This window comes from Streptomyces albospinus, assembly GCF_014648695.1.
Lineage (GTDB): Bacteria > Actinomycetota > Actinomycetes > Streptomycetales > Streptomycetaceae > Streptomyces > Streptomyces albospinus.
Genome location: NZ_BMRP01000036.1, coordinates 1 through 54,189, shown reverse-complemented (window position 1 = coordinate 54,189; position 54,189 = coordinate 1). Strand labels below are relative to the sequence as shown.

Annotated in this window: 56 protein-coding genes, 1 tRNA gene and 2 pseudogenes (1 of these 59 only partly in view); 21 read left to right on the top strand and 38 right to left on the bottom strand. The window is 72.0% G+C overall.

Annotation, left to right across the window (positions count from 1 at the left end; translation table 11 throughout):
• Window positions 1-201, bottom strand: partial view of an RdgB/HAM1 family non-canonical purine NTP pyrophosphatase gene (gene rdgB / locus IEZ17_RS32230; RefSeq protein ID WP_189306371.1) — the beginning only. 435 nt of this gene lie to the left of the window's left edge; the window shows 201 of its 636 coding nt (coding positions 1-201); its start codon is at window positions 199-201; the stop codon falls past the left edge of the window.
• A 9-nt stretch (window positions 202-210) separates the two neighbouring features.
• The gene (locus tag IEZ17_RS32225; protein WP_189306369.1) at window positions 211-621 is read right to left on the bottom strand and encodes a hypothetical protein; all 411 of its coding nucleotides are present in this window, start codon (window positions 619-621) and stop codon (window positions 211-213) included.
• A gap of 167 nt (window positions 622-788) precedes the next feature.
• Between IEZ17_RS32225 and IEZ17_RS43205 the strand changes: the two are divergent.
• Window positions 789-992: pseudogene (locus tag IEZ17_RS43205) on the top strand (MFS transporter); the annotation flags it as partial.
• Here IEZ17_RS43205 and rph read toward each other — a convergent pair.
• Together rph and IEZ17_RS32215 are read right to left on the bottom strand one after the other, a co-directional pair.
• Complete coding sequence (rph, locus tag IEZ17_RS32220) at window positions 967-1,698, bottom strand: ribonuclease PH (RefSeq protein WP_189306367.1); 732 nt, start codon at window positions 1,696-1,698, stop codon at window positions 967-969. The pseudogene IEZ17_RS43205 and the gene rph overlap by 26 nt on opposite strands.
• Window positions 1,699-1,805: 107 nt before the next feature.
• The gene (locus IEZ17_RS32215; protein ID WP_268249869.1) at window positions 1,806-2,045 is read right to left on the bottom strand and encodes a PTS sugar transporter subunit IIB; all 240 of its coding nucleotides are present in this window, start codon (window positions 2,043-2,045) and stop codon (window positions 1,806-1,808) included.
• A gap of 220 nt (window positions 2,046-2,265) precedes the next feature.
• Here IEZ17_RS32215 and IEZ17_RS32210 point away from each other — a divergent pair, with 220 nt between their 5' ends.
• Window positions 2,266-3,600, top strand: a complete 1,335-nt coding sequence (locus tag IEZ17_RS32210) for a PTS transporter subunit EIIC (protein WP_189306365.1) — start codon at window positions 2,266-2,268, stop codon at window positions 3,598-3,600.
• Window positions 3,601-3,838: 238 nt separating this feature from the next.
• Window positions 3,839-5,092, top strand: a complete 1,254-nt coding sequence (locus IEZ17_RS32205; protein ID WP_189306362.1) for a PTS transporter subunit EIIC — start codon at window positions 3,839-3,841, stop codon at window positions 5,090-5,092.
• Window positions 5,093-5,238: 146 nt separating this feature from the next.
• Here IEZ17_RS32205 and IEZ17_RS32200 read toward each other — a convergent pair whose 3' ends face one another.
• The 8 genes from IEZ17_RS32200 to clpS form a co-directional block, all read right to left on the bottom strand.
• Window positions 5,239-5,991: an MBL fold metallo-hydrolase gene (locus IEZ17_RS32200; RefSeq protein ID WP_189306361.1), complete on the bottom strand. Its 753-nt coding sequence runs from the start codon at window positions 5,989-5,991 to the stop codon at window positions 5,239-5,241.
• Window positions 5,992-6,265: 274 nt separating this feature from the next.
• The gene (locus IEZ17_RS32195) at window positions 6,266-7,216 is read right to left on the bottom strand and encodes a PLP-dependent cysteine synthase family protein (protein ID WP_189306359.1); all 951 of its coding nucleotides are present in this window, start codon (window positions 7,214-7,216) and stop codon (window positions 6,266-6,268) included.
• Entirely contained in the window at window positions 7,216-7,494 is a 279-nt protein-coding gene (locus tag IEZ17_RS32190; protein WP_189306357.1) for a MoaD/ThiS family protein, read from the bottom strand. The genes IEZ17_RS32195 and IEZ17_RS32190 overlap by 1 nt, the downstream gene beginning before the upstream one ends.
• A gap of 186 nt (window positions 7,495-7,680) precedes the next feature.
• Complete coding sequence (locus tag IEZ17_RS32185; protein ID WP_308427734.1) at window positions 7,681-7,863, bottom strand: putative leader peptide; 183 nt, start codon at window positions 7,861-7,863, stop codon at window positions 7,681-7,683.
• Window positions 7,864-8,037: 174 nt separating this feature from the next.
• Window positions 8,038-8,463: a M67 family metallopeptidase gene (locus IEZ17_RS32180; protein WP_189306353.1), complete on the bottom strand. Its 426-nt coding sequence runs from the start codon at window positions 8,461-8,463 to the stop codon at window positions 8,038-8,040.
• Window positions 8,464-8,645: 182 nt separating this feature from the next.
• Window positions 8,646-10,076 (bottom strand): amino acid permease, encoded by a 1,431-nt coding sequence (locus IEZ17_RS32175; RefSeq protein ID WP_189306351.1) that lies wholly within the window; start codon window positions 10,074-10,076, stop codon window positions 8,646-8,648.
• A 333-nt stretch (window positions 10,077-10,409) separates the two neighbouring features.
• Window positions 10,410-11,009, bottom strand: a complete 600-nt coding sequence (locus IEZ17_RS32170; protein ID WP_189306349.1) for a DUF2017 domain-containing protein — start codon at window positions 11,007-11,009, stop codon at window positions 10,410-10,412.
• Window positions 11,006-11,359 carry an ATP-dependent Clp protease adapter ClpS gene (gene clpS / locus IEZ17_RS32165; protein ID WP_308427733.1) on the bottom strand — a complete coding sequence of 118 codons (354 nt, stop codon included), beginning with the start codon at window positions 11,357-11,359 and terminating at the stop codon, window positions 11,006-11,008. The genes IEZ17_RS32170 and clpS overlap by 4 nt, the downstream gene beginning before the upstream one ends.
• 248 nt (window positions 11,360-11,607) lie before the next feature.
• Here clpS and IEZ17_RS32160 point away from each other — a divergent pair, with 248 nt between their 5' ends.
• Together IEZ17_RS32160 and IEZ17_RS32155 are read left to right on the top strand one after the other, a co-directional pair.
• Window positions 11,608-12,936 (top strand): nicotinate phosphoribosyltransferase, encoded by a 1,329-nt coding sequence (locus tag IEZ17_RS32160; protein ID WP_189306345.1) that lies wholly within the window; start codon window positions 11,608-11,610, stop codon window positions 12,934-12,936.
• Between the two features lie 172 nt (window positions 12,937-13,108).
• Window positions 13,109-13,705, top strand: coding sequence for an isochorismatase family protein (locus IEZ17_RS32155; RefSeq protein ID WP_189306343.1), 597 nt, complete (start codon window positions 13,109-13,111; stop codon window positions 13,703-13,705).
• 25 nt (window positions 13,706-13,730) lie between these two features.
• Here the strand turns inward: IEZ17_RS32155 and IEZ17_RS32150 are convergent, their stop codons facing one another.
• Window positions 13,731-14,081, bottom strand: coding sequence for a hypothetical protein (locus IEZ17_RS32150; protein ID WP_308427735.1), 351 nt, complete (start codon window positions 14,079-14,081; stop codon window positions 13,731-13,733).
• 817 nt (window positions 14,082-14,898) lie between these two features.
• Here IEZ17_RS32150 and IEZ17_RS32145 point away from each other — a divergent pair.
• Window positions 14,899-15,213, top strand: a complete 315-nt coding sequence (locus tag IEZ17_RS32145) for a hypothetical protein (RefSeq protein ID WP_189306339.1) — start codon at window positions 14,899-14,901, stop codon at window positions 15,211-15,213.
• An 18-nt stretch (window positions 15,214-15,231) separates the two neighbouring features.
• Here IEZ17_RS32145 and IEZ17_RS32140 read toward each other — a convergent pair whose 3' ends face one another.
• The gene (locus IEZ17_RS32140) at window positions 15,232-16,035 is read right to left on the bottom strand and encodes an RDD family protein (RefSeq protein WP_189306337.1); all 804 of its coding nucleotides are present in this window, start codon (window positions 16,033-16,035) and stop codon (window positions 15,232-15,234) included.
• Window positions 16,036-16,263: 228 nt separating this feature from the next.
• Entirely contained in the window at window positions 16,264-17,793 is a 1,530-nt protein-coding gene (locus IEZ17_RS32135; protein ID WP_189306335.1) for an RDD family protein, read from the bottom strand.
• Between the two features lie 239 nt (window positions 17,794-18,032).
• Here IEZ17_RS32135 and IEZ17_RS32130 point away from each other — a divergent pair, with 239 nt between their 5' ends.
• Window positions 18,033-18,509 carry an SsgA family sporulation/cell division regulator gene (locus IEZ17_RS32130; protein ID WP_189306333.1) on the top strand — a complete coding sequence of 159 codons (477 nt, stop codon included), beginning with the start codon at window positions 18,033-18,035 and terminating at the stop codon, window positions 18,507-18,509.
• Window positions 18,510-18,624: 115 nt separating this feature from the next.
• On the opposite strand, the gene IEZ17_RS32125 is transcribed toward IEZ17_RS32130, so the two are convergent.
• The 4 genes from IEZ17_RS32125 to IEZ17_RS32115 form a co-directional block, all read right to left on the bottom strand.
• Window positions 18,625-20,091, bottom strand: coding sequence for a dihydrolipoyl dehydrogenase family protein (locus IEZ17_RS32125; protein ID WP_189306331.1), 1,467 nt, complete (start codon window positions 20,089-20,091; stop codon window positions 18,625-18,627).
• An 86-nt stretch (window positions 20,092-20,177) separates the two neighbouring features.
• Window positions 20,178-20,468 carry a ribosomal protein L7/L12 gene (locus IEZ17_RS32120; RefSeq protein ID WP_189306329.1) on the bottom strand — a complete coding sequence of 97 codons (291 nt, stop codon included), beginning with the start codon at window positions 20,466-20,468 and terminating at the stop codon, window positions 20,178-20,180.
• Between the two features lie 39 nt (window positions 20,469-20,507).
• Entirely contained in the window at window positions 20,508-20,639 is a 132-nt protein-coding gene (locus tag IEZ17_RS43200) for a DUF397 domain-containing protein (protein ID WP_308427732.1), read from the bottom strand.
• Window positions 20,602-21,546 carry a helix-turn-helix domain-containing protein gene (locus tag IEZ17_RS32115; RefSeq protein ID WP_229852854.1) on the bottom strand — a complete coding sequence of 315 codons (945 nt, stop codon included), beginning with the start codon at window positions 21,544-21,546 and terminating at the stop codon, window positions 20,602-20,604. Before IEZ17_RS32115 ends, IEZ17_RS43200 begins: the two co-directional genes overlap by 38 nt.
• Window positions 21,547-21,737: 191 nt before the next feature.
• On the opposite strand from IEZ17_RS32115, the gene IEZ17_RS32110 reads away from it, so the two are divergent.
• On the top strand, window positions 21,738-22,061 hold the full coding sequence (locus IEZ17_RS32110) for a hypothetical protein (protein WP_189306327.1): 324 nt from the start codon (window positions 21,738-21,740) through the stop codon (window positions 22,059-22,061).
• A complete protein-coding gene (locus IEZ17_RS32105; RefSeq protein WP_189306325.1) occupies window positions 22,058-22,435 on the top strand; it encodes a hypothetical protein in 378 nt (125 codons plus the stop codon). Before IEZ17_RS32110 ends, IEZ17_RS32105 begins: the two co-directional genes overlap by 4 nt.
• 146 nt (window positions 22,436-22,581) lie before the next feature.
• On the opposite strand, the gene IEZ17_RS32100 is transcribed toward IEZ17_RS32105, so the two are convergent.
• The 3 genes from IEZ17_RS32100 to hppD form a co-directional block, all read right to left on the bottom strand.
• A complete protein-coding gene (locus tag IEZ17_RS32100) occupies window positions 22,582-23,073 on the bottom strand; it encodes a cupin domain-containing protein (protein ID WP_189306323.1) in 492 nt (163 codons plus the stop codon).
• A gap of 170 nt (window positions 23,074-23,243) precedes the next feature.
• Window positions 23,244-24,608: an FAD-binding oxidoreductase gene (locus IEZ17_RS32095; RefSeq protein WP_189306321.1), complete on the bottom strand. Its 1,365-nt coding sequence runs from the start codon at window positions 24,606-24,608 to the stop codon at window positions 23,244-23,246.
• Window positions 24,609-24,742: 134 nt separating this feature from the next.
• The gene (gene hppD, locus IEZ17_RS32090; RefSeq protein ID WP_189306318.1) at window positions 24,743-25,900 is read right to left on the bottom strand and encodes a 4-hydroxyphenylpyruvate dioxygenase; all 1,158 of its coding nucleotides are present in this window, start codon (window positions 25,898-25,900) and stop codon (window positions 24,743-24,745) included.
• Window positions 25,901-26,029: 129 nt separating this feature from the next.
• On the opposite strand from hppD, the gene IEZ17_RS32085 reads away from it, so the two are divergent.
• The 5 genes from IEZ17_RS32085 to IEZ17_RS32065 all read left to right on the top strand — a co-directional run bounded on the left by IEZ17_RS32085 (window position 26,030) and on the right by IEZ17_RS32065 (window position 30,406).
• Window positions 26,030-26,497, top strand: a complete 468-nt coding sequence (locus IEZ17_RS32085; RefSeq protein ID WP_189306316.1) for an Lrp/AsnC family transcriptional regulator — start codon at window positions 26,030-26,032, stop codon at window positions 26,495-26,497.
• 67 nt (window positions 26,498-26,564) lie between these two features.
• Window positions 26,565-27,212: an ABC transporter permease gene (locus IEZ17_RS32080; protein WP_189306314.1), complete on the top strand. Its 648-nt coding sequence runs from the start codon at window positions 26,565-26,567 to the stop codon at window positions 27,210-27,212.
• Window positions 27,205-28,518 carry an ABC transporter ATP-binding protein gene (locus IEZ17_RS32075; protein WP_189306312.1) on the top strand — a complete coding sequence of 438 codons (1,314 nt, stop codon included), beginning with the start codon at window positions 27,205-27,207 and terminating at the stop codon, window positions 28,516-28,518. The genes IEZ17_RS32080 and IEZ17_RS32075 overlap by 8 nt, the downstream gene beginning before the upstream one ends.
• Complete coding sequence (locus IEZ17_RS32070; protein ID WP_189306310.1) at window positions 28,515-29,408, top strand: ABC transporter permease; 894 nt, start codon at window positions 28,515-28,517, stop codon at window positions 29,406-29,408. Before IEZ17_RS32075 ends, IEZ17_RS32070 begins: the two co-directional genes overlap by 4 nt.
• A complete protein-coding gene (locus IEZ17_RS32065) occupies window positions 29,408-30,406 on the top strand; it encodes a glycine betaine ABC transporter substrate-binding protein (RefSeq protein WP_189306308.1) in 999 nt (332 codons plus the stop codon). Before IEZ17_RS32070 ends, IEZ17_RS32065 begins: the two co-directional genes overlap by 1 nt.
• Before the next feature lie 37 nt (window positions 30,407-30,443).
• Here IEZ17_RS32065 and IEZ17_RS32060 read toward each other — a convergent pair whose 3' ends face one another.
• The 3 genes from IEZ17_RS32060 to IEZ17_RS32050 form a co-directional block, all read right to left on the bottom strand.
• A complete protein-coding gene (locus IEZ17_RS32060) occupies window positions 30,444-31,223 on the bottom strand; it encodes a S16 family serine protease (RefSeq protein ID WP_189306306.1) in 780 nt (259 codons plus the stop codon).
• A gap of 235 nt (window positions 31,224-31,458) precedes the next feature.
• The gene (locus IEZ17_RS32055; protein ID WP_189306304.1) at window positions 31,459-32,100 is read right to left on the bottom strand and encodes an IclR family transcriptional regulator; all 642 of its coding nucleotides are present in this window, start codon (window positions 32,098-32,100) and stop codon (window positions 31,459-31,461) included.
• A 330-nt stretch (window positions 32,101-32,430) separates the two neighbouring features.
• On the bottom strand, window positions 32,431-34,227 hold the full coding sequence (locus tag IEZ17_RS32050) for a DEAD/DEAH box helicase (protein WP_189306407.1): 1,797 nt from the start codon (window positions 34,225-34,227) through the stop codon (window positions 32,431-32,433).
• A gap of 939 nt (window positions 34,228-35,166) precedes the next feature.
• Between IEZ17_RS32050 and IEZ17_RS32045 the strand changes: the two genes are divergently transcribed.
• Window positions 35,167-35,238 (top strand) — tRNA-Cys (locus IEZ17_RS32045).
• 153 nt (window positions 35,239-35,391) lie between these two features.
• Window positions 35,392-35,577 (top strand): annotated as a pseudogene (locus IEZ17_RS32040) (aminoglycoside phosphotransferase family protein); the annotation flags it as partial.
• Between the two features lie 171 nt (window positions 35,578-35,748).
• On the opposite strand, the gene IEZ17_RS32035 reads toward IEZ17_RS32040, so the two are convergent.
• The 8 genes from IEZ17_RS32035 to IEZ17_RS32000 all read right to left on the bottom strand — a co-directional run bounded on the left by IEZ17_RS32035 (window position 35,749) and on the right by IEZ17_RS32000 (window position 46,934).
• Window positions 35,749-36,864, bottom strand: a complete 1,116-nt coding sequence (locus IEZ17_RS32035; protein ID WP_189306302.1) for a PP2C family protein-serine/threonine phosphatase — start codon at window positions 36,862-36,864, stop codon at window positions 35,749-35,751.
• A gap of 509 nt (window positions 36,865-37,373) precedes the next feature.
• Entirely contained in the window at window positions 37,374-39,704 is a 2,331-nt protein-coding gene (locus IEZ17_RS32030; RefSeq protein WP_189306300.1) for a xanthine dehydrogenase family protein molybdopterin-binding subunit, read from the bottom strand.
• Between the two features lie 100 nt (window positions 39,705-39,804).
• Window positions 39,805-41,781, bottom strand: a complete 1,977-nt coding sequence (locus tag IEZ17_RS32025) for a 2Fe-2S iron-sulfur cluster-binding protein (protein ID WP_189306299.1) — start codon at window positions 41,779-41,781, stop codon at window positions 39,805-39,807.
• Complete coding sequence (locus IEZ17_RS32020) at window positions 41,778-42,674, bottom strand: FAD binding domain-containing protein (protein ID WP_189306297.1); 897 nt, start codon at window positions 42,672-42,674, stop codon at window positions 41,778-41,780. The genes IEZ17_RS32025 and IEZ17_RS32020 overlap by 4 nt, the downstream gene beginning before the upstream one ends.
• 231 nt (window positions 42,675-42,905) lie before the next feature.
• The gene (locus tag IEZ17_RS32015) at window positions 42,906-44,564 is read right to left on the bottom strand and encodes a beta-N-acetylhexosaminidase (RefSeq protein ID WP_189306295.1); all 1,659 of its coding nucleotides are present in this window, start codon (window positions 44,562-44,564) and stop codon (window positions 42,906-42,908) included.
• A gap of 164 nt (window positions 44,565-44,728) precedes the next feature.
• Window positions 44,729-45,022 carry a DUF3039 domain-containing protein gene (locus IEZ17_RS32010; protein ID WP_026169910.1) on the bottom strand — a complete coding sequence of 98 codons (294 nt, stop codon included), beginning with the start codon at window positions 45,020-45,022 and terminating at the stop codon, window positions 44,729-44,731.
• A 254-nt stretch (window positions 45,023-45,276) separates the two neighbouring features.
• The gene (locus IEZ17_RS32005; RefSeq protein WP_189306293.1) at window positions 45,277-45,960 is read right to left on the bottom strand and encodes a hypothetical protein; all 684 of its coding nucleotides are present in this window, start codon (window positions 45,958-45,960) and stop codon (window positions 45,277-45,279) included.
• 275 nt (window positions 45,961-46,235) lie between these two features.
• A complete protein-coding gene (locus IEZ17_RS32000; RefSeq protein ID WP_189306292.1) occupies window positions 46,236-46,934 on the bottom strand; it encodes a YqgE/AlgH family protein in 699 nt (232 codons plus the stop codon).
• Between the two features lie 294 nt (window positions 46,935-47,228).
• Here IEZ17_RS32000 and murA point away from each other — a divergent pair, with 294 nt between their 5' ends.
• A complete protein-coding gene (murA, locus tag IEZ17_RS31995; RefSeq protein WP_189306290.1) occupies window positions 47,229-48,575 on the top strand; it encodes a UDP-N-acetylglucosamine 1-carboxyvinyltransferase in 1,347 nt (448 codons plus the stop codon).
• Between the two features lie 131 nt (window positions 48,576-48,706).
• Here the strand turns inward: murA and IEZ17_RS31990 are convergent, their stop codons facing one another.
• Entirely contained in the window at window positions 48,707-48,952 is a 246-nt protein-coding gene (locus IEZ17_RS31990; RefSeq protein WP_189306288.1) for a hypothetical protein, read from the bottom strand.
• A complete protein-coding gene (locus tag IEZ17_RS31985) occupies window positions 48,949-49,149 on the bottom strand; it encodes a hypothetical protein (protein ID WP_189306286.1) in 201 nt (66 codons plus the stop codon). The genes IEZ17_RS31990 and IEZ17_RS31985 overlap by 4 nt, the downstream gene beginning before the upstream one ends.
• 406 nt (window positions 49,150-49,555) lie before the next feature.
• Between IEZ17_RS31985 and IEZ17_RS31980 the strand changes: the two genes are divergently transcribed.
• Entirely contained in the window at window positions 49,556-50,428 is an 873-nt protein-coding gene (locus IEZ17_RS31980) for a helix-turn-helix domain-containing protein (protein ID WP_189306406.1), read from the top strand.
• Window positions 50,425-50,652 carry a DUF397 domain-containing protein gene (locus tag IEZ17_RS31975; RefSeq protein WP_189306283.1) on the top strand — a complete coding sequence of 76 codons (228 nt, stop codon included), beginning with the start codon at window positions 50,425-50,427 and terminating at the stop codon, window positions 50,650-50,652. Before IEZ17_RS31980 ends, IEZ17_RS31975 begins: the two co-directional genes overlap by 4 nt.
• A 114-nt stretch (window positions 50,653-50,766) precedes the next feature.
• Here IEZ17_RS31975 and IEZ17_RS31970 read toward each other — a convergent pair whose 3' ends face one another.
• Entirely contained in the window at window positions 50,767-51,000 is a 234-nt protein-coding gene (locus IEZ17_RS31970; RefSeq protein WP_373300014.1) for a TOBE domain-containing protein, read from the bottom strand.
• A gap of 698 nt (window positions 51,001-51,698) precedes the next feature.
• Here IEZ17_RS31970 and IEZ17_RS31960 point away from each other — a divergent pair.
• Both IEZ17_RS31960 and IEZ17_RS31955 read left to right on the top strand, forming a co-directional pair.
• Window positions 51,699-52,439 (top strand): GntR family transcriptional regulator, encoded by a 741-nt coding sequence (locus tag IEZ17_RS31960; RefSeq protein ID WP_189306279.1) that lies wholly within the window; start codon window positions 51,699-51,701, stop codon window positions 52,437-52,439.
• A gap of 59 nt (window positions 52,440-52,498) precedes the next feature.
• Window positions 52,499-53,170, top strand: a complete 672-nt coding sequence (locus IEZ17_RS31955) for an HAD family hydrolase (protein ID WP_229852853.1) — start codon at window positions 52,499-52,501, stop codon at window positions 53,168-53,170.
• Window positions 53,171-53,247: 77 nt separating this feature from the next.
• Here the strand turns inward: IEZ17_RS31955 and IEZ17_RS31950 are convergent, their stop codons facing one another.
• The gene (locus IEZ17_RS31950; RefSeq protein WP_004951951.1) at window positions 53,248-53,529 is read right to left on the bottom strand and encodes an HU family DNA-binding protein; all 282 of its coding nucleotides are present in this window, start codon (window positions 53,527-53,529) and stop codon (window positions 53,248-53,250) included.
• Between the two features lie 246 nt (window positions 53,530-53,775).
• Window positions 53,776-54,189: malic enzyme-like NAD(P)-binding protein (locus IEZ17_RS31945; protein ID WP_308427731.1), on the bottom strand; the 414-nt coding region annotated here is incomplete at its 5' end.

Here is a 54,189-nt window from a genome sequence, read left to right as displayed (position 1 = left end):
CTTGAGGAGGGCGTTCTCGGCGAAGGTGACGCCGGTCTCCTTGACATCGGGGACGTCGGGATAGGCGTCGGCGCCGACGAGTTCGACGCCGAGGCCGGCCGCTTCCAGGATGGCGCGGAGTTCGGAGATCTTGCCGGCGTTGCGGGTGGCGAGGACGAGGCGGCGCGGGGTTGCGGGGTGCCCGCCGTTGTGTGGCTGCATGGGGAGTGATTATCCCGTGTGGCCGGGGGTGCAGATCGTCGTCATCTCGTCGGCCGCTTCGCCGATGGGTTTGAGGTCGGGGGCCTTGTTGTCGTCGATGGCCTTGCGGGCGTTCTTGATGCCGGTGTTCATCTTGTCGATGGCCTTGGCCAGGTCGGGGTCGTGCGCGGAGTTGCCGACCTTCTTGAGGCTGGTGTCGATCTCGTCGAGGGCCTTGTTGGCTTCCTGGGGGTCGTCGAGGGCGTTGTCGGCGGCTTTCTGGAGCTTGTCGACGCCGTTGACGACGGCGGTGGCGGTCTTGGCGCAATCCATGGCCTTCTGGACGGCGCCGCAGCCGGAGAGCAGCGGTACGGCGAGGGTGGCGGCGGCTAACGCGGCGAGTGCGGGGGCGGCGTGGCGGCGGCGGTGCGGGCGGGCCATGGGGTGGTTCCTTCCCTTGCGGCGTACGGGGGGCGTACCGGGGCAAGGGGTGAAACGCGGGGTGGCGGGCGGGGGTTGCCAGGGCCGGCTGGGCGGGGGCGAAGATCGGCCAGGCGGGCGGCGGGGCCGGTTCCGCCGCCCGCCGCCCGCCGCCCGAAAGGCACTCCATGCCCTCGGCTCTGCTCGCACTCGCGATCTCGGCCTTCGGTATCGGCACCACAGAATTCGTGACGATGGGCCTGCTGCCCGATGTCGCGGACGATCTGGGCACCTCCGTGCCCACCGCCGGCTACCTCGTCTCCGCCTGCGCCCTCGGCGTCGTCATCGGCGCACCCCTCCTGGCGGTCAGCGGGTCCGGGCGAGCGCCTCGCGCTGGGTGGTGTCGAGGGTGGCGCAGCCGGTGACGGCGAGGTCCAGGAGGGAGTTGAGTTCGTCGCGGGCGAAGGGCTCGGCTTCGGCGGTGCCCTGGACCTCGACGAAGCGGCCGTCGCCGGTGCAGACGACGTTCATGTCGGTTTCGGCGCGGACGTCCTCCTCGTAGCAGAGGTCGAGGAGGGGGATGCCGTCGACGATGCCGACGCTGACGGCGCTGACGGTGCCGGTGAGGGGCTGGCGGCCGTGCTTGATGAGCTTCTTGCCCTGGGCCCAGGTGATGGAGTCGGCGAGGGCGACGTAGGCGCCGGTGATGGCGGCGGTGCGGGTGCCGCCGTCGGCCTGGAGGACGTCGCAGTCGAGGACGATGGTGTTCTCGCCGAGGGCCTTGAAGTCGATGACGGCGCGCAGTGAGCGGCCGATGAGGCGGCTGATCTCGTGGGTGCGTCCGCCGATCTTGCCGCGGACGGACTCGCGGTCGCCGCGGGTGTTGGTGGAGCGGGGGAGCATCGCGTATTCGGCGGTGACCCAGCCTTCGCCGGTGCCCTTGCGCCAGCGGGGTACGCCTTCGGCGACGGAGGCGGTGCAGAAGACTTTGGTGTCGCCGAAGGAGACGAGGACGGAGCCTTCGGCGTGCTTGCTCCAGCCGCGTTCGATGGTGACGGGGCGGAGCTGTTCGGGGGTGCGGCCGTCGATGCGAGACATGGCTCCGACCCTATCGGCTGTGCAGAGGGCCTCGTTCCGGTGCCGGAACGCCGGGAATCGGGGATGCCGGCGTCGGCGGGAACGAGGCCCTCGTCAGGAGCGGGTGCTCACATCATGTCTTCGATTTCGGCGGCGATGGGGTCGGCGTCGGTGCCGATGACGACCTGGATCGCGTTGCCCATCTTGACGACGCCGTGGGCGCCGGCGGCCTTGAGGGCGGCTTCGTCGACGAGGGACGCGTCGTTGACCTCGGTGCGGAGACGGGTGATGCAGCCCTCGACCTCTTCGATGTTGTCGAGTCCGCCGAGCCCGGCGACGATCTTCTCAGCCTTGGTGGCCATGTCCACTCCTGCTTGTCTCGGCCGCCGGCGGTTCCGCCGCGCGGATTTCACACGGTAACGCACGTTCAGCCCAACTACGTGGGCGTTTGACCGCTACCTGGCGAAGGATGGCGATCATCGCAGTGCGCGCCGAACGCACTCCGACGAATGGTCTACACCACCAGTATGCGGCAAGCGGCGGACCGGTTGCCGCCCGGCCGACGCCGGGAGCACGCGGAGGGCGCGGATGACTTCGGACGCATCGGGCGCGGCGGGCGCGGAGCCGGGGAAGAGGCCGGTGAAGAGCCGGGCGTCGGGGCTTTTCCAGGGGTTGCAGAAGATGGGCCGCAGCCTCCAGTTGCCGATTGCCGTGCTGCCCGCGGCGGGCATCCTCAATCGCCTGGGCCAGCCGGACGTGTTCGGCGACAAGGGGCTGGACTGGGGGAATGTCGCGAAGGTGTTCGCGGGGGCGGGCGGGGCGCTGCTGGATTCGGGGCTGGGGCTGCCGCTGCTGTTCTGCGTCGGTGTGGCGATCGGGATGGCGAAGAAGGCGGACGGGTCGACGGCGCTGGCGGCAGTGGCCGGTTTTCTCGTCTATTTCTCGGTGCTGCATCAATTCCCGGTGCTGTGCCCGCCGGGGCAGTCGTTCACGCAGGCGGGGCTGTGGGCGGGGGTGTGTGTCGACCGGGCGGGGAAGGCGACGCAGGCGACGTTCCAGAATCCGGGGGTCTTCGGCGGCATCGTGATGGGTTTTCTGTCGGCGTGGTTCTGGCAGCGACTGCACCGGGTGAAGTTGGTGGACTGGCTGGGGTTCTTCAACGGGCGGCGGCTGGTGCCGATCGTGATGGCCTTCGTGGGGCTGGCGTTCGCGGTGGTGTGCCTGTGGGTGTGGGCACCGATCGGTGACGGTCTGACGAGTTTCAGCGAGTGGCTGTCGGCACTGGGGTCGTGGGGTGCGGGGATTTTCGGTGTGGCGAACCGTGCGCTGCTGGTGGTGGGGCTGCACCAGTTCCTGAATACGTTCGTGTGGTTCCAGTTCGGGAGTTTCACCAAGCCGGACGGGACGGTGGTGCACGGTGACATCAACCGGTTCCTGGCGGGCGATCCGTCGGCGGGGCAGTTCACCACGGGGTTCTTCCCGATCATGATGTTCGCGCTGCCGGCGGCGGCGCTGGCGATCGCGCACTGCGCGAAGCCGCATCGCCGTAAAGAGGTGGCGGGGATGATGCTGTCGGTGGGGCTGACCTCGTTCGTGACGGGGGTGACCGAGCCGGTGGAGTATTCGTTCCTGTTCATCGCGCCGGTGCTGTACGGGATTCATGCGGTGCTGACGGGTGTGTCGATGGCGGTGTGCTGGGCGCTGGGCGTGCACGACAGCTTCAGTTTCTCGGCGGGGCTGATCGACTACGTCATCAACTGGGAGCTGGCGACGAAACCGTGGCTGATCATTCCGATCGGGTTGTGTTTCGCCGTCGTCTACTACCTCCTCTTCCGTTTCGTGATCACGAAATTCGATCTTGCGACGCCGGGCCGGGAGCCGGCCGAGGTGGGTGACGCGATGGAGCGGGACAACGTCAAATAGCGTGCGGGAGACGGGTGGTGCCCGTCCCACCTGGCCTTTCGTCCCGTGCCGGCCGGCTCCTGGATCCATGGGTCCGAGGGCCGGCCGTCATGTGGTCCACACCACTTGGAAGAATGGATTCCTTTATCTCGGGGCTACGTGCTAAGAATGGTCTAAACCACCAGTGGTGTAGACCAAGGCGTAGACCAACAGCGGGCCGTTCCTCTTTCCGCGGACCCGCCTCACCAGGAGGAATCCGATGAGCACGGCCACCGCCGCGAAGGCGGCCCCCGCGAAGAAGCGGGGCTCCGGCCTTTTCCAGGGCCTACAGAAGATCGGCCGCAGCCTCCAGCTGCCGATCGCCGTCCTGCCCGCAGCGGGCATCCTCAACCGTCTCGGCCAGCCGGACGTCTTCGGCGAAAAGGGCCTGCACTGGGTCGCGGTCAGCAAGGTCTTCGCCGCCGCCGGCGGTGCGGTCTTCGACAATCTGCCGCTGCTGTTCTGCATAGGCGTCGCCATCGGTTTCGCGAAGAAGGCCGATGGCTCCACGGCACTCGCCGCCCTGGTCGGATTCCTGGTCTACAACAACGTCCTCAAGGCGTTCCCGGTCAAGGACGGGCACATCGAGGACGGCAAGTGGGTCGAGCCGGTCGTCAACAACCCCGGCGTCCTCGGCGGCATCGTGATCGGTCTGCTCGCCGCGGTCCTGTGGCAGCGCTACCACCGCAAGAAGCTGGTGGACTGGCTGGGCTTCTTCAACGGCCGCCGGCTCGTCCCGATCATCATGGCCTTCGTCGGCACCACGGTCGGTGTGCTGTTCCTGCTGATCTGGGAGCCCGTCGGCAACGCCATCTCCAGCTTCGGCGAGTGGATGACGGGCCTGGGCGCGGCCGGCGCCGGCCTCTTCGGCCTGATCAACCGCGGGCTGCTGCCGATCGGTATGCACCAGTTCGTCAACGTCGTGTCGTGGTTCCAGCTCGGTGACTACACCGACGCCACGGGCAAGGTCGTGCACGGCGACATCGGCCGCTTCTTCGCCGGCGACCCGACCGCCGGCCAGTTCATGTCCGGCTTCTTCCCGATCATGATGTTCGGTCTGCCGGCCGCCGCGCTGGCCATCGCGCACTGCGCCCGCCCGGAGCGCCGCAAGGCCGTCCTGGGCATGATGGTCTCGCTCGCGCTGACCTCGTTCGTCTGCGGTATCACCGAGCCGATCGAGTTCTCGTTCATGTTCATCGCGCCGGTGCTGTACGCGATCCACGCGGTGCTGACCGCCGTCTCGATGGCCCTCACCTGGGCGCTCGGCGTGCACGACGGCTTCACCTTCTCCGCCGGCTTCATCGACTACGTGCTGAACTGGCACCTGGCGAGCAAGCCGTGGCTGATCATCCCGATCGGCCTGGCCTTCGCGGTCGTCTACTACCTGCTGTTCCGCTTCGCGATCACCAGGTTCAACCTCACCACCCCGGGCCGCGAGCCCGAGGAGGAGATCGAGGACCTGACCAAGGCGTAGCCGCCCGGTCCGCAGCGCACGGGAAGGGCCCCGGAACCGTCACCGCGGTTCCGGGGCCCCTTTCCTTGTGCAGGTGTGCAGGTGTGCAGGTGTGCAGGTGTGCAGGTGCGCCGGTGTGCCCGTACGGGGCGCCGGGTGCGCGGCGGTCAGATCTCGTACGCCACGCCGGCCCGGGCGACCTCGACCGGGCCGTCGTAGACCTTCTGGGCGTCGCGGACACTGATGTCCGGGTCGGTCCACGGCGGGATGTGGGTGAGCACCAGCCGGCCCGCGCCGGCCCGCTGGGCGTGCTCGCCGGCCTCCCGGCCGTTGAGGTGGAGGTCGGGGATGTCCTCCTTGCCGTGCGTGAAGGACGCCTCGCAGAGGAAGAAGTCGGTGCCCTCGGCGAGGCTGTCCAGCGCGTCGCAGGGGCCGGTGTCGCCGGAGTACGTCAGCGAGCTGCCGCTGTGCTCGATGCGGAAGCCGTACGCCTCGACGGGGTGGCTGACCAGCTCGGTGCGGATGGTGAACGGGCCGATGGAGACGGTGCCCGGGGTCAGCGTGCGGAAGTCGAAGACCTCGCTCATCGCCTTGTCGTGCGGCAGGTCGGCGTGCGCGTCGGTCAGCCGGCGCTCGGTGCCGGCCGGCCCGTAGATCGGCATCGGCGCGCAACGGCCGCCGTCCGGGCGGTAGTAGCGGACGACGAAGTAGCCGCACAGGTCGATGCAGTGGTCGGCGTGCAGATGCGACAGGAGTACGGCGTCCAGGTCGTAGAGACCGCAGTGGCGCTGCAACTCTCCGAGGGCGCCGTTGCCCATGTCGAGGAGCAGCCTGAAGCCGTCGGCCTCCAGGAGGTAGCTCGAACAGGCCGATTCCGTGGAGGGGAACGACCCCGAGCATCCGACGACGGTGAGCTTCATGCGGGCGTGAACCTCCGTGGGCGGGGTCGGCGGATTGGGGCCTCCCCCAGCTCGAACGCAGTGGAGAGCTTGGGGAAGGGCCCATATGGGTCGTCCCGGCGGGTCCTTACCGGGGTCTGCCGGGTCCTTGGCGGTCTGTGCGGTGCCCACGAGCGTAAGGCGCGAAAGGTCCTGTGGCGCCTTTGGTGGGGCGAGCTGTGGGCGGAATCACCAGTCCGGGGGGCGGCTGTGGCGCCCGGCTGCCGCCGGGTGGCACCCCGCCCCCTGGAGTGGCCTACGCCCAGAGCTGGCCGTGCAGCGTCGCGATCGCCGCTTCCGTCGACTCGGCCGTGTAGACGCCCGTCGAAAGGTATTTCCAGCCGCCGTCCGCGACGACGAAGACGATGTCGGCGGATTCGCCGGCCCGCACCGCCTTCCTGCCGACGCCGATGGCGGCGTGCAGGGCCGCGCCGGTGGAGATGCCGGCGAAGATGCCTTCCGTCGCGAGGAGTTCACGGGTGCGGCGGACCGCGTCCTCGGAACCGACGGAGAAACGGGAGGTGAGCACGGACTCGTCGTAGAGCTCGGGGATGAAGCCCTCGTCGAGGTTGCGCAGGCCGTAGACGACGTCGTCGTAGCGGGGTTCGGCGGCGACGATCTGCACGCCGGGGACGTGCTCGCGCAGATAGCGGCCGACGCCCATCAGGGTGCCGGTGGTGCCGAGGCCGGCCACGAAGTGGGTGACGGAGGGGAGGTCGGCGAGGATCTCGGGGCCGGTGGTGGCGTAGTGGGCACCGGCGTTGTCGGGGTTCCCGTACTGGTAGAGCATCACCCAGTCGGGGTGCTCGGCGGCGAGTTCCTTGGCGACCCGTACGGCGGTGTTGGAGCCGCCGGCCGCGGGCGAGGAGATGATCTCGGCGCCCCACATGGCGAGCAGTTCGCGCCGTTCCGAGGAGGTGTTCTCGGGCATCACGCAGACGATGCGGTAGCCCTTGAGCTTTGCCGCCATGGCGAGCGAGATGCCGGTGTTGCCGCTGGTGGGCTCCAGGATCGTGCAGCCGGGGGTGAGCCGGCCGTCCTTCTCGGCCTGCTCGATCATGTGGAGCGCGGGCCGGTCCTTGACGGAGCCCGTGGGGTTGCGGTCCTCCAGCTTCGCCCAGATGCGGACGTCGTCGGAGGGCGAGAGGCGCGGGAGGCGGACGAGAGGGGTGTTCCCGACCGCCGCCAGCGGGGAGTCGTACCGCATCAGACCATTCCGCCGGCTACCGCGGGGAGGATCGTCACGCTGTCGCCGTCGGCCAGCTCGGTGGAGATGCCCTGGAGGAAGCGCACGTCCTCGTCGTTGAGGTAGACGTTCACGAAGCGGCGCAGCTGCTCACCGTCGACGAGGCGCTCGCGGATGCCGGTGTGCCGGGTCTCCAGGTCGGTGATGAGCTCGGCGAGGGTCGCGCCGGTGCCCTCGACGGCCTTCTCGCCGTCGGTGTAGGTGCGCAGGATGGTCGGGATTCGGACCTCGATGGCCATGGGACTGCTCCTGTCGGAGTGCGGTGGCGGGATGCGGGACGTGCGCTGCGTGCGGTGCGCCCGGCCGTGCGGCGGACGGACGGGGTGCGGGTGCGCCGGGTGGCGCGGGGCCCGTGCGGGACGGGTGCGGCGGGGCGCCGCGGGCTGGGGGACCGCCCGGCGAAGGCCGGGGAGGGCGGGGCCGGGTCAGCCGGCGGCGCAGCGCGGACAGATGGCGCTGGAGAGGCGGCACAGGTCGATGTGCAGCCGTGCGGCTCCGCAGCCGAAGGCGCCCAGGAGGGCGGATGCGGAGCGGCGCGTGGCGAGCGGGGCATGCGGCAGCATGCCCGGCCTCTGCTCGCTCGTTACGCCCACGACGTGGTCAACCATGCGGTCATCGTAGCGATTCCCGGTCCGGGTATTGGAACCTCGTCCCATGATGCGGACGTTTGCTGTACGCCAGGTGGGACGCGGGTCCCGCGGGGTCGTCCGGGCGGACCCCATCGGGGGCCGAACCCCCAGGTCACGCCCGCTGCCCGGCTCCGGCATGAGGTCGGCCACGGCTCAGGAGTACGCCTCGACGATCTCGACCTCTTCCTCGGTGACCTCGCCGTCCACGATGCGGAACGAGCGGAACTGGAAGGGCCCGGCGTCGTCGGTGTCGGCGGTGGAGACGAGGACGTAGTGCGCGCCGGGCTCGTTGGCGTAGGAGATGTCGGTGCGCGAGGGGTAGGCCTCGGTGGCGGTGTGCGAGTGGTAGATGATGACCGGTTCCTCGTCCCGGTCGTCCATCTCGCGGTAGAGCTTGAGCAGGTCGGCGGAGTCGAATTCGTAGAAGGTGGGCGAGCGGGCGGCGTTCAGCATCGGGATGAACCGCTCGGGGCGCCCGCTGCCGGCCGGTCCCGCGACCACGCCGCACGCCTCGTCGGGGTGGTCCTGGCGGGCGTGCTCGACGATCCGGTCGTGGAGGGCCTTGGTGAGGGTCAGCATGCGGCCAAGAATAAGAGGGGTGTGCGATGGGGGTCCCCCCGGGCGGAGCCTGGGGGAACTCGGTTGTGGGTGGTGGAGGGAGACGGGCGGGCAAGCAGAGGGCCCGTACGTACCGAAGAGTGGTACGTACGGGCCCGAATGCTGGACAGGCGCGCGGTGCGGGACCGGCCCGGCCGCGGGGGTTACTTCTCGGAGGCCACCGGGGCGGCGGCGCCCCGGCGCTTGATGGCGAGGTAGCCCACGCCCAGGATGACCGCCCACAGGGGCGCCGCGTAGAGCGAGATCCGGGCGTCCGGGTCGATGCCCATCATCACGATCACCATGCCGATGAAGGCCAGCGCGAAGATCGAGGTGTACGGGGCACCGGGGGCCTTGAACTCGGACTGCGGCAGCTCGCCGCGGTTCGCCTTGGCCCGGTAGCGCAGCTGCGAGAGCAGGATGACGATCCAGGCCCACATACCGGAGATGGTGGCGAAGGAGACGACGTAGTTGAACGCGTCGCCGGGCCACTGGTAGTTGATGTAGACGCCGAACAGCATCAGCGCGACCGAGATGCCGGTGCCCCAGGTGGGCAGGCCGGTCTTGCTGAGCCGGGTGAAGATCTTGGGGCCCTGGCCGTTGAGCGCCAGGTCGCGCAGCATCCGGCCGGTGGAGTACATACCGGAGTTGGCCGAGGACAGCGCCGCGGTCAGCACGACGAAGTTGACGATGCCCGCGCCGGCCGGCAGGCCGATCTGCTGGAAGGCGGCGACGAACGGGCTGACGCCCGGCTTGAAGGCCGTCCAGCTGACGACGGACAGGATGATGATGAGCGCACCGATGTAGAAGAGGCCGATCCGCCACGGCACGGTGTTGATGGCCTTGGGGAGCACCTTCTTCGGCTCGTTCGCCTCGCCCGCGGTGACGCCGACGAGTTCGACGGCGAGGAAGGCGAACATCACGATCTGGAGCGTCATCAGCGTGCCGCCGATGCCCTTGGGGAAGAAGCCGCCGTGGCTCCACAGGAGGCTGAACGACGCGGTGTCGCCGGCCTTGGAGAAGCCGAGGGTGATGACGCCGAGGCCGATCAGGATCATGCCGATGATCGCGGTGACCTTGACCATCGAGAACCAGAATTCCAGTTCACCGAAGATCTTCACCGAGATGAGGTTGATGCCGAAGAGCGCGACGGTGAAGACCAGCGCCGACACCCATTGCGGTATGCCCTTGTCCCAGTACTGGATATAGGTGGCCGCGGCGGTCACTTCCGTGATGCCGGTGACGACCCAGAAGAGCCAGTACGTCCAGCCCGTCACGAACCCGATGAAGGGGCCGAGGAATTCCCGGCCGTATTCGGAGAACGAGCCGGAAACGGGCCGGTACATCAGCAGTTCGCCGAGCGCCCGCATGATGAAGAAGATGACCAGACCGACGATGGCGTAGGCCAGGATGATGCTCGGCCCGGCCTTCGAGATCGCCTTGCCCGCCCCGAGGAACAGACCGGTTCCGATGGCACCGCCGATGGCGATCATCTGGATCTGGCGATTGCCCAGACCCCGCTGGTAGCCCTCTTCCGGGGCGTTGCCAGCGGCCTCGTCGCCGTCGTGTTCCTTGTCGACCTGCACTGAGGTCATGAGTTGGTGCGCCTTTCTCCATTCCGACCCGGTCTGTCCGGATCGGGTCCCGATCCCCCCGGATGGAGTCCTGCACGCCGACGGTCGGCCGGCTCAGCGCTCCCGCAGCGACAGGGGTGGCGTCGCTCACGGCAGGTCGAGAACTTTTATCACGAGCTGTCGGAGATCGCCTAGGGACAAAGTGAGCAGAGACACAGAGAAATCCGGACAAAGTTCGGAAGCCGCGGCACACCGCACGGGGGTGGTGACGCGATCGTTATCCGGATTTGAGGCTCCGCTGAGCGAACACCTGGTGATCAATCGCGGGGGTACGCCCGGTTTTGCTCCCGGATCTCACCCGGTGAGCGCTTCGACCAGGGTCTCCTGGAGTCCGCCGAGCCAGAGGTAGGCCAGCACCATCGGCTTGCGCGGATCGCTGTCCGGAAGCCGCAGCAGCTCCCCGCCGTCGTCCTCGTCGGTGACCTCCAGCCTGGTGCCGATGGCCAGCCGGAGGTCGTTGAGCCCGCCGAGCCACTGCCGGCACTCGTCGGGGTTCAGCCGCAGCACGGCGCCGCCCTTCGCGGACTCCAGCGCGTCCAACGCGCGCACCAGCGCGAGGGCGTCCTCCCGCTTGCGGGCCCGCAGGTCGTTCTCCGTGTAGCGGCGGAACTCGGCGGAGGCGGCGCGGACATCGTCGTCGGGGACCAGGTCCGGGCCGCCGTACGCGTCGGGGAAGAGGCGCGCCAGGACCGGGTCGGCGGGCGGCTCGCTGGGGCCGTCGCTGAAGATCGACGCCAGCAGGTCGTCACTGTCGTCACCGCCACCGGCGGGCTCCACGCCCGGGCCCATCAGCTCCAGGAGCTGGACGGCGAGGCTGCGCAGGATGGAGATCTCGACGTCGTCGAGCGGTGCGGCGGCGCCGCCGTCGGGCAGCGGCTCGAACTGGCCGGTCATGCGCGGTCCTGCTGGAGGGTCGCCCACAGGCCGTAGCCGTGCATGGCCTGCACGTCGCGCTCCATTTCCTCGCGGGTGCCGCTGGAGACGATCGCGCGGCCTTTGTGATGGACGTCGAGCATCAGCTGGTGCGCCTTGTCCTTGGTGTAGCCGAAGTACGACTGGAAGACGTACGAGACATAGCTCATGAGATTCACGGGGTCGTTGTGAACGATCGTGACCCACGGGACGTCGGGCTCCGGCACCTCGAAGGGGGCCTCGCTCGACTCGGGACGCTCGATCTCGACCGGGACACTGAGGGTGCAGCGGTGCGGCCGGAGGGTGATCGTGGGTGACGGGTGGGCGCTCACAGGGCCCATGCTGCCACCAGGGGGCGGGTGGTGCACAAATGCCCCCCGTGCGGGCCGCGTCGGCGCGGCGCACGGGCCGCCGGTGCGGCCCGCACCCCGCTATCGTCAGAGTGACGAGTAATGGGGGTAGCATCGTCTCCATGCCGCCTCTCCGGGGGCTGTGACAACTGGGGCTGCCGCCGCGGGCTCCCGGGCCCCGGCCGGTGCCCGGCGCGGTGCGCAGGGAGAGAATTGCGAGGTATGCCGAAGTGAACACAGCAGACCTGGGACTGCCGGTGGCCGTGCCGTCGACTGCGCTCTTCACCGACCAGTACGAACTCACCATGCTCCAGGCCGCGTTGCGGTCCGGGAGCGCCCACCGCCGGTCGGTCTTCGAGGTCTTCACCCGGCGGCTGCCCGAGGGCCGCCGCTACGGCGTGGTGGCGGGGACCGGGCGGGTGCTCGACGCGGTGGAGAACTTCCGCTTCGACGAGACCATCCTCGGCTTCCTGCGCGAGCGCGGCATCCTCGACGAGCCCACGCTCCGGTGGCTGGCCGACTACCGCTTCCGCGGCGACATCTGGGGCTACCCGGAGGGCGAGGTCTACTTCCCCGGCTCGCCGATCATGCGCGTGGAGGGCACCTTCGCCGAGGCGGTGGTGCTGGAGACGGTGATCCTCTCGATCCTCAACCACGACTCGGCGGTGGCCGCGGCGGCCTCCCGGATGGCGGTGGCGGCCGGCGACCGGCCGCTGATGGAGATGGGCGCCCGGCGCACCCACGAGCTGTCGGCGGTGGCCGCGGCCCGCGCCGCGTATGTGGGCGGCTTCCACGTCACCTCGGACCTGGCGGCCGGCTTCCGCTACAACATCCCCACGGTCGGCACCAGCGCGCACGCCTTCACCCTGCTGCACGACACCGAGCGGGACGCCTTCACCGCGCAGGTCGACACCCTCGGCAGCGGCACCACGCTGCTGGTGGACACCTTCGACGTGACCGAGGCGGTGCGCGCCGCGGTCGAGGTAGCCGGCCCCGGCCTGGGGGCCGTGCGGATCGACTCCGGCGACCTGCTGCTGATCGCGCACCGGGTGCGCCAGCAGCTGGACGAGCTGGGCGCGACCAAGACCAAGATCGTGGTCACCAGCGACCTGGACGAGTACGCCATCGCCTCGCTCGCCGCGGCGCCGGTGGACGCGTACGGGGTCGGCACCCAGTTGGTGACCGGCAGCGGGCACCCGACCTGCTCGATGGTCTACAAGCTGGTGGCCCGCGCGGACACCGAGAAGCCGGGCGCGCCGCTGCGGCCGGTGGCGAAGAAGTCGATGGGCGCCAAGTCCTCGGTCGGCGGGCGCAAGTGGGCGGCGCGCCGGCTCGACGAGGCCGGGGTGGCCGAGGCCGAGGTGATCGGCACCGGTCCGGTACCGGCCGAGCTGGCCGACCGGCAGCTCCAGGTGCCGCTGGTCAGCGGCGGCAAGGTGGTGGCCCGGGAGCCGCTGGACGCCGCCCGGGACCGGCACATCGCGGCCCGCGCCGGGCTGCCGCTGTCGGCGACCCAGCTCTCGCGCGGGGAGCCGGTGCTGGCCACCGAATTCCTCTGACCGGCCCCGGGTACACCGCGGGGGCGGCCCCGTACCCGCGCGGTGCCGCCGGGCCCTCCCCTACCGGGCCCGCAGTGGCTACCCTCGGTCACACCGCTCCTCCAAAACATCAGCGCCTCTCCGTACGCAGAGAAATCAGCGCCTCTCCCTCCCGAGCCGGAAGGCACGCACCATGCACCGGGCACTCATCGTCGTCGACGTACAGAACGACTTCTGCGAGGGCGGCAGCCTCGCGGTGGCGGGGGGTGCGGATGTCGCGGCGGCCATCACCGATCTCGTGGGCCAGGCGGCCGGCGGCTGCTACCGCCATGTGGTGGCCACCCGCGACCACCACATCGACCCCGGTGGCCACTTCTCCGACCACCCCGACTTCCGGGACTCCTGGCCGGCCCACTGCGTGGCGGGCACCGAGGGCAGCGGTTTCCACCCGAACTTCGCGCCGGCCATCGCCTCCGGGGCGATCGACGCGGTGTTCTCGAAGGGTGAGTACGCGGCTGCGTACAGCGGTTTCGAGGGCGCCGACGAGAACGGCACCCCGCTCGCGGACTGGCTGCGCGAGCGGGACGTCAGCGAGGTGGACGTGGTCGGGATCGCCACGGACCACTGCGTACGGGCCACCGCCCTGGACGCGCTCGCCGCCGGGCTGCGCACCCATGTGCTGCTGGACCTGACGGCCGGGGTGGCCGCCGGGACCACCGAGCGGGCGCTGGAGGAGCTCCGCGCGGCGGGCGCGGAGCTCAGCGGCAAGCCGGTGGTCCTCGGCGGCTGAGCGGCCGGTCGGCCGGGCGGCCCTGTCAGGCGCCCACGGCCTGGTGGGCGGCGGGCCGCAGCAGTGCCCGTATCGGGTGCCAGGACTCCGTTTCGTCCTCGGGTGCCTCGCGCCAGACCAGGCCGTCCGGGTGGTGCAGGACGGCGGTGATCTCGTCCGGTGTCGGCGGCTCGGTGTTGCCGCGCAGGTAGACCGCCCGCAGGCCGAGGTTGCGCAGCCTGGTCAGGGCGCGCTGGCGGTTCACGGCGTGCACCAGGACCCGGATGCGGCAGCCGCCGTCGTAGGGTCCGCAGAGCGGTCCGTGGTCCGGTCTGGGCAGTGAGAGGGCGACCACCACGCTTCCGCCTGGAAGCCTGATGAAGCCGCCTCGGGTCATTGTCATATCTCCCCCGTGAGACTCGGTGTCAACAAGGAACTGTAGGACGCATCTAAACGCGAGTCGACCGCCGCCCGCTAGGGGGTATCGACCAATAATGCGCTGACCTGCGATTTTTATTTTTCATTTACCTACGGGACCGAACTGGAGCGTCACCGTCGAGCCGCCCTCGGCTTCGTCCGTGATCGCGATCCGGGCGCCGGCGTCAGGAACGGCCGCCCCGCCGGCCGGGGGGCGCCGGGCTGTGGTGGACGCCGTGCCGACCGTCGGGAACGACCGCGCGCGGGCGCGCGTCGACCGGGCGAATCCCGCCCGGCGCCGAACCCCCCTCCCCGGCATCCCACTTGGCGAAGCCCTCTCCTTGAACCGGTCGGTTCCTGGGGACTTGGGACCGCAAGTCGGAACGTCGGGACCGGAAGTCGGGACCGGTCGGAACCTGGGACCGGAAGTGAGGGGGAAGATACGGATCTTGACGCGGGATGTTCGTCAAGTACGATGCCGCGCCCGCGTGTTACGGATATCGGACACCGCGCGCCGGAAAATTTCCCCGCCGTGCCGGGCCGCTCCCGGCGCCGCCATCGGCCGGGGTATATGCCTGCCGGGCATGCGCCCCCGCCCTCAACAGGCATGACACCATTGGGGGTTTCTTGTCGGGCAAACCTGCAACGAGCCCGTGCGCCCCCTGTGCTCCCGACCCGTGGGTAAGGTCACGCTTACCTGGCGTTCCACTCGGGCAGTAGGGACCGTAGGCTCGCCCGATGGCGCGCCCTTGAGCCGACACCCCCTCCCTGCCGACCCTCCGAGGACGGATCCCGCCATGCCTCGTCCGACTGCCACCCAGCTCGTCTACGGTTCGGCCACCGTCTTTCTCTCCACCCTCGCGATGCTGCTGCTCTCCCAGACGCAGACCGGGATCGGGGTCGCGGTCATTGCCATCGCCGGGCTGGGGCTCGGGCTGCTGGTCGCGATGACGGTCCCGATGCCCGGCAAGTCGCGGGTGGTCCGCCGGCACGCCGCCCGCGCCAAGTCCGCTGCCGCGCCCGCCCCGTTGACGGCGGTACCGGCCCCGGCCGAGCGCTTCGCACCGCCGCGTCCGCGCGCCGGGGCCCGGGTCGGCGAGCACTCCCGCTGACCCGGCTCCGGGGCCCGCTCAGTCCGTGGCCACCACCACGGTGCGGGCGGCCTTGTCGTGCAGGCACTGCTGGTACGGCTTGTCCCAGGTGCACCACAACACGTTGACCAGCCAGAAGATGAAGCCGCAGCACGGCACGATCTCCGGCAGCGTGTAGACCGCGGCCCGGGTCCAGCCCGCCTGCATGGTGGGAATCGACCCGTTGGAGAGCATCGCGACCCGGATCTTCATCGCCATCTTGCCGAGGGTCTGCCCGCGGCTGGTGAGCATCAGCCCCTCGTAGATCAGATACGCCAGCATCGTCACGCCGGACACCGTCGCCTGCTTGCTGGTCTCGACGCTGTTGGTGCTGAAGTAGTCCACCCAGCCGACGATCGCGTTCATGATCAGGGTGATCGGGACACCGATGATGATCGCGTCGATGATGCGGGCGAGCAGCCGCTTGCCGCGGTTCGCCAGCGGCGGCATCCCGGCCAGCGGATCGGCCCCGTACTCCCCCGCGCCGTAGGGACCGCCTCCGTAGGACGGCGGGGGGCCACCGGGCGGGGGCGGAGGGCCTCCGGGCGGAGGCGGCGGACCTCCGGGGGGCGGACCGCCAGGGGGCGGGGTACCGCCAGGAGGAGGCGTACCGCCGGGAGGAGGCGTACCGCCCGGCGGTGGTGGGGTGCCGCCCGCGTCGCCCGTTCCGGCGCCCTGCGCGGAGCCGTTGCGCGGTGCGCTGCCGTACGGAGCGCCGCCCGCCGGAGGCTCCGGCGGCTTCTTCAGGAGCGGGTCGTTCTCCGGCGGTTCACCGGGGCCGGGCCGGGGCTGGTCGGTACTCATGGCCCGAGTCGACCCCCTGCGGACGGCCGCCGCATCCGGCGACGTCCGTTCGGCGGAGCCGGGCCGCCGGGCCGGGTGACGGTCGGTCGGGCCGGGCCGCCGGGCCGGGATCGGGGGGTCCCGTGCGTGCACGGGACCCCCTGCGCCAACGGGTCTCCCCTGCGCATGGGGTCCCCCCTGTTCGAGCGCAGCCGAGAACTTGGGGGGGAGCGGAGAGCTCGGGGAAGGTCAGTCGGATGCCGGCCGGTCGGCGACGAAGGTACGGGCGAGCTTGTCGTGCCAGCACTGCCGCCACGGCTGGTCGAACACGCACCAGACGACATTGATCACGCCGATGCCCAGCACCCCGAGCACGCCGTAGAGCAACCAGCGCTTGATCGCCTGGCTGAGCGCCGGGGTGTCGTGGCTCTCGATGTCCAGCACGCGTACGCCGCACAGCTTCTTGCCCAGCGTGCGGCCCCACTTGAGCGTCGGCAGGATCTCCAGGAGCCCCCCGCCGATCAGGAAGACGGCCAGGATCGCGAGGAGGACCGGGGCGGTGGTGCCGTCGATCAGATACACCGTCACCGTCTGGCCGGACTGCTTGGCCGCCTCGACCTTGGCGTCGATGTGGTCGGTGACCGTGGACCACATGGGCAGCGCCGCCGCCAGGGTGAGCACGGCCAGCACCAGGCTGTCGACCAGCCGGGCCGCGAGCCGGCGGCCGAGGGGCGCCGGGTGGCCCTGCTGCGCCTGCGCGGCGGCGAAGAAGACGTCGGCGGACGGCGGCTTCCAGGGGATGACCCCGTCATCGCCCGGAGCACCGGCACCGGCACCGGCACCGCCCTGCGGCGGGAAGCCGGGGGACGGCGCGGCCGGGGGCTGCTGGGTGGGCGGCTGTTGGGCGGGCGGCTGCTGGGCGGGGGCCCGGTCGGGGGTGCCGACGGACGGCAGGGCCTGGGGCGTACCGCCGGCGGGCGGGGCGGAGTTGGACCGGCCGCCGGACGGGAGCCGGAAGGCCATCGTCTCGCTCTTGGGGGCGGGCTTGCCGCCGGCGTCCGGCCGTACGGCGCGGAACGCGGTGGTGCCCTGGTCGCCGGACGGCTTGCCGGCGCCGGGCTGCACCGCGCGGATGGCGGTGGTGCCCTGGTCGCCGGAGCGGGGGCGGGCCCCCGGGTTGACGGCCCGGATGGTGACCGTCCCGTCGGCGGGGGCGTCGGGCGTGCGCGGAGCGTCCGGGGCCGGGGTGGCGGACGGCGGGGTGCCGGGGGCGTCACCGGGCGCGGGCTCGCCGGCGCCGCCCGCGCGCTGCGGCGGGAGCGTGCCCCAGGAGGCGCCGCCGGACGGCGTCCCTGCCGGGGCCTGGTCGGGCGAGCCCCAGGAGACCCGGCCGTCCTCGCCGAAGCCGCTCTGCCGGGAGGCGTCGGCGTGCCAGGAGGCGGCCGATTCCGGGCCGGCGCCGTGCAGCCGGGCCGGGTCGTCCCAGGCGACGCCGGGGGCCTCGACCTCGCCGCGGGGGCGCACCACCGGGGTCGCGGTGCCGCTCGCCGGGTCCGCCTCGTCGAGGAAGACCGGGCCGGTCTCGTCGACGGCGGCGGGCGCCGGGGCCACGCCGGGCGGCGGTGCGGGCATCGCCTCGCCCTCTGCGGGGGCGGGGCGGCTGGTGCCCGGCACCCACGCGGCACCGTTCCAGTACCGGATGTAGCCGGGGATGGACGGGTCCGGGTAGAAGCCTGGCGTGGGGCTGCCGCCGGCGGATCCTGAGGTAGGGGCGCTCATGTCCGAAGTCCCGTATCTGTTCTCGGCCTGGTGGGTGTCGGGGTGCAGTCTGCCGCAACGCGGCGTCCACATCTATCAGACCCCGGGTCACATCGGTGCCCGCGCCCTGCCCCGACCACCTGGAAGAGACCGCGGAAAAAAGTTGTACGAAGTCGTGTAAGAGTCCGGTGCCCACCGCCTCTCTCCTGTGGCGGCCCGCTCACGGGTCGCGCACAGGGAGTTGGAGAGAGGCGGATCTGATGCACACCGTGGTGGAACGAGAGCTGGAACTGGGCCTGGTCCTGTCGCCGGAGCGAAGCATTCCGGTGCCCGCGCGGCTGACCTACCGGACGGACGACCCCTATGCCGTCCATGTCACCTTCCATGTCGGGTCGGACTCCCCCGTCCACTGGACGTTCGCCCGCGAACTGCTCGTCGAGGGCGTCTTCCGGCCGTGCGGCGAGGGCGACGTACGGGTCTGGCCGACGAAGCTGGACGGCCGCAGCCTGGTCTGCGTGGCGCTGAGCTCGCCGGACGGCGACGCGCTGCTGGAGGCGCCGGCCGCGGCCGTCTCGGCGTGGCTGGAGCGCACCCTGCGGATCGTGCCGCCGGGAACCGAGCAGGCGCACCTGGGCATCGACAAAGGGCTGAGCGAACTGCTCGCACTGGCCCCCCGGGACGACGCCCGGCCGGACGCGCCGTGGCCGTCGGACGAGTGCCCGGAGCCCGGGGCGTAAGGGGGTGCCGGTCCGCGCCTTACGCCCCCGTTCACGCGCCTTACGTCCCCGTTCACGCGCCTTACGTCCCCGTTCACGCGCCTTACGCCGCCGTTCAGTCGCCTTACGCCGCCGTTCAGTCGCCGCGGTACGCCTCCAGCAGGCGCAGCCACACCTCACTGATCGTCGGGTAGGCGGGCACCGCGTGCCAGAGCCGTTCGACGGGGACCTCCCCGGCGACCGCGATGGTGGCGGAGTGCAGCAGTTCACCGACGCCGGGCCCGACGAAGGTGGCCCCGAGCAGCACCTCGCGGCTCAGGTCGACGACGATCCGGGCCCGGCCGCGGTAGCCCTCGGCGTACAGGGACGCGCCGGCCACCGCGCCCAGGTCCTGGTCGACGACGCGGATGCGGTATCCGGCGCGTTCCGCCTCGGCGGCGCTCAGCCCCACCGCGGCGGCCTCCGGGTCGCTGAAGACGACCTGCGGGACGGCGTCGGTGTCGGCGGTGGCGGAGTGCGCGCCCCAGCGGTCGGTCTCCAGGAGGGGGACACCGCGGGCGCGCGCGGCGATGGCGGCGCCGGCGATCCGGGCCTGGTACTTGCCCTGATGGGTGAGCAGCGCGCGGTGGTTGACGTCGCCGACGCCGTAGAGCCAGCCGTCGCCGACCGCCTTGACCCGGCAGCTGTCGTCGACGTCCAGCCAGCTGCCGGGCGTCAGTCCGACCGTCTCCAGTCCCAGGTCGTCGGTGCGCGGGCCGCGGCCGGTGGCCATCAGCAACTCGTCGGCGACGATCTCGTCCCCCGCGTCCAGCACGACGGTGACCGGCCCGCCCGGCGCCTCCCGCCGCACCTCGCGCACCTCGACTCCCGTACGGAGGAACACCCCCGCCTCGGCCAGCGATTCGGCGACCAGGTGCCCGGCGAACGGCTCCATGCGGGGCAGCAGCCCGTCACCGCGGACCAGCAGCGTCACCGAGGACCCCAGGGCCCGCCAGGCGGTCGCCATCTCGACACCGACCACTCCGCCGCCGACGATCACCAGCCGGCCCGGGACGGTCTGCGCGCTGGTGGCGTTCCGGCTGACCCAGGGCTCGGCCTCGGCCAGGCCGGGAATAGGGGGCAGCAGAGGACGGCTGCCGGTGCACACCGCGACCGCGTGCCGGGCGGTCAGCGTCCGACCGCCGTCGACGCTCACTTGGCGCGGCCCGGCCAGCCGTCCGTGGCCACGGACGAGGTCGACGCCGACCGAGTCCAGCCAGCGGACCTGCCCGTCGTCCTTCCAGTACGAGGCGAAGGCGTCGCGGTGGGCGAGCACCGCGGGCGGGTCCAGCGGCCTGCCGACCGCTTCGTCCACGCCGGGTACCCGGCGCGCCTCCGAACGGGCGGTGACCGGGCGGAGCAGGGCCTTGCTGGGCATGCAGGCCCAGTAAGAGCATTCGCCGCCGACCAGTTCGCTCTCCACGAGGACCGCGCTCAGCCCGGCGGCGTGCACCCGGTCGGCGACGTTCTCGCCGGTGGGCCCGCCGCCCAGCACGATCACGTCGTAGAGCCCGTCACCGCTCCCGGCGGCCCCGTTCGGACCTGTCGCTTCGCTCGCTGCCATCGGCGCTCGCTCCCCTGCTGGGCATGAGGTGGGCCGGGGCGCGCTGCCCCGAAGCCCTGTCCCGCCATCCTCTGCCCACGGCGCGCTCAGCGCATCCGGCGGTCGACCGCTTCCTTCGCCTCGGCGAGCCCGGCGCCGGTGATCTCCCGGTACACCTTGATCGCCTGAATCTGCTTGCCCTCCGCCAGCAGCTCGTCGAGCTGGGCCATGCGGGGGTCCTGAGGCTGCTCCACACCGACGTGGGCCATCAGGAGGTCCACCTTCTCCTCCAGCCGCGCGAGGCGCCGTTCCAGCGGCTTGTTACGACTGGGGGTGACGGTGGAGCCGAGCACGGCTGCGGCAAGAACCAAGATGGCGATGGGAGTGAGCGTGTCCATGCCGGGAATCTTATGGCCCCCAGTGGCCATGCACCGACGTCAGGCGGTCAATTCCCCACTCTTCACGGCGGCGACGAACGCGGCCCACTCCCCCGCCGGGAACACCAACGCCGGTCCGTGCGGGACCTTGCTGTCACGGACGGGGACGGCGCCGGGGATACCGCGGGCCACCTCGATGCAGTCGCCGCCGTCGCGGTCGCTGTAGCTGCTCTTGATCCAGGTCGCCGCGCTCAGCTGGTACTTGTCCATGCTGCTCGTACCCCTCCATCGCCTTACTGATCACAGCGGCGGACTCGCGGGCTGACAGAGCGTCCGCCCTGAGCACATCATAGGCACGGCTGTGGCGCGCGTAGACGGCTGGATCGTCGTTGAAATGGCCACTGTTCAGCGATTCCGAATAGACCCACTCACCGCCATCGGGCAGCGTGATCAGCGACATGGAAGTCTTGGGTCGGACGAGTCCGGCGCGGGCGGCCGGAGCGACCTGGATCCGGACGTTGGGGCGCTGCCCTACAGCCAGCAGGTGCACGCACTGCTCACGCATCACGGCTGGACCCCCTACCACGTTGCGCAGACAGCTCTCGTCCAACACCGCGATGTACAGAGGACCGTCGGCGGCGCGGAAGCGTTGCTGTCGGCTCATCCGTGCTCTGACGCGTTCCTCCGCATCCTCGCTGCTCGCGATGTCGGAGAACAGTGCCCACGCGTAGTCCTCAGTCTGCAACAGCCCCGGGATTACCTGCGTTTGATAGGCACGCACAGCTACGGCCACAGCATCCATATCGGCGCGACGCTGGAACCAGTCTGGGTGCTCCACCTCTGGATACCAATCGATCCGCCCCCACAACCTCAGTAAAACCCCTCCCGTGGAGAGGAGTTCGTCGCACGTCTCGGCAAACGCGTCCTGCGGTACGCGCGTGCCCGCCTCGACACGGGCCACATGCGACCGGTCGCACGGAATCTTCCTCGCCAGTTCTTCCTGGGTGAGGCCCGCCGCCTCCCGGAAGTGCTTCAGCACCTCCCCGAACACGGCGGCATTGGTGGCTGCTGTTCCCCCTGTGGCGTTGCGTCGGCTCACGCCTCCCCCTTTGTGACAGTCGATGAGTGGCACGCGTCGGGCATTGCCCCCCCGGCACTCCGCAGAGCAACGCTGTACCTACCCAACGTAATGGGCCCAGGGCGGGGCCATCCGCCGTTCACACAAGACCCCCGCGACCGAGCGACCGGTCCGGGGGCGTGGCCATCAACTACCAAGGAGTTGACAACGTCATGCACCGTATCGCGATCCTCTTCCTGCCGCTGCTGCGGCTGTTACTTCCGGCCGCCGGTCGGCATCGGGCCCCCGGTTCGCCGCCCATCACCGCGCGCCGCGAGGGCGCCCCTACGGCGCCCGCACCGCCCCGCGCACCCCTCCGCCCGCCGGTGCTCCTGCGGAGCACGGAGAGCCCCTTCCTCCGCCCGTACGTCCTCACCGAAAAGGAGCGCCGGGAGCGGCGGTTGCGGCGCGGGCGGCGCCGCGCCCTGTGGCTGGCCGTGCACGGTGTCGACATCGAACGCCGCCACATCCACGGAACGGAGGTGCGCGCCGCATGACGGGCCACACCAACAGCACCCCGCGGCTGCTGCCGTGGGCGAGTCCGGAGGGCAAGCCGTGCTTCCTCCTCCCGGGTGACGGGACCGGGTACGTCTCCCGGCTCGCCGACCGAGTGGAGACGGAGCAGCTCGGCTCGGCCGCCGTGCTCGTCGCGGAGGCGCGGAAGGTTCTTCACGGGCGGGCCTGGACATCCGGTGAACTGCACCTGCTGGCCGTCGAGTTGACCGAATCACTCGACACCGTGCACCGGGTCGCGGAGAGCCGCGGCGCGCGTCTGCCCGTAGCCGACGGCGGGATCGACGGCGACGAAGACGCGGACCGCAGCGACATGCAGCGCGCCATCCCGAACCCCGGCTCAGCGGCCACTCGGTGAGCCGGTGTGGCGCCCCCCGACGGGACGCAGCGCGACGGCGGCACGGCAGCAGCGTGCCGACACCGTCCCGCCCCGTCCGCCCTCGTATGCGGGGTGCCGCCTCCGGGCGGTGAGGGGCGCCACAGCGGCCAACCGCCCCCGTCGGTCTACGGCTTGTCCGGGGGAACCTGGTAGGAACTGGTCCGGTAGCGGCTGCGGAATTCGGCCAGCAGCTCATCGGTCGCTTCGGCCCCGGCGCTCACCGCGGCGTGGACGTCACGGAAGTAGTTCTCGTAGCCGGCGGGAGTGTAGAGGCACAGGGCGCGTGCGAGGACCGAGCCCGCATTGCGGAAGCCGTGCGGGGTGCCACGGGTCGCGGCGAGCAGATCCCCGGGGCCGGCCGTTACCTCGCCGTCCCCGGTGTGGAGCGTCAACTCGCCCTCCAGGACGTAGAAGTACTCGTCGTGCCCCTCGTGCACGTGCGGCCTGGCACCCATCACTCCAGGGGCGAGACTGAACTCCTCGACGGCGAAGTGCCCGCCCGTGTGCTCGCCGGTCAACCGGAAGAAGTGCGCGACGCCGGCGACGTCTATGAGCTCACCGTCCCGGGGGCGACGCAGCAGCGGACGGGCGGGAATTCGGGACTGGTCATCGGTCATGGGGGCATTGTGACCCCGGGCGGTGCCGGACGGACGGGAGAGCCGCCGAGGGTGACCAACGGCATCCTTCGTCCGTCGGCGGACCGGCATCCCGCCGGGGAGGCCTGCCCGCGCGGTGGTTCGGGCAGGGGACCGCCGGTCCCCCTGACCCGTCGGACAGCCCCTGGAACCTAGAACAGCTTCCCCGGGTTGAGGATGCCGAGCGGGTCGAAGACCTGCTTGATGCCGCGGTGCAACTCGATGCCGTCCGGGCCCAGTTCGCGGGCGAGCCAGTCCTTCTTCAGGACGCCCACGCCGTGTTCGCCGGTGATGGTGCCGCCCAGGCGGAGGCCGAGGGCCATGATCTCGTCGAAGGACTCGCGGGCGCGCTGTTCCTCGTCGGGGTCGGCGGGGTCGAAGCAGACCAGGGGGTGGGTGTTGCCGTCGCCGGCGTGGGCGCAGACGCCGATGGTCAGGTCGTACTTCTCGGCGATGGCGGTGGTGCCGTCGAGCATCGCGGCGAGCTGGGAGCGCGGCACGCAGACGTCGTCGATGAGCATGGCGGGCCTGATCCGCTCCAGGGCGGGGAAGGCCAGCCGCCGTGCCTGGAGGAGGAGTTCGGACTCGGCGGCGCCCTCGGCGGGGATGATCTGGGTGGCGCCGGCCGCCTCGCACAGGGCGCCGACGGCGGCGAGGTCGGCGGCCGGGTCCGGGGTGTCGAAGGCGGCCAGCAGCAGCACCTCGGTGGTCTCCGGCAGCCCCATCTGCGCCATGGCGTTGACCGCGCGGATGCTGGTGCGGTCCATCAGCTCCAGGAGGGAGGGGGTGTGGCCGCCCGCCATGATGGCGCAGACCGCCTCGCCGGCGGCGGACACGGAGGCGAACTCGGCGACCATGGCGAGCTGTTGGGGCGGGGTGGGCCGCAGGGCCAGGGTGGCGCGGACGACGACGCCGAGGCTGCCCTCGGAGCCGACGAAGAGGCGGGTGAGGTCGTAGCCGGCGACGCCCTTGGCGGTGCGGCGGCCGGTGGTGATCAGCCGGCCGTCGGCGAGGACGACCTCCAGGCCGAGGACGTACTCGGCGGTGACCCCGTACTTCACGCAGCACAGGCCGCCCGCCGCGGTGCCGATGTTGCCGCCGATGGTGCACATCTCCCAGCTGGAGGGGTCCGGCGGGTAGTACAGGCCCTGCTCGGCCACGGCGCGGGAGAGGACGGCGTTGATCACGCCGGGCTCGACGACCGCGATCCGGTCGACGGGGTTGATCTCCAGGATGCGGTCCATTTTGACGAGGGAGAGGACGATGCAGCCGTCGACGGCGTTGGCGGCGCCGGAGACACCGGTGCGGGCGCCCTGCGGGACGACCGGTACGCGCAGCGCGGTCGCGGTGCGCATCACGTGCTGGACCTGTTCGACGGTGCGCGGCAGGACGACGGCGGCGGGGGTGCCGGCCGCGCAGAAATTGGCCGTGTCCCGGGCGTAGGAGCCGGTGACGTCGGGGTCGGTGAGCAGGGCTCCGTCGGGGAGACCGGCGCGCAGTCGTTCGATGAGGTCCATGGCTTCACCTTCGCACCCGTGGGCCGTACACGGAAGATCGTGTACGGCCCACGGGAGGTGCCGGCGCGCAGCGCTGTCCTCTGGGGGTGGAGGTCGGGCGACGGGCGGGCCGGACGGCGCCGGCCGGAGCCTGATCAGAGGTTGCCGCGGCGGTCCTGCTCGCGCTCGATGGCCTCGAAGAGCGCCTTGAAGTTGCCCTTGCCGAAGCCGAGGGAGCCGTGCCGCTCGATCATCTCGAAGAAGACGGTCGGGCGGTCCTGGACCGGCTTGGTGAAGATCTGGAGCAGGTAGCCGTCCTCGTCGCGGTCGGCGAGGATCTTCAGCTCGCGCAGCTCGTCGAGGGGGACGCGGGTGTCGCCGACCCACTCGCCGAGGGTGTCGTAGTACGAGTCGGGGACGTCGAGGAACTCCACGCCCGCCGCCCGCATCTGACGGACCGTCGCGACGATGTCGTTGGTGGCCAGCGCGATGTGCTGGACGCCGGGGCCGCCGTAGAACTCCAGGTACTCGTCGATCTGCGACTTCTTCTTGGCGATCGCGGGCTCGTTGATCGGGAACTTGACCTTCTTGGTGCCGTCCGCGACGACCTTGGACATCAGGGCGGAGTACTCGGTGGCGATGTCGTCGCCGACGAACTCCTTCATATTGGTGAAGCCCATGACCTTGTTGTAAAAGGCGACCCACTCGTTCATCCGGCCGAGCTCGACATTGCCGACGCAGTGGTCGATCGCCTGGAAGAAACGCTTGGCAGGAGCGGCGACGATCCGGTCGGCCGCCACGTAGCCCGGCAGGTACGGGCCGTCGTAGCCGGAGCGCTCGACAAGGGTGTGCCGGGTCTGGCCGTAGGTGGCGATGGCGGCCCGGACGACGGTGCCGTGCTCGTCCGTGGTCTCGTACGGCTCCGTAAGGCCCGTCGCGCCGTGCTCGACGGCGTAGGCGTACGCGGCGCGGGCGTCCGGCACCTCGATGGCGAGGTCGACGACGCCGTCGCCGTGCGCCGCCACATGGTCGGCGAGGAACCGGCCCCAGTCGGTGGTGGGCTTGACGACGGAGGTGAACACGAACCGGGCACCGCCGGATTCGAGCACGTAACTGGCCGTCTCGCGGCTGCCGTTCTCCGGTCCGTGGTAGGCGACGCGCTTCATGCCGAAGGCGGTCGAGTAGTAGTGCGCGGCCTGCTTGGCGTTGCCGACGGCGAAGACGACCGCGTCCATCCCCTTGACCGGGAAGGGGTCCGCCTGCCGGGCCGTGCCGGGGATGGTGGGCTGGGTGTGCATCGTGGTGTCTGCCATGGCCGCAGAGTCCCGCCGATCCGCAAGGTGCGCAATAGTTTGTGTATTGGCTGGGCAATCTGTACAGCGGACTGGCGGTAGCACCGGGCGTTCTGTACATCATGACCATCGAAATCGGAGGCTGCGGGCATGGCGATCGATCATTTGGACGGGGCCCTGCTGGAGCTGCTCGCGCGGGAGCCGCGGATCGGCGTCCTGGAGGCGTCGCGGCGGCTCGGGGTGGCCCGCGGGACGGTGCAGGCGCGGCTGGACCGCCTTCAGTCGAACGGAGTGATCAGGGGCTTCGGGCCGGACGTGGATCCGGCGGCGCTGGGCTATCCGGTGACCGCGTTCGCGACGCTGGAGATCAAGCAGGGCCAGGGCAGCGCCATCCGGGCCCACTTGGCGACCGTGCCGGAAGTACTGGAGCTGCATACAACCACGGGACACGGGGACATGTTGTGCAGGCTCGTCGCGCGCTCGAACGCCGATCTGCAACGGGTGATCGACCGGGTTGTGGGCTTTGATGGCATCGTGCGGGCTTCGACGGCGATTGTGATGGAAAATCCCGTTCCGCTGCGGATCATCCCGCTGGTGAAGCAGGCGGCGGGGGACTGACCGGCGGCGGGCGGCGACCGGGCCCGGAGGGCGGGCCGGACCGGGCGAGCGACCGAGGAGGCGACGGGTGAGCTTCTGGGAGTACGTCGGCAGCCGGCACACCCAGCTGCTGACGGACACGTATCAGCACGCCAGCGCGGTCTTCCAGTGCATGGTGATCGCGACCGTGCTGGGTGTCGCCGTCGGTGTCGCCACCTACCGCACCGAATGGGCCGGCGCGCTCGCCACCACCGCCACCGCCACCATCCTGACCATCCCGTCCCTGGCCCTGATCGGTCTGCTGATCCCGATCGTCGGCCTCGGCGTCGCGCCCACCGTCATCGCGCTGACCCTGTACGGGCTGCTGCCGGTCGTCCGGAACGCCATCGTGGGGCTGCGCGGGGTCGATCCGGCGCTGGTCGACGCGGCCAAGGGCATCGGGATGTCGCGCGCCGCCCGGCTCTTCCGCGTCGAACTCCCGCTGGCCTGGCCGCCGATCCTCACCGGCATCCGGGTCTCCACCCAGATGCTGATGGGCATCGCGGCCATCGCCGCGTTCGCCTCCGGCCCCGGCCTCGGCAACGAGATCTTCCGCGGCATCGCCTCGCTGGGCAGCGCCAACTCGCTCAACCAGGTGCTCTCCGGAACGCTCGGGATCGCCGTCCTCGCCCTCCTCTTCGACGCCGCGTACGTCCTGATCGGACGCCTGACCATCCCCAGGGGGATCCGTGCCTGAGACGTACGGGAACGGCAGCACCGCGGAGACCACCGCACCGGCGGCGGCGAAACCGGCCGCCGCGGGCGCCGGCATCCGGCTGGAGAACCTGACGAAGGTCTATCCGGGCACCGCGGGACCGGCCGTCGACAACGTCAGCATGGAGATCAGGGCCGGCGAGACGGTGATCTTCGTCGGGCCGTCCGGCTGCGGGAAGTCCACCACGCTGAAGATGATCAACCGGCTGATCGAGCCGACCTCCGGGCGGATCAGGATCGGCGACGAGGACGTCACCGACATCGACCCGGTCAAGCTGCGCCGCAAGGTCGGCTACGCGATCCAGGCGTCCGGCCTGTTCCCGCACATGACGGTCGCGCAGAACATCGCCCTCGTGCCGAAGATGATCGGCTGGTCCGCGGCGCGGACCAGGAGCCGGGTCGAGGAGATGCTCGACCTGGTCGGCCTGGACCCGGGAGAGTTCCACGGGCGCTACCCGCGGCAGCTCTCCGGCGGGCAGCAGCAGCGCGTCGGGGTCGCCCGCGCGCTGGCCGCCGACCCGCCGGTGCTGCTGATGGACGAGCCGTTCGGCGCGGTCGACCCGATCACCCGCGACCACCTCCAGGACGAGCTGATCCGGCTCCAGCACGAGCTGCACAAGACCATCGTCTTCGTCACCCACGACTTCGACGAGGCGATCAAGCTCGGCGACCGGATCGCGGTGCTCCGCGAGCGCTCGCACATCGCCCAGTTCGACACCCCCGAAGCCATCCTCACCAACCCGGCCGACGACTTCGTCTCCGGGTTCGTGGGCGCCGGGGCGGCGCTCAAGCGGCTGAACCTGACCCGCGTCCGGGACGTGGGCGTCGTCGACTTCCCCACCGCCCGGATCGACGACCCGCTCCAGTCGATCTTCGATCTGCTGCGCGACGGCGCCACCAACGAAGTGCTGCTGCTGGACCGGCACCGCCGCCCGTACAAGTGGCTGCGCCGCGGCGACCTCTCGCGGGCCAAGCAGTCGCTGGCGCGGGCCGGGACCCTGGTCGCCGACACGGTCACCCGGGACGCGACGCTGCGGGACGCGCTGGAGGCGGTGCTGACCGACAACGCGGGCCGGGTCGCGGTCACCGGTCGGCGCGGCGAGTACATCGGTGTGGTCGACATGGAGACGCTGATGAACAACGTCCACGAACTGCTGGAGGCGGACCGCCTGGACGCCATGGAGCACCAGCACGAACTCCAGCTCCAGCGCGCCCACCGCACCCTGCTCGCCCAGGAGGGGCTGGACGGCGCGGGCGGGCCCGAGGGCGGTCCGGGAGGCCGGGCATGACGGCGGGCGACGGCGGCGGGGCACGCCGGGAGCCGCCGCGGGGCGGGGAGCGCCCCGCGAGGGCGATGCCCGAAGACGACGAGGAGGTGGCGGCGGCGGACCGGGAGCCGGCGTCCGACGAGACGCCCACGCCGTCCGCGGCCCGCGGGGAGCGCCGGATCAGCTGGCAGAAGTGGACGTTCATGCCGTCCTTCCTGGTCCTCGCGCTGCTCGCCACCTGGCTGTGGTTCCGCGGCGCCCGGCTGGACTCCATCGCCCACCAGGCGGTCGACAACGGCAAGGTGGGGCTGGCGCTGCGCCAGCACATCGGGCTCACCGCCGTCTCCACCTTCTTCGTCCTGGTCATCGCGATCCCGCTGGGCATCGCGCTGACCCGGGCCCGGCTGCGCCGGCTCACCCCGTTCGCGATGGCCGTCGCCAACCTGGGGCAGGCGGTGCCGGCGCTGGGCCTGCTGGTGCTGCTGGTCGTCTGGCTGGGCATCGGCGCCCGCTCGGCGATCACCGGCATGGTGATCTACGCCGTGCTGCCGGTGCTGGCCAACACCATCGCCGGGCTGCGCGGGATCGACCCGACGCTGACCGAGGCGGCCCGGGGCATCGGGATGTCCCCCATGGGCGTCCTGGGCAGGGTCGAACTCCCGCTGGCCGTACCGCTGATCCTGGCCGGGGTGCGGACCGCGCTGGTGCTGAACGTCGGCACCGCGACGCTGGCCACCTTCGGCGGGGGCGGCGGGCTGGGCGACCTGATCTCGGCGGGCATCATCACCCAGCGGATGCCGGTGCTGATCCTCGGCTCGGTGCTGACCGTGGCGCTGGCGCTGCTCGTCGAATGGCTGGCGTCGCTGGCCGAGCTGCTGCTGCGGCCCCGCGGGCTGGAGGTGGCGGCCTGATGGCGCGCCGCGGAGCCCGCCGGCGCGGGCGCGCCCTCGCACCGGTCTGCGCGCTGCTGCTGGCGCTGGCCGCGCCGGCCGGCTGCGGGCTGGTCAGCGGCAGTCCGATGTCCGACGACGTCAAGCCCGGTACGGTCGGCCGGGGACTGCCCCTCAAGGGCGCCCAACTCACCGTCACGTCCAAGGAGTTCACCGAGAACATCATCCTCGGCCAGATCATGGGCCTGGTCTTCAAGGCGGCCGGCGCCACCGTCGTCGACAAGACCAACATCCAGGGCACCATCGGCGCCCGCGAGGCGGTGCGCACCGGCACCGCGGACGGCATGTACGAGTACACCGGCACCGGCTGGATCACCCACCTCGGCCACACCAAGCCGATCCCCGACGTCCAGCAGCAGTGGGAGGCCGTACGGGACGCGGACCGGAGGAACGGCATCGTGTGGCTGCCGCAGTCGCGGCTCAACAACACCTACGCGCTGGCACTGAACGCCGCCAACGACAGGAAGTACCGGGTCCGCACCCTCTCCGACGTCGCCGCGCTGCTGAAGAAGGCCCCGGGCGCGGTCACCCTGTGCGTGGAGAACGAGTTCGCCACCCGCAACGACGGGCTGCCCGGCATGGCGCGGGCGTACGGCATGGACATCCCGTCCGGCAACATCCGCAAGATGACCGGCGGCGTGGTCTACACCGAGGCGTCCCAGGGGAAGTCCTGCACCTTCGGCGAGGTCTTCACCACCGACGGGCGGATCAAGGTGATGGGCCTGACGGTGCTCACCGACGACAAACACTTCTTCCCGAACTACAACGCCGCCCCGGAGATCAACGCCAAGGCGCTGGCGAAGTACCCGCGGATCGCCGAGGTGCTGGCGCCGGTGACCCGGGCGCTGGACAACACCGTCGCGCAGACGCTCAACCGCAAGGTCGATGTGGACGGCAAGGACCCGCACGACGTCGCCAAGAAGTGGCTGATCGACGAGGGCTTCGTCAAGGAGGGGTGAGATCGGGGAGGGTTACGGGCCGGGACGGGGGCGCCCGTCAGCAGGTGGGGACGGCGCCGCCGGTGCGGAGCGCCTTGAGGGCGTCCACCGCACTGCCGAGGGTGGTGACCGGGATCAGCCGCATGCTCTGCGGGAGCTCGGCGCGGGCGTCGGTGCACTCCTGGCGGGGCACGAGGAAGACCGTGGCGCCGTCGCGGTGCGCGGCCTGGGTCTTGAGCGGGACGCCGCCGACCGCGCCGACCGCGCCGCCGGCGTCGATGGTGCCGGTCCCGGCGACGGTCCGGCCGCCGGTCAGGTCGTGCCCGGCGCCGTCGCCGTCGAGCTTGTCGATGATCCCGAGGGCGAACATCAGGCCGGCGCTGGGCCCGCCGACGTCCGCCAGGCTCAGGGTGACCTTGACGTCCTTGGGCGACTTGTGGAGCTGCCCGAGGGCCGCCCGGGTGGCGCTGTCCTGGGACTGCTTCATCTGCTCCGCGTTGTGCTCGGCGATCTCCTCGGTGTTGTTGCCCACCGGGTAGACCGACTGGCGCGGCATCACGGCCTCGTCCGTCCGGAACCACGCCGTGACGATGTCCGGCAGGTGGACCGAGGCGTCCGGGCCGGTGGCGGTGATGGAGGTCATCCGCAGCTGCCCGCTGGTGGCACGGGTGTCGGCGCCGGAGATGGTGATCACCGGCTTGCCCTTGTCGTCACCGAGGACGTTGGCCGTGATACCCGGATACGCGACCGAGTACGGCAGCGGCGCGAGCGCCGCGGTGACGAGGACGGCGAGGACGAGGGCGGTGCAGACCAGCAGGGCCCGGGCGCGTGAGGACACCCCGCCAGCCTAAATGAACCCCGCCCCACCGGCCCCGTCAGGTCCTGTCGTCACACCGCGGCGCCACAGGCTCGCCATATGCGGTAGGTGATCGTCACCCGGGGCGGGGCGGCCCTACGGGGGCGGGGACGGGCGGCGCGGGGGCGGGCGCGAACGCCGGTGACCTGCGCCGGTGCCGTGCCGCCGGCCGGCGTGCAGCCCGACCGGCCGGCGGCACCTGACAAGCGCCGCGGCCTCAGCGCAGCGCTTCGGCCACTTCCCGGGCCGCCTCGACCACCCGGGACCCGACCTGCTCGTCGACGGCGTCCGCGAGCATCACCACACCCACGCTGCCCTCGATACCGCTGACCCCGAGCAGCGGCGCGGCGGCACCGCTCGCGCCGGCCTCCAACTCCCCGTGCGTCAGGGCGAGTCCGGAGTCGTGCAGTCGGCCCTGGCGGGCCTTGAGTATGGCCCGCCCGGCGGCCCCGCGGTCCAGTGGGTGACGGAAACCGGCCCGGTAGGCGACGTGGTAGTCGGTCCAGGTCGGCTCGACGACCGCGACGGCCAGCGCCTCGTTGCCGTCGACGAGGGTGAGGTGCGCGGTGGCGCCGACGTCCTCGGCGAGCGCCCGGAGCGCGGGCAGCGCGGCCTGCCTGACCAGCGGATGCACCTGGCGGCCCAGGCGCAGGACGCCGAGGCCGACCCTGGCCCGGCCGCCGGAGTCGCGGCGCACCAGGGCGTGCAGCTCCAGCGTCGCCAGCAGGCGGTAGACCACGGTGCGGTTGACGCCGAGGTTGTGGGAGAGCTCGGTCACGGTCAGCCCGTGGTCGGTGTCGGCGAGGAGTTTGAGGACACGCAGTCCTCGGTCGAGCGTTTGGGAGGTCTCTGCGGTCACGACGCCGCCTCCTGGAGTGAGTGGCGGCGTCCGTACAGGGCGCGCTGAGGTCCCGGAGCAGCGCGCAAGAGCCGCCGGCCGCTAGCACCGGCTGCGCTCCGCGGCGGCGCTGCCACGGGGCGTGTGCGTGTCGGGGACAGTAGCGATCCAGTCCGGTCAGCGGAAGAGTCCGTCCAGAATCCGGGCTTCCGCGTCCGGAACATCCCGCTTCATCCACCCACGATGCCGCCCTGACCAGCGGTGGGGAACCTCGCCGTTACCCGGGCGTGACCTCCGGCAGGGCGGTGCGGCCCGCCCCGCCGGGGCCCGACGGGGCCCGCCTCGCGACGCTCAGCGCATCCGCGTGGCCCACTCCCGCACCTTCTTGATGCGCTCGTTGAGCTGACCGGCCGTCGCCTCCGCGCTCGGCGGCCCGCCGCACACCCGGCGCAGCTCGGTGTGGATCACCCCGTGGGGCTTGCCGCTCTGGTGGACATAGGCGCCCACCAGCGTGTTGAGCTGCTTGCGCAGCTCCAGCAGCTCCTTGTGCGTGACCACCGGCCGCCGCTCAGCCGGCATCTCCAGCAGATCCGCCTCCTCGTCCGGCTTCTTCCGGCTGTGCGCTATCTGCCGTGCCTGCCGCTTCTGGAGCAGCATCTGCACCTGGTCGGGCTCCAGCAGGCCGGGGATGCCGAGGTAGTCCTGCTCCTCCTCGCTGCCCGCGTGCGCCTGCATGCCGAACTCGGCGCCGTCGTAGAGCACCCGGTCGAAGACCGCCTCCGACTCCAGCGCCTCGAACGAGAACTGCTCCTGCTCCCCGGTGTCCTCGTCCTGCTCCTTGTTCGCCTCGTCCATCTCCTTCTCGGACTCGGCGTACGGGTCCTCCTCGCCGTCCTTCTTCGGCTTGTCGAGGACGTGGTCGCGCTCGACCTCCATCTCGTTGGCGAAGCCGAGCAGCATCGGGACGGTGGGCAGGAAGACGGACGCGGTCTCACCGCGCTTGCGGGACCGGACGAAGCGGCCGACCGCCTGCGCGAAGAACAGCGGCGTGGAGATCGTGGTGGCGTAGACGCCGACCGCGAGCCGCGGCACGTCCACGCCCTCGGACACCATCCGGACCGCGACCATCCAGCGGTCGTCGGAGTGCGAGAAGTCGTCGATGCGCTGCGAGGCGCCGGAGTCGTCGGACAGCACGAGCGTCGCGCCCTGGCCGGTGATCTCCCGGATCAGCTTGGCGTACGCGCGGGCCTGCTCCTGGTCGGAGGCGATGACCAGGGCACCGGCGTCCGGGATGCCCTTGCGGACCTCGGTCAGCCGCCGGTCGGCGGCCCGCAGCACATTGGGCATCCAGTCGCCGCGCGGGTCCAGCGCGGTGCGCCACGCCTGCGAGACCGCGTCCTTGGTCATCGGCTCGCCGAGCCGCGCCGCGATCTCGTCGCCGGCCTTCGTCCGCCAGCGCATGTTGCCGCTGTAGGAGAGGAAGATGACCGGCCGGACGACGCCGTCGGCGAGCGCGTTCCCGTAGCCGTAGGTGTAGTCCGCCGACGACCGGCGGATCCCGTCGTTGCCCTCCTCGTAGGACACGAACGGGATGGGGTTGGTGTCGGACCGGAAGGGCGTACCGGTCAGCGCCAGCCGCCGGGTCGCCGGCTCGAACGCCTCCAGGCACGCCTCGCCCCACGACTTCGAGTCGCCGGCGTGGTGGATCTCGTCGAGGATGACCAGCGTCTTGCGCTGCTCGATGCGGTTGCGGTGCAGCATCGGCCGCACCCCGACACCGGCGTAGGTGATCGCGATGCCGTGGTACTCCCGGCCCAGCGGCCCCGCGCTGTACTCCGGATCGAGCTTGATCCCGATCCGGGCCGCCGCCTCCGCCCACTGCTTCTTCAGGTGCTCGGTCGGCGCGACGACGGTCACCTGCTGCACGACGTGGTGGTGCAGCAGCCACGAGGCGAGGGTGAGCGCGAACGTGGTCTTGCCGGCGCCGGGCGTCGCCACGGCGAGGAAGTCTCTCGGCTGGGTCTGGATGTACCGGTCCATGGCCGCCTGCTGCCAGGCACGCAGCTTGTTCGCGGTACCCCAGGGGGCCCGGCCCGGGAAGGCCGGGGACAGGTGATGACTGTTGGTGGCGCTGGTGGTGGTAGTCACGGTCTCCGTCGGGCTGAACTCGGCGATCGGCAACCGCGTCAGCCTACCCGTGCGCCGCAGCCCGCTCCGGGGATACCGCACGCTCCCACCCGGGGGTGGGAGCGAGGTCACATCGAGGCCGCCGCCGCGTGCAGCGCGCGGAGCCGGGCGGCGATGGCGCGCACCTCCGCCGGCTCCCCCCGTGACCACCTCGATGACCAGGCGCTCCGCGGCGCCGATGTCAGGGCGCAGCACCACCCCGCCCACCCGCAGCACCACCACGCACGACAGCCGGGCGGTCCGCTCGTTGCCGTCGACCTGTTCGCGTCGACTTGTTCCCGTCGACTTGTTCCCGTCGACGAGCGGGTGGTTGATCAACAGAGCCCGGAGCGGCGACGCCGCCCTGCCCAAGAGGTCCCGGTGCACCTCCCGGGCGAACACCGCCGCCGCGGGCCGGCGCACCGCCGACTCCAGGAGGCCCGGGTCGCGTACCGCGATCTCCGTGTCGTCGCAGCCGATACGCGCGCGGGCCGGCGCCGCCTCGGCGGTGGGAAGGAAGGCCGTCACCCGAGCCGGTTCGGCAACTCGCGCCACTTCGCGGCCTCTTGGATGCCCGGCTGCGGCAGGCGGCCTGCCCGGTCCTGGCGGTGACCGGCGACCGGCGACCGGGATGCGGTAACCGCAATGCGGTGCCCGCGATGCGCGCCGGCGAACTCGTCGCCGCCTCCTTCCCCGACGCCCGGGTGCGCCCGCTGCCCCTCGTCGGCAACTACCCCTGGAGGGACGGAGCCGGAGCCCTTCGGCCCCGTCGTCGGGGAGTTCCTCCGCGCCTCCTGAGGCCGCCCGAACACCGCCCGACGCCCGTTCGTGAACCGCGTGTTGCAGCATCGTGGCAGCCCGCCCGGCGCCCTTGCCCGGCCCCCCACCCCGCGGCCTAGAGTCGGAAGCGCACCGCAACCCGGCCGTGTGCCCGAGTGGTTCAGGGGCTCGCCTGCAAAGCGAGTTACGTGGGTTCGAATCCCGCCACGGCCTCTACCGCCTTGACCAGGCAGAAGAAAAGTGCGGCGCCCCATGAGGGGTGCCGCCCTTGTGGTCGTCCGTCTCTGTTCCCGTCTCAGTTGGCCGGTACGAGGGCGCCGGCCGCGCCGTCGTCATCGGCCGGGCGGTCCGTCCCTGTATTGCCAGACCTTGACGCTCGGACACGAGGAGCACCTCGGCGCTGTCGTCGCCGGCCACGGCACCGACGTCGACCTCGACGTGATCCGCGCGTGGTGGTCGTTGCGAAGCCTGCTGGCGATTCGCTGACCGGTCGAGCACGGCTTCGACCCGACCGCGCCGGGCTGTGAGGTCGACGTGCTGAGATCCCGGATGGGAGACAACGTCAATTCCCCCCGGGCACTGTCCACGGCACGCCCGACACAGGCCCCCGAGGCCCGACTTCCCCATGGCGGAAGCCCATGGGCGCTCCAGTCCGGCCCCTCCCGCGCTCAGGCGCCGATGTGGTCTGGACGGAGCGCGCTGCTGCGGAGGTGGCAGGCCGGGTCAAAGGCGCTCGATGACCAGGGCGGTGTCGTCGGTGACTCCGCCGGGCGGGAGCAGGTCGGCCAGCAGGGCGTCGGCGAGGGTTTCGGGGGCGGCTGCCTGGTGGCGAGCCAGGGAATCGGCGAGCCGCGCGAGGCCGGTGTCGATGTCTTCGCGGCGGCGTTCGATCAGGCCGTCGGTGTACAGCGCGAGGACGTCGCCCTCGGTGAAGGGCACGGTGGCCTGGGGCCGGGGGGCGTGTTCAGGGCGGGCGCCGAGTGGGGGGTCGGTGGCCTGGTCCAGGAACTCCACGGTGCCGTCCCTCTGCAGGAGGGCGGGTGGAGGGTGGCCGGCGCTGCTGTACGTGACGGTGTGGGTGTCCCAGTCGATGAACGTCGTGGCCACCGTGGTGTTCTCGGCGCCGGCGATGGAGCGGGCGTACAGCCCGAGGACCTCCAGGGCCCTGCCGGGACCGTCGGCGGCGCGGCAGGCGGCGCTGAGCGCGCTGCGCAGTTGTCCCATGACTTTGGCCGCAGTCAGGCCGTGGCCGACAACGTCGCCGACGGCGATGGCGATGCGGTCGCCGGGCAGGTCGACCAGGTCGTACCAGTCGCCGCACACGTGCAGCGTGTCGACGGCGGGCCGGTAGCGTACGGCCGCCTGATGGCGCCCGACCGGGCAGGGAGCGGGCAGCATGGCCTCTTGCAGGCTCAGCGCGACTTCACGGGCGCGGATGAGTTCGGTGACCTCCTCCACCCGGTGCAGCAGCAGCGCCACCCGCCCGTCCGGACCGAAGACGGGAGTGTTGATCCAGGTCCAGTACCGCTCGTCCCGTACCCCGGGCCGTTCAGGGGCCTCCAGGTCGGCGCGCTGCACCGCCATGATGTCGCGCTCGCCGGTTTCCGCCACCCGGAGCAGTGACGCCTGGACGTTGGGCGTGACGGCCGCGGCAGGGGCGTCCGGGTTGTCGCGGAAGTCGTCGGGCAGGTAGCTGCCGATGACCTGCTCGCGGGTGCGGCCCAAGGTGCGCAAGAACCCGTCGTTGACGTCCGCGTAGATCAGCTGCGGGGTCAGCAGTGCCACCGCCCCGGGAAGGGCCTGGAACACCGCCGCGTAGTCGATCTCCGGTTCCGCCACGTCCCTTCCCGCCCTGACGTCGCCACTGGTGTATCTCCACGATAGGACTCTTGCGGCGGAGCTGGGCAGGTCGCCCGGGGCGGCCGGCGGGGAGGGCGGAGGAAGTCCGTTCGTCGCCCTCGGCTCGGCATGCCGAGCCGGCGGCCCCGACGGTGGCGGGGACCGCCTTCCGGTGCACGGGGCCCCCGCTCCCGCCGGTCCCCCCGGCTTCCCTGGTCCTGCTGGTCCTGCTGCTCCCGCTGGTCCTGCCGCTCCCGCCGGTCCCTTCCTGTGCCGTCCCGTACCACATCGCTGCCCCCCCCGCAGACTCGACAGTGGTCCGACGCGGCACCGCTCCGACGTCCGGCGCTGCCGCATCGCGCATCGAAAACGACGGTAAGTGACGCCACTGACAACGGCCGTGGCGGAGGGTGAAAGCGCAGGTCGGAGAATGCAGGTCGGGACATGCGGGTCGGGCAAGGCAGCTCGGGGGCGGCACGGCCGGACGCCGGACCGCCGCCGGTCGCGGGCTACTGCTGCGGCGTCTGCGCCACCGCCGCCTGCGGGCGGATCGGGAGCCGGCCGATCGGGCGGCCGGTGGCGGCCCGGACCGCGGAGGCCACCGCGGCCGGCGCGGTGACGACCGGTACCGCGCTGGCGGGCTTGGCGCCGAACGGGGCGACCACATCGCGCTCCTCGACGAGCTTGACGATCCGGATGTCCGGGGCGTCCAGCGCGGTCGGCAGCGCGTAGCCGGTCAGGTCCGGGTGGCGGACCTGACCTCGGGTGGTGCGCAGGTTCTCCATCAGGGCGGCGCCCAGGCCCTGGGTGACCCCGGCCTCGATACGGGCCCGCAGCTGGGCCGGATTGAGCACCCGGCCCACGTCCTGGGCCACGGTCATCTCCACCACGCGGATGGTGCCCAGCTCGATGTCGACGTCCGCGACGCAGCGGATGGCGCAGAAGGCGAGCCCGACGAACGCATCACCCTGGCCGGTGTCGTCCAGCGGCTCGGTGGGATGCGGCCGGCACTGGGCGGTGGCCCACAGTTCCTTGCCGTCCAGCGCCTCGGCGACGGTGGTGCTGAGCACCCCGTCGTAGGAGGTGATCTTGCCGTCGGTGATCTGGAGCAGCTCGGTGGACATCCCGAACTTGTGGGCCAGCGGCTGCAACAGCTGCGTACGGACCATCTTGGCGGCGCGCTCGACGGCGCCTCCGGAGACCCAGGTGTGCCGCCCGTGGCAGGCCCGGCCGGCCGGCGGCTGGTCGGTGTCGACGCCCGCTACGTGCACCTCGTCGACGCCCAGGGTCTCCTGGACGATCTGCCGCGCCAGGGTGGAGAACCCGGAACCGGTCTCCACGGCCGCGCAGATGACGGTGGCGACCGAGCCGCTGACCTTGACGGTGGCGGTCGACACCTCGTCGGTGCCCTCCGCGCCCAGCATGTGCACCATGCCGAGGGCGTAGCCGACACCGCGCCGTACCGCACCGGGCTCGCCCGCGCCCTCGGGCCCGCCCGGCAGCAGCCACTCCGCTTCCGGGGTGTCCTTGGGCAGTTCGGGCAGCGGCGCCTCCTTGACGGCGCGCAGCAGTTCGGCGACCGGCGCGGGGCAGGTGACGGTCTGCCCCGTGGGGAGCAGATCGCCGGTGGCCATGATGTTGCGCAGGCGGATCTCGTCGGGCTCGATGCCCAACTGGGCGGCCAGCTTGTCCATCTGGCCTTCGTAGGCGGCGCAGACCTGGAGCGCCCCCTCCCCGCGCATATGGCCGGACGGCGGGTTGTTGGTGCGCACCGCCCAGCCCTCGACGACGGCGTGCGGGACGACGTACGGGCCGCAGGCGAACGAGACGGCGGCGGCCAGCGCCTCGGCGGAGGTCTCCGCGTAGGCGCCGGCGTCCATCAGGATCTGCGCCTCGACCTTGACCAACCTGCCCTCGGCGTCGGCGTGGTGCCGGTAGCGCAGCAGCGTGGGGTGGCGGTGGGAGTGCGCGAGGAAGGACTCCTCCCGGGTGGCGGCCAGTTTGACCGGGCAGCCCGTACGCAGCGCCAGCAGCCCCAGGGACAGCTGGATGCCGGGGTCCTCGCGGTCGGCGGTGGCGCCGGGCACGCCGGTCACCACGACCTTGACCTGATCCGGCTCCAGCCCGAAGGAGGCGGCAGCCAGATCGCGGTCGGTGTGCGGGTCCGTGGAGGCGGTGTAGATCTCCACCCCGCCGTCGGGGCGCGGCACCGCGAGCCCGGCCTCGGCCCCGATGGGCGCCGGGTCCTGGCGGCCGATCCGGTAGAACCCCTCCACCATGACCTCGCCGACCGCCTCGGGGTCGCCGAAGCGGAGCGGGATGTGCCGGATGAGGTTGCCGTCGGGGTGCAGCGGCTCGGCCTCGAAGGCGAGTTGGGGATCGGTGACGGCGTCCAGCAGCTCGTACTCGACGGCGATGGCGGCGGCGGCCAGCCGTGCCGTGTCCGGGTGGTCGGCGGCCACCGCGGCGATCGGCTCACCGTGGTAGCGGACCTCGTCGTGGGCGAAGACCGGCCGGTCGGCGGTGCCCCGGCCGTGCCCCTTGTCGCCGGGCACGTCCTCGTGCGTCACCACGGCGCGCACGCCTGGCATCTCGGTCGCGTAGCGGGTGTCGACGGACCGGATCCGCGCCCGGGGGTGCGGCGAGCGCAGCACCGCCGCCCACAGCAGCCCCTCCGCCCACAGGTCCGCGGCGTACGGGAAGGTGCCCTCGGTCTTCGCCGGGGCGTCGGCCGACGGCAGCGAGACACCCAGGCCGTGCGGCGGCGGCTCGACGGGGATCTGGACGCCCGCTGCGGGAGTCGCGGTGACGGCGCCCGCGCCGTCGCTCGTACCACTCATGCCGATCCCTCGCTTCGCCCGCCCCCGCATGCGCGGGACGGGCCCCCTTCGACAACTCTCCCCCGGCCCCCGGCCGGGAGGACCCCCGTGCTGCGCTCGCTCACCCGGCACCCCCCGGCTGCGGATGCTGGTGCGGTGCGCCCTCCATCGGGTCGGCGGGACCCGCCTGGTGGGGGATGCGCGCGGTTTCGGCCGGTGCCTCGGGGGCTGCCTCGGCTGCCCCCGCCGGCTCCGCCGCCTCGGCGCGGGCCTGGACGACGTCGGCGACGGCGTCCAGGACGCCCCGGTAGCCGGAGCAGCGGCAGAGGTTGCCGCAGAGCGCCTTACGGGTCTCCAGCTCCGTGGGGGCGTGGTTGCCCTCCAGGAGGTCGTGCACGGTCATCGCCATGCCCGGTACGCAGAAGCCGCACTGCACGGCCCCGGAGGCGGCCAGGGCGCGCTGCACGTCGGAGGGCACGCCGTTCTGCGCGAGGCCCTCGACGGTGCGGACCTCGCTGCCCGCCGAGGTGGCGGCGGGCACCAGGCAGGACGCGACCAGCCGCCCGTCCACCTGGACCGAGCAGGCCCCGCACTCCCCCTGGGAGCAGCCGTCCTTGGCACCGGCCAGGCCGAGCCGCTCGCGCAGCACGTAGAGCAGCGACTCCCCGATCCAGGCGTCGGTGACCGGCCGGTCGACGCCGTTCACCCGCAGCACGTAGGAGATCGAGGGGTGTTCGTCGTGGGCGTCGGGCCCCGCGGGGTCGCCGGGGGCCGGGGCGGGGTGCGCCTCGGCGACCGCGACGACGGGTCCGGCCGGTTCCGGCTCTTCGGCGGCATTCGCGACATCCGAGGCGTCTGCGGCGTCTGCGGCATCTGCCGGTCCGGTCGGTCCGGCGGGCCCGGGATCCGCCGCGGGGCGGTGCGCCGCGGCGGCTTCCTCGGGCACCTCGGCGGCACCGGGGGCGTCCATGGCGTCGGCAACGGCCGGTTCGGCGGGCGCGGCGTGCTCGACGGAGACGGCGTGCTCGACGGAGGCGGCGTGCTCGACGGGCGCGCCGTGTCCGGCGGGTGCGTGCTGCCCGGCGGGCGCGGGCCCGGCTGCCGGCGCGGCGGCCACCGCACCGGGGTCGATCATGAACTCCCCGGAGGTGTCCGGCTGTTCGCCGTCCGCCGCCGGGATCGTCCAGCTCCCGGTGGTGCCGGCCGCGGGGACGTCCGCGGGTGCCTCCTGGCGGGCCGCCGGGTCCTCCTGGGGCGGGGCCGGCGGCCACTGGGCCAGCGCGTCGGCCGGCAGCGACCAGTGCCCGGTCGCGCCGCCCGTCCCGGTGGTCGGGGCGGGTTCCGCCGGGTACGGGTCCGCCGCGGGAGCGGCGAACTGCTCGCCGGCACCGCCCGTGTCGGCCGCCCCGCCGGCGCCGCCCGTGGCGTTCAGGCCGGCCGCGAAGTTCCAGTGCCCGGTGCCACCCGGCTGCCCGGTGCCGGCGTGCGGCGTCGCGCCGTATCCGCCGTAGCCGCCGTCCTCGTAGAGCGCGGCGCCGCCGTGCCCGGTGGGCCGGTCGTCGCCGACCAGGTACTCGCCGGACTCCTCCAGGGCGTCGTCGGCGGCCGGGACCGTCCAGGCGCCGCCGGTGGCCTCCGCGCTGCCCGCGACGGGCCAGTTGACCTGCTCACCGCCCCACGGCTGAGCCGCTTCCGGGGTGCCCGCCTGATAGCCCGCGGACGGGCTCGGGTGGGCCGGGGAGTGCCCGGCCCGGCCCGCCCCGGCGTACCCGGCCGACGGGTCCGCGTAGCCGCCCGACGGGTCCGCGAACGGCATCGTCCACTGGCCGGTCGCCGCCGGGTCGGTGGCCGCGCCGGGGACCTGGGGCGCGGCGGTGTGCTGGGTGAACGAGGCCGGCGGGGTGTAGCCGTGGCCGGGCGCGGCGAGCGGGTCCTGGCCGGGGGTGCCGTAGCCGGCCCCGTACGCCCCGGTGGTGAAGCCTTCGGGGAGCTGGACGAAGGCGGTCGCCTCCGACTCGTACTCGCCTCCCTGGGGGAGCCGCTGCCAGCCCTGTTCGGGGTGCGGGTGCTGCGGATGGCGGTTGTTGGCGTCGGTCACGAGAGCGCCCTCCCAAGTGCGCGGCGGGCCAGTGCTGCCACCGTACGGCGCAGGTGCAGCGCGGCCGGCGGCAGGGCCGCCGGTTCCGAACCGTCCTGCGGCGGCGCCGGGTCGGGGATGCAGGCGGCGGCCACGTAGTCGCCGAAGGCGGCCAGCGCCTCGGGGACCAGGCCGCGTTCGCCGTCCCAGTCGATGAGCGAGGCCACCCACTGCTCGGCCTCCAGGGGGCGCAGCGGCATCGCGGCGACCGCGCCGACCGCGCAGCGCACATTGCGCCGGGCTGGGTCCAGGACCAGCGCGACGGAGGCGGTGGCCCGGCCGGGGCCGGTGCGCCCGGTGGCCTTGAGGAAGGTCTGCGGGGCGTGCAGCAGCGGCACCCGTACGAAGCCGACGAGTTCGCCGGGCTGGAGCATCTCGCGGCCGGTCAGCAGATGGCTGACCGGGATCTCGCGGCGGCTGCCCTCGGGGCCGGCGATGACGAGCGTGGCCTCCAGGGCGGCGAGCACCGGGAGGGTGTCGCCGGTAGGGGCGGAGGTCACGATGTTGCCGCCGAGGGTCCCGGCGTTGCGGATCTGCGGCGGGCCGGCCGCGCGGGCGGCGGCGGCCAGGCCCGGGATGAGGGCGGCGAAGTCCGGGCGTCCCATACGGGCGAGGGTGAGGCCGGCGCCGAGCAGCGCATGGCCGTCCAGGTACTGCCAGCCGCGGATCTCGCTGATCCGGCCGAGGCCCACCAGGCCGGCCGGTCTGAGGAGTCCGGCGTTGACCGCCGCCATGAGATCCGTGCCGCCCGCGACGGGCACGGCAGCAGGCATCGCGGTCAGTGCCGCCACCGCCTCGTCGAGCGAGGCCGGCAACGTCACCGTGTGCGACGCCTGCGGTGCGTGCGTGGTCAACCCAGCTGCCCCTTCCCCGGTGTCCCGGCAGTTCCGCTCCGCCGTACGGTACGTGCTCAGAGCCCGGACGTGGCAACTCTGGCACATCTTCGCGGGCCCGGTACGCGAGGGTCCGCGAAGCGACGATCCGTCCCGGAAGAGGGCGCTGGTCCGGTTTCGTCCGCTGGTGCCGGTGACCGGGCACCACCGTCCCAGGGTCCGGCCGCACGGGCGCCTGCCTTGCCCCGCGGCTCACACGTTCGGGGGCGCCCCGTCGATCGGGCGTCCGAGCAGGCCGGGACGCCGCTGCCACGGGCGGGGGCCGCCGGGCGGGCGGTAGTCGACGCCGAGCGCGTCGAGCCGGGCGTAGTGGGCACTCATCCGGTGGGCGAAGTCCCGGTAGTCGCGGAGGGGCGGCGCGGGCAGCCGCGACCAGGCGACCTCGGCGAGGGCGGCCAGCCGCGGGAAGACCTGGTAGTCGAGGCGCTGCTGACTGTCCATGACCTCGGTCCAGGCATTGGCCTGGGTACCCAGGACGTGTGCGGCCTGTTCGTCCGTCAGCTCGGGTGGCACCGGCTCGAAACGGTAGACGTCCTCCAGGGTGCGGACGTAGCCGATCGGCACCGGCTCGTCGGGGGAGGCGTGCTGACGGTGGTCCAGATACACCTGCTGCTCGGGGCACATGACGACGTCATGGCCGGATTTGGCCGCCGCGACGCCGCCCGCGCAGCCGCGCCAGGAGGACACCGCGGCGCCCTCCGCGAGGCCGCCTTCCAGGATTTCGTCCCAGCCGATGAGGCGCCGCCCGCGGTCGGTGAGCCAGCGGTCGAAGTGCCGGACGAACCAGCTCTGGAGGCCGTCCGCACCGTCCAGGGACAGTGCGGCGATCCGCTCCTGGGCGGCCGGCGACGCCTTCCACTGGTCCTTGGGGCACTCGTCGCCCCCGAGGTGCACGAACCGCGAGGGGAAGAGCTCCAGCACCTCCTCCAGCACGTGCTCGTAGAAGCGCAGGGTGGTGTCGGTGGGCGCCAGTACGTTGGGGTTGACGCCCCAGGTGTCCCAGACCTTCAGGGAGGTGGTGTCGATGACGTCGGTGTTGCCCAGTTCCGGATATGCCGCGATGGCGGCCTGGGAGTGGCCGGGGACGTCGATCTCGGGGACGACGGTGATCTGCCGCCGCGCGGCGTAGGCGACGATCTCGCGGAGGTCGTCCTGGGTGTAGTAACCGCCGTGCGGGCGCGGGTCCCAGAGGGGGGAGGCCCGGTGGCCGAGCTTGGTGCGCTCGCGCCAGGCACCGGTTTCGGTCAGCTTCGGGTAGCGGCGGATCTCGATCCGCCAGCCCTGGTCGTCGGTGAGGTGGAGGTGCAGGACGTTCAGCTTGTGCGCGGCCAGCAGGTCGACGTAGCGCAGCACCCCGTCCTTGGGCAGGAAGTGCCGGGCGACGTCGAGCATCAGGCCGCGCCAGCCGAAGCGCGGGGCGTCCTCGACGGTCTGCTCGGGCAGGGTGGCCGGCCGGCCGGGGGCGAGCGGGGCGCGGCGGAAGGCGTCCGGGCCGAGGAGCTGACGGAGCGTCTGGGCGCCCCAGAAGACGCCGGCCGGGCCGCCGCCGGCGATGCGCACGCCCCAGCGGGCGTCCGCCTCCAGGCGGTAGCCCTCCGCGGGCAGGGCCGGGTCGAGGGCCAGCGCGAGGGTGTCGGACGCCTCGCCGGAGCCGGGCGGCAGCGGCAGCCCGAAGGCGTCGCCGAGGGTGGCGCGCAGCCAGCGCGCGGTGTCCTCGGTCCCGGGGGCGGCGGCCAGCGCGGTCTGCCCGCCGAGCCGTACGGTCCCGGGGTGCGGCCCGTCGACGCTCAGCGGTGCCGGGATCAGACCCGTGTCGCCGTCGCGGTCAGGATTGGTCCGTACTTCTGTCACGGCGTCAATCCTCACCGCCCCGGCACGGCGGAAAACCCGCCGCGTCGGTCGGTGTTCCGGCCTGGCCGGCCGGTCCCGCGGACCGGGGACGCCGACGGGTCCGGGTCCGCGAGGGACCCGGACCCGGAGGTACGGCGAAGCGGCCCGGGGCGCTGGGCCTGCGGCTACTTCTTGCCGCCGTCCTTGCCGCCCTTGTCCTTGTCGCCACCGGCGCCCATGGACTCGAAGATCTCCTTGCACATGGGGCAGACCGGGTACTTCTTCGGGTCGCGACCCGGGACCCAGACCTTGCCGCAGAGCGCCACGACGGGGGTGCCGTCGAGCGCGCTCGCCATGATCTTGTCCTTCTGGACGTAGTGGGCGAAGCGCTCGTGGTCGCCGTCGCCGTGCGACACCTGCGGTGTCGGCTCTACGAGGGTCCCCGTACCTGCCCCGCGCTCGGGCTCAAGAGTGCTCATAACAGCCAAGGGTACTCACGCGCGCCGCGCGCCGGGAGCGTCGGCCCGCCGCCAGGTGCAGCGCCGGTCCGGCCGCCGCCCGGGGCGGCGCGGACGGCGCCGGTCCAAACACCGGCGCCAGCCCGCCGGGCGCGGAGCCGACCGCGCTGCCCGGGTAGAGCGCCGAGTTGTTCCGCGCCAGGGCGACGGTGCCGCGGTGGGCGCTCGGCTCCGGCAGGCGGTGCTGCCGGGGCACTGCCGCGCCCGGCCCGCCGCTACGGCGCGGCCACCGGCACACCGCCCCGGTCCCCGGCCGTCAGCCCGAGCTCCGCGGCGAACGCCAGCCCGGCCTCCGGGCGGACCTCGTACCAGCAGTCCTGGCCGCAGACCGCGTCCAGCAGCGCCGATATGTCCTGCGCGCCGACCGTCCGGGCCCGGGCCGCGGCGATGAACGCGCGGACCGCCGCCGCCGCGTCGACCTCCGTCTCCGTCCGCGCCACCAGGTGCTCGACGATCTCGTCGATCGCCTCGTCGCCGGGCGCCGCCCAGCTCATCGCCATCGCCAGCCCGTCGTCCGGCATCGCCGCCGGATACGGGGCGCGGGCCCAGGCACCGTCCTCGTACCAGTAGACGAACCCGAAGAGATTCCCCTGGGCGTCGTCCCGCAGCCGCTCCCAGGGCAGCCACTCGGGGCCGCCGGCCAGGAAGTCGATCTGCCGGTCGCCGCTGTGCGTGTAGCTGCCGTCCGAGTCCTGGCCGCAGAGCACCGCGCGGCCGTCGTCGTAGAGCTTCAGCCGCCACCAGTAGGCGCTGCCGTCGTTCCAGCACTGCAAGCCGCCGGGACCCCAGGTGAACTCGTCCCAGTCGTCCAGGGCCGAGGCCACCACCGCCAGCGTCGCGGCCCGCGCCCACAGCTGCTCCGGGTGATCCAGATCCTCGGGCACACTCGGCCTGTGCATGGCGCTCTCTCCTGTCCGTCCGGCGCGGCCCCGGTCGGGGTGTCCCCTGCGCATGGGGGTCCCCTGTTCGAGCGCAGTCGAGAGCTTGGGGGAGGAGCCGAGAGCCCGGGGAGCGACCGCGCATTGTTGCCTGACACAACGAACGATAGCGACGAGGTCTGACAATCCCCCATGACGAAGCCGTCACAAAGTGCCCGGCGCGCTCCCGGGCGCACCACCCGGCGGGTATGGGGGCGCGCACGCCCCCTGCTGAACGGGCCGCGACGGGCCCCGGGTCAGTTCAGCGACGGGTCGTCCGGATACGTGGCCACCATCGCCAGTTCGTTCCGCTGCCGCCGCAGCACCGCCCGCCACAACTGCTCGGGATCGGGCGAGGAGACGTCGCCCGGCTCGGACTCGACGACGTACCAGGCGCCCTCCACCAGCTCGTCCTCCAGCTGGCCGGGCCCCCAGCCCGCGTACCCGGCGAAGATCCGCAGGCTGCCGAGCACCGCCGCGAGCAGCTCCGGCGGGGCCTCCAGATCCACCAGTCCGATCGCACCGTGCACCCGGCGCCAGCCCAGTGGCTCGTCCCCGGCCGCCGGGTCGTCCGGCGTCCCCATGGCCCGCGCCCCGGCCGGGTCGCCGCCCGCGCGGTCCGTATGGGCGCCGCCCTCCATGGACGGGACGCCGCTGTCTTCCATGGACGGGACGCCGCTGTCGCCGGGCAGCCCGCCGGGCACCACGGCCACCCCGAGCGCCGAGTCCAGCGAGACCGGGCCGCCCTGGAAGACCACTCCCGGCTCCCCGGCGAGTTCGGCCCAGGGGGCGAGGATGTCCGCGACGCCGACCGGTGTGGGGCGGTTCAGGATCACGCCGAGGGAGCCCTCCTCGTCGTGGTCGAGGAGGAGCACCACCGCGCGGTCGAAATTCGGGTCGGCGAGTGCGGGTGTGGCGACGAGCAGCCGGCCTGTGAGCGAGGACACCTCGGTCATGGCCACATGATCCCGCACTTCTGCCCCGAGCGGGGAGTCGACGCCGGGACCGTTGCGAGAGCAGGGCAGGGCGTACGGCGGCAGCACCGGCGCACGACGTCCGCGCCGGATGCCGCAATCACGACATCCTGCGCATTCCCCACCAAATGGCGATTACGAATCAAAGCGTGATCGTAGCGGAGCGTGTTGTGGCAAAGCCATTACATGCCTTACCCCCGCACGGCCATACGGGCACCCCCTCGGCCGCCCTTACCATTTCCCCTGGCCCTGACCGACTCCAGGAACGCGAGATCCATGACCGTCTCTACTGACGACGTACTGCTTGTCCACGGCGGCACCCCGCTGGAGGGCGAGATCCGGGTTCGCGGTGCGAAGAACCTTGTGCCCAAGGCCATGGTCGCCGCCCTCCTCGGCAGCGGTCCCAGCCGGCTGCGCAACGTGCCCGACATCCGTGACGTACGCGTGGTGCGCGGACTGCTCCAGCTGCACGGCGTCACGGTGCGTCCCGGGGACGAGCCGGGCGAGCTGGTCCTCGACCCGTCGCACGTGGAGAGCGCCAACGTCGCGGACATCGACGCGCACGCCGGCTCCTCGCGGATCCCGATCCTGTTCTGCGGCCCGCTGCTGCACCGGCTGGGCCACGCCTTCATCCCGGGCCTGGGCGGCTGCGACATCGGCGGCCGGCCGGTGGACTTCCACTTCGACGTGCTGCGGCAGTTCGGCGCGAAGATCGAGAAGCGCGCCGACGGGCAGTACCTGGAGGCCCCGCAGCGGCTGCGCGGCTGCAAGATCCGGCTGCCGTACCCGTCGGTCGGCTCGACCGAGCAGGTGCTGCTGACGGCCGTACTGGCCGAGGGCGTCACCGAGCTGTCGAACGCCGCAGTGGAGCCGGAGATCGAGGACCTGATCTGCGTGCTCCAGAAGATGGGCGCGATCATCTCCATGGACACCGACCGGACGATCCGGATCACCGGTGTCGACAAGCTCGACGGCTACACCCACCGCGCTCTCCCGGACCGTCTGGAGGCCGCCTCCTGGGCGTCCGCGGCGCTGGCGACCGAGGGCAACATCTACGTCCGCGGCGCGCACCAGCGGTCGATGATGACGTTCCTGAACACCTTCCGTAAGGTCGGCGGCGCCTTCGAGATCGACGACGAGGGCATCCGCTTCTGGCACCCGGGCGGCTCGCTCAACGCCATCGCCCTGGAGACCGACGTCCACCCCGGCTTCCAGACCGACTGGCAGCAGCCCCTGGTGGTCGCCCTCACCCAGGCCTCGGGCCTGTCGATCGTCCACGAGACGGTCTACGAGTCCCGGCTCGGCTTCACCTCCGCGCTCAACCAGATGGGCGCGCACATCCAGCTCTACCGCGAGTGCCTGGGCGGCTCCGCCTGCCGCTTCGGCCAGCGCAACTTCCTGCACTCCGCGGTCGTCTCCGGCCCCACCCGGCTCCAGGGCTCCGACCTGGTCATCCCCGACCTGCGCGGCGGCTTCTCGTACCTGATCGCGGCGCTGGCGGCGCAGGGCACCTCCCGGGTGCACGGCATCGACCTGATCAACCGCGGCTACGAGAACTTCATGGAGAAGCTCGTCGAACTGGGCGCGAAGGTCGAACTCCCCAACGGGTCGCCCCGGGGCTGAGGTCGGCCGGCACGGCGCGCGGCTGAGCCGGGCGCGATCCGACACGGACGCGCCGGCGCCGCCGCCCGTCGCCCGCATCGCGCGCGTCGGGGAGGGCGTCGGCGCTGACCCGCCGCCTCCCCCACGCGCCCTCATGCCGCGCCCTCCGGACGGTCCGGGGCCTCGCCGCCCGCTGCCCGCATCGCGTCGACGCACCCGCCCAGGCCGCGCAGCACCTCCGCGACCTCCTCCTCGGTCAGCTCGTCCACCCACGCGGTACGGGCCCTGAGTTCCGCCCGCACGAGATCGAGCTGCCGGTACAACTCCCGATACCTGACGTGCCGGTGCCACGCCTCCTCGGCCCGGCCGCACCAGCGCGACCACCCGCCCGCGCTCATGTGCGCACCGCCCCGGGGTGGGGGTGGCGACGGATCTCGACATTGCAGTCGACCGCCGTCGTCCGGTCCCCGACGGAACGCGCCGCCGCACGCTGTCCGGCCAGGGCCGCGCACACGTCGCACCCGGCGACCGGCTCGGGCTCCGGCACCGGAACCGGGTCCACCAGGTGAACGGGGCGGCAGTCGCGGGGCGTCAACTCGCCACCTCCGGATGGTGGATCCGGCGCAGCCCGGTGTCGATGAAGAACCTCGCTGTAGCGTTGGTCATGTTGTCAACTCCCTTGTGGTTGACGGCCGTGCCCCCGGACGTTCGCCGCGTCGCGGGGGTTCTCACGTGGCACGTGGGCTTCTACAGCCATGAGCGCATGCGGCCTGAACCCGTTCGTCACGCCACACCTCCACGTCGCTCCCTGAAGGCGCCCCATGGCTCAACCACCGTCTCGTGCGGGAGAGTTGAAGGCAACAGAATCTGCTGGGAATCAGTCTCGGAACCAGAAATGGCACATGCCAAGGCGTGCGCATGGCTTCTGCACCGTGCGCATCGCATGCCAGGCTGAACACGAGGCAGGCAACGGCGCGCACCTGCGCAAGAATGGAGCGCACATGGCCGCAAGACCGCAGCCGACCGCCAGGCGCATCGGGCTGGGACACGAACTGCGCCAGCTCCGCAAGGCGGCAGGTCTGACGATCGCGGAGGCAGTTGTGGACCTGCACTTCGACGAGAGCACGCTCCAGCGCGTCGAGACCGGTTGGAAGTCCTTCCGACAGGCCGGGCACCTAAGAGAGTTGCTGGAGCGCTACGGCGTCACCGACGAGGAGCAGGTGGACAGGCTGGTCGCCGTCCAGCGCGAGGCGTCGAGCCGTGAGTGGTGGACCGGTACGGGTACCACCATGTTGTCCGGCATGCCGCGATTCCTCGGCGTTGAGTCCGCAGCGCGGGAGATCCGTATCTTTCACCCGACTGTCGTTCCCGGACTTCTCCAGACCGAGGCGTATGCGCAAGCCGTGCACGACCTGCACAAGCCCATCGACGAGACGACCACGGAGTTTGTGCAACAGAGCGTGCAGCTTCGTATGAAGCGGAAGGAGGCGGTGACGCGCGATGACGACTCGATAAAGGTATGGGCAGTCCTGTATGAGCCGGCATTGCGCTATGCCATCGGCGACTCAGACGTGATGCGGGAGCAGTACGCCGCGCTTGCCGAGTTGGCCGCCATGGAGAACGTGACCCTGCAAGTCCTGCCCCAGACGGGGCGCGGCTACGTTGCGTTTCACGATGTCAACATCATGACCCTTGGCGACGGTCTGCCGACAACCGTCCAGACTGATACCGCATGGTTCACCGTCGCGGTCACGGACAAGCCTCGCGAGGTCGGGCGGTTCTCTCGCATGTTCGACGCCATGGTGGCCTCGGCCCTGCCCCCCTGCGACACCCCGAAATTCCTGCACCAACTAGCGAGAGAGATCACAGAATGAAGATCGACCCTGTCAAGGTGACGGCATCGGACCTGGAGGGCGCCAACTGGTTCAAGTCCTCCTACAGCAATGGCGGGGGCAACTGCGTCGAGGCCGCCGACAACGTCCCCGGCTATGTCCCCGTCCGAGACAGCAAGGCCCCCCAGGGCCCGGCGCTGATGTTCTCGGCGGACGGCTGGTCATCGTTCGTCGCTGCCGTCAAGGGCGGAGAGTTCCACCGCTGAGACAAGCCGGACGGCCGCCCTCCCACTGCCAGGAGGGCGGCCGTTCGCATGCCCGCCTGGAGGCGGCACCGAAGAACCATCGGCGGTTGCAGGTGGGACGCGCCCCACCTCAACTCACCCCGCCCGCTCGGCCACCAGCACCGGCTTCTCGTGCGGGAGCACCGTGCAGCGGGCGCCCGCCGTCAGGTCGGGCGCCTCCCAACTGGGCAGGTCGGCCTTGACCGGGACGCCGGACTCGGTGGTGAGGTGGAGCCGGGTGGTGGCTCCCAGGAAGGTCGCCACCCGTACGGTCGCGGTCGTCCCCTCCGCGTCCGCGTCCGTACGGATGGCGAGCCCCTCCGGCCGCAGCAGTACGTCGACCGCCCAACTCCCGGCGCATTCCTCGGAGTTGCACCGGGACGGTCATGCGTTCCTCCTTTGCTTGCGGGCCCGGCGGGCCCGGCCGCCGGCCACGGTGGTGAGCAGGAGCAGCAGCCCCCAGGTGAGGAGCAGGCTGAGCATGGCGGCGGCGCGGTGCCGCCGGGGTTCTCGTTGTGGACCCGGATGCCGTACCTGCGCTCGAAGGTCCGGATCATCTCGCCGTAGTTCGCCCAATCGGGGGCGAGGGCATAGACGTTGAGCCGGCCTTCCTTCTTGGCTGCCTTGACGAGGGCGGCCATCCCGCCGAGGTCCGCGGCCGACCGGGCGGTGGCCGCCTTGCTGGTGACGGCGGCCGGGGCGTAGCCGCACCGGCGGCGGCCGGGGCGGCCACGAGAGCGGCGGCGCAGGCGGCGAGCGCGCGGCGCCGGCCGGCCGGTCGGGGTGGCTTCACGTCGGTACTCCTGGGTCTTCGGCTCTCCACTTGTATGAACAAGCCGCCGTCAGTAGGCCCCGTCAAACCAACCTCAAGTCGACCCCGGCACCAACCCCTGGTGAATAGTAAAACCGCAGGTCATAAGCGTTATGATGGAAGAGGTTTAGAGCTTCGCAGAGCGGTCAGACGCATACCCCGTACCTGCGTGGACAAGTCATCCTGTGCACAGGGAACTGACCCGCAAGGAGCCCCGTTGACCCGACGCCACCAGCAGATCGCCGAGGTACTGCGCCGGGCGATCACCGACGGCCACCTCCCCTTGGGCAGCGCGCTGCCCTCGGAGACCGAACTGGCCGCCACCCACGGCGTCTCCCGCGGTACGGTCCGCCAGGCGCTGGCCGCGCTGCTCGCCGAGGGGCTGATCGGCTCCCGCCAGGGCGCCCGGCACATCGTGCTGAGCACCGCGCCCAGCCAGAGCTTCACCGCGCTGCGCAGCTTCGCCCAGTGGGCGCGGGCCGGCGGCCACTCCCCCGGCGGCCGGGTCCTGGAGGCCGTCCGCGGCGCCGCGGACGGCGGGGAGGCCGCACTGCTCCAGCTGGCACCGGGCGCCGAGGTCCTGCGGGTGTGGCGACTGCGAACGCTGGACGGCGCACCCGTCCTGCTGGAGCGGACCGTCTACGCGGGCTGGATCGCCGAGGCCGTCGAGGCACTGCCGGCCGACTGCGAGTCGGTCACCCAGGCCCTCCTCGATTCCCACGGCGTGGTCTTCGCGCACGGCGAGCACCATCTCGACGCGGTCGCCGCGGGCACCGCCGACGCCCGGGAGTTGCGGGTGCGACGGGGCAGCCCGCTGCTGCGGGTGCGCCGTACGACGACCACCGCGGAGGGCCGCCCGGTCGAGACCTCCGACGACCGCTACCGCCCCGGCGCGGTGGTCTTCACCGTGCGCAACTCCACCCAGGCCAACCCCCTGGCCCGCACCCCGGCCGACTGACCCCGCTCCCGTCCGGCCCACCCGTACGTACCCGCTCCCCTACCGAACAGCGAGTCCGCATGCCCACTCCCCCCGACCGCGCGCTGCCCGCCGCCCTGCTGTGCGACATGGACGGCACCCTCGTCGACACCGAGCACCAGTGGCTGGAGGCCGTGGCCGGTTTCCTGCGCGACCAGGGCGCCCCGGCCTCCGACGAGCTGGTCACCTCGTTCGCCGGTGCCCCGATCGACGCCGCCGCCGAGCGCCTGGTGCGCGATCACGGCATCCGCATCGGCATCACCCGGACGGCCGCCCTCCTGGACCGGGACTTCACCGCCCGGGTCGCGGCCGGGGTCACCGTCCGGCCGGGCGCGCTGCGGCTGCTGGACCGGGCCCGGGCGCTCGGCATACCGGCGGCCCTGGTCACCGCCTCGGAGCGGCATGTCGCCGATCTGGTGCTGCGCACCCTGGGGGCACACCGCTTCGCGCTGTCGGTGACCTCCGGCGAGGCACCGCGCGGCAAACCGCACCCGGACCCGTACCTGGCCGCCGCGGCCCGCCTCGGCGTCGACCCGGCCCGCTGCCTGGCCGTCGAGGACACCCCGACCGGCGCCGCCGCCGCGCTGGCCGCGGGCTGCCGGCTGCTCGCGGTGCCGACGGTGCCGGGCATCGTCCCCGGCCCCCGTACGGCCGTGGTGGCGTCGCTGGAGGACGTGGAGCTCACCGACCTGCCGTTCCCCCGGGCCGCCTGAGCGCGCCGTGGGCGGGCATACGAAAGGGCGGCCACCCCGGGAGAGGGGTGGCCGCCCTTTGCGCCGTAGGAAGGGCCTTACTTGCCCTTGGCGGCTTCCTTGAGCTTGGAGCCCGCGGACACCTTCACGCTGTAGCCGGCCGCGATCTGGATCGGCTCACCGGTCTGCGGGTTGCGCGCGGTGCGAGCGGCACGGTGGGTGCGCTCGAAGGTCAGGAAGCCGGGGATGGTGACCTTCTCGTCGCCCTTGGCGACGACCTCGCCGACGGTCTCGGCAAGCGCGGCCAGAACGGCGTCGGCGTCCTTGCGGGTCACCTCGGCGCGATCGGCCAGAGCGGCCACCAGCTCACTGCGGTTCATGTATGTACTCCCGTGTTCTTCTTGCCAATGAGGCGTGAGATCGAAGCCGATGCTGCCAGGGCCCTCGAACGGTCCCCGGAACCGGGTCCGTCCTTCAGCTCCCTCGCGCCTGGGGTCCCCCTGGACAATGTCCTTGGGAGAGCATCCTGCCCCCACCTGCGGCGGTAAAGCCAATCCGGCACCCTGGAGGGTCACCCGCCACCCTATGGGTGGCCCGCTGAGGGCGTGTCCCGCGACGCGCCGGACTCAGACCGTCGTGGCAGCCGTCACAGCCGGGTCGGCGGCCTTCGCCGCGTTCCGCACCGCACCGGCCACCGCTCCCGCGACCTTCTCGTTGAAGACGCTGGGGATGATGTAGTTCGGGTTGACCTCGTCGTCCAGCACGACCTCGGCGAGCGCGCGGGCCGCAGCCAGCATCATCTCGGTGTTCACCGTACGCGACGCCGCATCCAACAGACCGCGGAAGACGCCCGGGAAGACCAGAACGTTGTTGATCTGGTTGGGGAAGTCCGAACGACCGGTGGCCACCACCGCAGCGGTCTGCCGGGCGATCGCCGGGTCGACCTCCGGATCCGGGTTGGCGAGTGCGAACACGATCGCGTCCTTCGCCATCCGCGCCACATCCTCACCGTCCAGGACATTGGGCGCCGAGACGCCGAT

Bases quoted from the DNA above. Each gene is read 5' to 3' on its own strand.
- IEZ17_RS32140 (WP_189306337.1), bottom strand. From the start codon at position 16,035: ATGAGTACCGACCAGCCCCGGCCCGGCCCCGGTGAACCGCCGGAGAAC.
- IEZ17_RS31955 (WP_229852853.1), top strand. From the start codon at position 52,499: ATGCCCACTCCCCCCGACCGCGCGCTGCCCGCCGCCCTGCTGTGCGAC.
- IEZ17_RS32005 (WP_189306293.1), bottom strand. From the start codon at position 45,960: ATGCACAGGCCGAGTGTGCCCGAGGATCTGGATCACCCGGAGCAGCTG.
- IEZ17_RS31975 (WP_189306283.1), top strand. From the start codon at position 50,425: ATGAAGATCGACCCTGTCAAGGTGACGGCATCGGACCTGGAGGGCGCC.
- IEZ17_RS31950 (WP_004951951.1), bottom strand. From the start codon at position 53,529: ATGAACCGCAGTGAGCTGGTGGCCGCTCTGGCCGATCGCGCCGAGGTG.
- IEZ17_RS32205 (WP_189306362.1), top strand. From the start codon at position 3,839: ATGAGCACGGCCACCGCCGCGAAGGCGGCCCCCGCGAAGAAGCGGGGC.
- IEZ17_RS32010 (WP_026169910.1), bottom strand. From the start codon at position 45,022: ATGAGCACTCTTGAGCCCGAGCGCGGGGCAGGTACGGGGACCCTCGTA.
- IEZ17_RS32110 (WP_189306327.1), top strand. From the start codon at position 21,738: ATGCACCGTATCGCGATCCTCTTCCTGCCGCTGCTGCGGCTGTTACTT.
- IEZ17_RS32155 (WP_189306343.1), top strand. From the start codon at position 13,109: ATGCACCGGGCACTCATCGTCGTCGACGTACAGAACGACTTCTGCGAG.
- IEZ17_RS32095 (WP_189306321.1), bottom strand. From the start codon at position 24,608: ATGGACCTCATCGAACGACTGCGCGCCGGTCTCCCCGACGGAGCCCTG.
- IEZ17_RS32100 (WP_189306323.1), bottom strand. From the start codon at position 23,073: ATGACCGATGACCAGTCCCGAATTCCCGCCCGTCCGCTGCTGCGTCGC.
- IEZ17_RS32200 (WP_189306361.1), bottom strand. From the start codon at position 5,991: ATGAAGCTCACCGTCGTCGGATGCTCGGGGTCGTTCCCCTCCACGGAA.
- IEZ17_RS32150 (WP_308427735.1), bottom strand. From the start codon at position 14,081: ATGACCCGAGGCGGCTTCATCAGGCTTCCAGGCGGAAGCGTGGTGGTC.
- IEZ17_RS32185 (WP_308427734.1), bottom strand. From the start codon at position 7,863: ATGGTTGACCACGTCGTGGGCGTAACGAGCGAGCAGAGGCCGGGCATG.
- murA (WP_189306290.1), top strand. From the start codon at position 47,229: ATGACCGTCTCTACTGACGACGTACTGCTTGTCCACGGCGGCACCCCG.
- hppD (WP_189306318.1), bottom strand. From the start codon at position 25,900: ATGGCAGACACCACGATGCACACCCAGCCCACCATCCCCGGCACGGCC.
- IEZ17_RS32170 (WP_189306349.1), bottom strand. From the start codon at position 11,009: ATGACCGGCCAGTTCGAGCCGCTGCCCGACGGCGGCGCCGCCGCACCG.
- IEZ17_RS32000 (WP_189306292.1), bottom strand. From the start codon at position 46,934: ATGACCGAGGTGTCCTCGCTCACAGGCCGGCTGCTCGTCGCCACACCC.
- IEZ17_RS32030 (WP_189306300.1), bottom strand. From the start codon at position 39,704: ATGAGTGGTACGAGCGACGGCGCGGGCGCCGTCACCGCGACTCCCGCA.
- IEZ17_RS32145 (WP_189306339.1), top strand. From the start codon at position 14,899: ATGCCTCGTCCGACTGCCACCCAGCTCGTCTACGGTTCGGCCACCGTC.
- IEZ17_RS32210 (WP_189306365.1), top strand. From the start codon at position 2,266: ATGACTTCGGACGCATCGGGCGCGGCGGGCGCGGAGCCGGGGAAGAGG.
- IEZ17_RS32105 (WP_189306325.1), top strand. From the start codon at position 22,058: ATGACGGGCCACACCAACAGCACCCCGCGGCTGCTGCCGTGGGCGAGT.
- IEZ17_RS32195 (WP_189306359.1), bottom strand. From the start codon at position 7,216: ATGCGGTACGACTCCCCGCTGGCGGCGGTCGGGAACACCCCTCTCGTC.
- IEZ17_RS32175 (WP_189306351.1), bottom strand. From the start codon at position 10,076: ATGACCTCAGTGCAGGTCGACAAGGAACACGACGGCGACGAGGCCGCT.
- IEZ17_RS32135 (WP_189306335.1), bottom strand. From the start codon at position 17,793: ATGAGCGCCCCTACCTCAGGATCCGCCGGCGGCAGCCCCACGCCAGGC.
- IEZ17_RS31980 (WP_189306406.1), top strand. From the start codon at position 49,556: ATGGCCGCAAGACCGCAGCCGACCGCCAGGCGCATCGGGCTGGGACAC.
- rph (WP_189306367.1), bottom strand. From the start codon at position 1,698: ATGTCTCGCATCGACGGCCGCACCCCCGAACAGCTCCGCCCCGTCACC.
- IEZ17_RS32085 (WP_189306316.1), top strand. From the start codon at position 26,030: ATGGCGATCGATCATTTGGACGGGGCCCTGCTGGAGCTGCTCGCGCGG.
- IEZ17_RS32070 (WP_189306310.1), top strand. From the start codon at position 28,515: ATGACGGCGGGCGACGGCGGCGGGGCACGCCGGGAGCCGCCGCGGGGC.
- IEZ17_RS31990 (WP_189306288.1), bottom strand. From the start codon at position 48,952: ATGAGCGCGGGCGGGTGGTCGCGCTGGTGCGGCCGGGCCGAGGAGGCG.
- IEZ17_RS32065 (WP_189306308.1), top strand. From the start codon at position 29,408: ATGGCGCGCCGCGGAGCCCGCCGGCGCGGGCGCGCCCTCGCACCGGTC.
- IEZ17_RS32125 (WP_189306331.1), bottom strand. From the start codon at position 20,091: ATGGCAGCGAGCGAAGCGACAGGTCCGAACGGGGCCGCCGGGAGCGGT.
- IEZ17_RS32225 (WP_189306369.1), bottom strand. From the start codon at position 621: ATGGCCCGCCCGCACCGCCGCCGCCACGCCGCCCCCGCACTCGCCGCG.
- IEZ17_RS32180 (WP_189306353.1), bottom strand. From the start codon at position 8,463: ATGCTGACCCTCACCAAGGCCCTCCACGACCGGATCGTCGAGCACGCC.
- IEZ17_RS32120 (WP_189306329.1), bottom strand. From the start codon at position 20,468: ATGGACACGCTCACTCCCATCGCCATCTTGGTTCTTGCCGCAGCCGTG.
- IEZ17_RS32130 (WP_189306333.1), top strand. From the start codon at position 18,033: ATGCACACCGTGGTGGAACGAGAGCTGGAACTGGGCCTGGTCCTGTCG.
- IEZ17_RS32190 (WP_189306357.1), bottom strand. From the start codon at position 7,494: ATGGCCATCGAGGTCCGAATCCCGACCATCCTGCGCACCTACACCGAC.